The organism is Streptomyces sp. TLI_55 (assembly GCF_900206255.1).
GTDB lineage: Bacteria > Actinomycetota > Actinomycetes > Streptomycetales > Streptomycetaceae > Streptomyces > Streptomyces aquilus.
The window spans coordinates 7,759,671-7,816,657 of record NZ_OAOJ01000001.1 but is presented as its reverse complement, the minus strand read 5'-3'; the positions used below and the strand labels follow the sequence as shown (position 1 = coordinate 7,816,657).

Annotated in this window: 51 protein-coding genes and 1 riboswitch (2 of these 52 cut by a window edge); of the genes, 13 read left to right on the top strand and 38 right to left on the bottom strand. The window is 71.0% G+C overall.

The genetic code is table 11. The annotated features are described in order from the left end of the window. From CRP56_RS35710 to CRP56_RS35700, 3 genes are all read right to left on the bottom strand, one after another. On the bottom strand, positions 1-724 hold the 5' end (the start) of the coding sequence (locus tag CRP56_RS35710) for an exo-rhamnogalacturonan lyase family protein (protein WP_097271128.1). Its footprint begins 2,000 nt before the window's first position; only the first 724 of its 2,724 coding nucleotides appear in the window; it begins with the start codon at positions 722-724; its stop codon lies off the left edge, out of view. A 212-nt stretch (positions 725-936) separates the two neighbouring features. Then, entirely contained in the window at positions 937-1,866 is a 930-nt protein-coding gene (locus CRP56_RS35705) for a M23 family metallopeptidase (protein WP_097271125.1), read from the bottom strand. Between the two features lie 2 nt (positions 1,867-1,868). Continuing rightward, positions 1,869-2,039, bottom strand: a riboswitch (cyclic di-AMP (ydaO/yuaA leader). Between the two features lie 307 nt (positions 2,040-2,346). Next, entirely contained in the window at positions 2,347-4,428 is a 2,082-nt protein-coding gene (locus tag CRP56_RS35700) for an alpha-galactosidase (protein ID WP_097271123.1), read from the bottom strand. A gap of 179 nt (positions 4,429-4,607) precedes the next feature. Here CRP56_RS35700 and CRP56_RS35695 point away from each other — a divergent pair, with 179 nt between their 5' ends. Beyond that, positions 4,608-5,405 (top strand): tyrosine-protein phosphatase, encoded by a 798-nt coding sequence (locus CRP56_RS35695; RefSeq protein ID WP_097271121.1) that lies wholly within the window; start codon positions 4,608-4,610, stop codon positions 5,403-5,405. A 17-nt stretch (positions 5,406-5,422) separates the two neighbouring features. Here CRP56_RS35695 and CRP56_RS35690 read toward each other — a convergent pair whose 3' ends face one another. The 20 genes from CRP56_RS35690 to CRP56_RS35600 all read right to left on the bottom strand — a co-directional run bounded on the left by CRP56_RS35690 (position 5,423) and on the right by CRP56_RS35600 (position 26,483). After that, the gene (locus tag CRP56_RS35690; RefSeq protein WP_097271119.1) at positions 5,423-5,545 is read right to left on the bottom strand and encodes a DUF6126 family protein; all 123 of its coding nucleotides are present in this window, start codon (positions 5,543-5,545) and stop codon (positions 5,423-5,425) included. After that, positions 5,542-6,174: a helix-turn-helix domain-containing protein gene (locus CRP56_RS35685; protein WP_097271117.1), complete on the bottom strand. Its 633-nt coding sequence runs from the start codon at positions 6,172-6,174 to the stop codon at positions 5,542-5,544. Before CRP56_RS35685 ends, CRP56_RS35690 begins: the two co-directional genes overlap by 4 nt. A 74-nt stretch (positions 6,175-6,248) precedes the next feature. Beyond that, positions 6,249-7,634: an aspartate aminotransferase family protein gene (locus tag CRP56_RS35680; protein ID WP_097271115.1), complete on the bottom strand. Its 1,386-nt coding sequence runs from the start codon at positions 7,632-7,634 to the stop codon at positions 6,249-6,251. Next, positions 7,631-9,562: a 1-deoxy-D-xylulose-5-phosphate synthase gene (gene dxs / locus CRP56_RS35675; RefSeq protein WP_097271113.1), complete on the bottom strand. Its 1,932-nt coding sequence runs from the start codon at positions 9,560-9,562 to the stop codon at positions 7,631-7,633. Before dxs ends, CRP56_RS35680 begins: the two co-directional genes overlap by 4 nt. 27 nt (positions 9,563-9,589) lie before the next feature. Next, positions 9,590-10,747 (bottom strand): flavodoxin-dependent (E)-4-hydroxy-3-methylbut-2-enyl-diphosphate synthase, encoded by a 1,158-nt coding sequence (gene ispG / locus CRP56_RS35670; RefSeq protein WP_097271111.1) that lies wholly within the window; start codon positions 10,745-10,747, stop codon positions 9,590-9,592. A gap of 4 nt (positions 10,748-10,751) precedes the next feature. Next, positions 10,752-11,774: an adenosyl-hopene transferase HpnH gene (gene hpnH, locus CRP56_RS35665; RefSeq protein ID WP_059194988.1), complete on the bottom strand. Its 1,023-nt coding sequence runs from the start codon at positions 11,772-11,774 to the stop codon at positions 10,752-10,754. A 5-nt stretch (positions 11,775-11,779) separates the two neighbouring features. After that, the gene (locus tag CRP56_RS35660) at positions 11,780-12,421 is read right to left on the bottom strand and encodes a phosphorylase family protein (RefSeq protein WP_097271109.1); all 642 of its coding nucleotides are present in this window, start codon (positions 12,419-12,421) and stop codon (positions 11,780-11,782) included. Position 12,422: 1 nt separating this feature from the next. After that, positions 12,423-14,414 (bottom strand): squalene--hopene cyclase, encoded by a 1,992-nt coding sequence (gene shc / locus CRP56_RS35655; protein WP_097271107.1) that lies wholly within the window; start codon positions 14,412-14,414, stop codon positions 12,423-12,425. Between the two features lie 119 nt (positions 14,415-14,533). Then, a complete protein-coding gene (locus CRP56_RS35650; RefSeq protein ID WP_097271105.1) occupies positions 14,534-15,661 on the bottom strand; it encodes a polyprenyl synthetase family protein in 1,128 nt (375 codons plus the stop codon). Continuing rightward, positions 15,661-17,055, bottom strand: a complete 1,395-nt coding sequence (gene hpnE, locus CRP56_RS35645) for a hydroxysqualene dehydroxylase HpnE (RefSeq protein ID WP_097271103.1) — start codon at positions 17,053-17,055, stop codon at positions 15,661-15,663. The genes CRP56_RS35650 and hpnE overlap by 1 nt, the downstream gene beginning before the upstream one ends. Further along, positions 17,052-17,192: a DUF6380 family protein gene (locus CRP56_RS49345; RefSeq protein WP_373559711.1), complete on the bottom strand. Its 141-nt coding sequence runs from the start codon at positions 17,190-17,192 to the stop codon at positions 17,052-17,054. Before CRP56_RS49345 ends, hpnE begins: the two co-directional genes overlap by 4 nt. Next, on the bottom strand, positions 17,192-18,142 hold the full coding sequence (hpnD, locus tag CRP56_RS35640; RefSeq protein ID WP_097271101.1) for a presqualene diphosphate synthase HpnD: 951 nt from the start codon (positions 18,140-18,142) through the stop codon (positions 17,192-17,194). The genes CRP56_RS49345 and hpnD overlap by 1 nt, the downstream gene beginning before the upstream one ends. After that, positions 18,139-19,041, bottom strand: a complete 903-nt coding sequence (hpnC, locus tag CRP56_RS35635) for a squalene synthase HpnC (protein ID WP_097274768.1) — start codon at positions 19,039-19,041, stop codon at positions 18,139-18,141. The genes hpnD and hpnC overlap by 4 nt, the downstream gene beginning before the upstream one ends. 384 nt (positions 19,042-19,425) lie before the next feature. Beyond that, the gene (locus tag CRP56_RS35630) at positions 19,426-20,217 is read right to left on the bottom strand and encodes an ABC transporter ATP-binding protein (protein ID WP_097271099.1); all 792 of its coding nucleotides are present in this window, start codon (positions 20,215-20,217) and stop codon (positions 19,426-19,428) included. Then, positions 20,210-21,145: an ABC transporter permease gene (locus tag CRP56_RS35625; RefSeq protein ID WP_097271097.1), complete on the bottom strand. Its 936-nt coding sequence runs from the start codon at positions 21,143-21,145 to the stop codon at positions 20,210-20,212. Before CRP56_RS35625 ends, CRP56_RS35630 begins: the two co-directional genes overlap by 8 nt. Positions 21,146-21,241: 96 nt before the next feature. After that, entirely contained in the window at positions 21,242-22,087 is an 846-nt protein-coding gene (locus CRP56_RS35620; RefSeq protein ID WP_097274766.1) for a glycosyltransferase family 2 protein, read from the bottom strand. Positions 22,088-22,134: 47 nt separating this feature from the next. After that, positions 22,135-22,914: a CDP-alcohol phosphatidyltransferase family protein gene (locus tag CRP56_RS35615; RefSeq protein ID WP_179851199.1), complete on the bottom strand. Its 780-nt coding sequence runs from the start codon at positions 22,912-22,914 to the stop codon at positions 22,135-22,137. Further along, positions 22,892-23,953, bottom strand: coding sequence for an iron-containing alcohol dehydrogenase family protein (locus CRP56_RS35610; RefSeq protein WP_097271093.1), 1,062 nt, complete (start codon positions 23,951-23,953; stop codon positions 22,892-22,894). Before CRP56_RS35610 ends, CRP56_RS35615 begins: the two co-directional genes overlap by 23 nt. Beyond that, positions 23,941-24,693 carry a phosphocholine cytidylyltransferase family protein gene (locus CRP56_RS35605; protein ID WP_097271091.1) on the bottom strand — a complete coding sequence of 251 codons (753 nt, stop codon included), beginning with the start codon at positions 24,691-24,693 and terminating at the stop codon, positions 23,941-23,943. Before CRP56_RS35605 ends, CRP56_RS35610 begins: the two co-directional genes overlap by 13 nt. After that, positions 24,690-26,483 carry a DUF5941 domain-containing protein gene (locus CRP56_RS35600; RefSeq protein WP_097271089.1) on the bottom strand — a complete coding sequence of 598 codons (1,794 nt, stop codon included), beginning with the start codon at positions 26,481-26,483 and terminating at the stop codon, positions 24,690-24,692. The genes CRP56_RS35605 and CRP56_RS35600 overlap by 4 nt, the downstream gene beginning before the upstream one ends. A gap of 278 nt (positions 26,484-26,761) precedes the next feature. Here CRP56_RS35600 and galE point away from each other — a divergent pair, with 278 nt between their 5' ends. The 3 genes from galE (at position 26,762) to idi (ending at position 29,585) form a co-directional block, all read left to right on the top strand. Continuing rightward, positions 26,762-27,727 (top strand): UDP-glucose 4-epimerase GalE, encoded by a 966-nt coding sequence (gene galE, locus CRP56_RS35595; protein ID WP_097271087.1) that lies wholly within the window; start codon positions 26,762-26,764, stop codon positions 27,725-27,727. 134 nt (positions 27,728-27,861) lie between these two features. Next, a complete protein-coding gene (locus tag CRP56_RS35590) occupies positions 27,862-28,803 on the top strand; it encodes a cation diffusion facilitator family transporter (protein ID WP_097271085.1) in 942 nt (313 codons plus the stop codon). Positions 28,804-28,991: 188 nt separating this feature from the next. Then, complete coding sequence (idi, locus tag CRP56_RS35585) at positions 28,992-29,585, top strand: isopentenyl-diphosphate Delta-isomerase (RefSeq protein WP_097271083.1); 594 nt, start codon at positions 28,992-28,994, stop codon at positions 29,583-29,585. Between the two features lie 6 nt (positions 29,586-29,591). On the opposite strand, the gene CRP56_RS35580 is transcribed toward idi, so the two are convergent. Together CRP56_RS35580 and CRP56_RS35575 are read right to left on the bottom strand one after the other, a co-directional pair. Next, the gene (locus CRP56_RS35580; RefSeq protein WP_079308422.1) at positions 29,592-30,080 is read right to left on the bottom strand and encodes an ATP-binding protein; all 489 of its coding nucleotides are present in this window, start codon (positions 30,078-30,080) and stop codon (positions 29,592-29,594) included. 150 nt (positions 30,081-30,230) lie between these two features. Then, positions 30,231-30,638 carry an HdeD family acid-resistance protein gene (locus CRP56_RS35575; RefSeq protein WP_097271081.1) on the bottom strand — a complete coding sequence of 136 codons (408 nt, stop codon included), beginning with the start codon at positions 30,636-30,638 and terminating at the stop codon, positions 30,231-30,233. Positions 30,639-30,703: 65 nt separating this feature from the next. Here CRP56_RS35575 and CRP56_RS35570 point away from each other — a divergent pair, with 65 nt between their 5' ends. Continuing rightward, the gene (locus CRP56_RS35570) at positions 30,704-31,453 is read left to right on the top strand and encodes an enoyl-CoA hydratase/isomerase family protein (protein WP_097271079.1); all 750 of its coding nucleotides are present in this window, start codon (positions 30,704-30,706) and stop codon (positions 31,451-31,453) included. A gap of 3 nt (positions 31,454-31,456) precedes the next feature. On the opposite strand, the gene CRP56_RS35565 is transcribed toward CRP56_RS35570, so the two are convergent. Continuing rightward, complete coding sequence (locus tag CRP56_RS35565; RefSeq protein WP_097274764.1) at positions 31,457-32,098, bottom strand: DJ-1/PfpI family protein; 642 nt, start codon at positions 32,096-32,098, stop codon at positions 31,457-31,459. A 13-nt stretch (positions 32,099-32,111) separates the two neighbouring features. Continuing rightward, positions 32,112-33,071: a GlxA family transcriptional regulator gene (locus CRP56_RS35560; RefSeq protein WP_097271077.1), complete on the bottom strand. Its 960-nt coding sequence runs from the start codon at positions 33,069-33,071 to the stop codon at positions 32,112-32,114. Positions 33,072-33,184: 113 nt separating this feature from the next. On the opposite strand from CRP56_RS35560, the gene CRP56_RS35555 reads away from it, so the two are divergent. From CRP56_RS35555 to CRP56_RS35550, 3 genes are all read left to right on the top strand, one after another. Further along, on the top strand, positions 33,185-34,054 hold the full coding sequence (locus tag CRP56_RS35555; RefSeq protein WP_097271076.1) for an SCO6745 family protein: 870 nt from the start codon (positions 33,185-33,187) through the stop codon (positions 34,052-34,054). Between the two features lie 79 nt (positions 34,055-34,133). Continuing rightward, the gene (locus CRP56_RS48610) at positions 34,134-34,265 is read left to right on the top strand and encodes an LPFR motif small protein (RefSeq protein ID WP_252100555.1); all 132 of its coding nucleotides are present in this window, start codon (positions 34,134-34,136) and stop codon (positions 34,263-34,265) included. Between the two features lie 80 nt (positions 34,266-34,345). After that, positions 34,346-36,697 (top strand): Tex family protein, encoded by a 2,352-nt coding sequence (locus tag CRP56_RS35550; protein WP_097271074.1) that lies wholly within the window; start codon positions 34,346-34,348, stop codon positions 36,695-36,697. A gap of 55 nt (positions 36,698-36,752) precedes the next feature. Here the strand turns inward: CRP56_RS35550 and CRP56_RS35545 are convergent, their stop codons facing one another. Together CRP56_RS35545 and CRP56_RS35540 are read right to left on the bottom strand one after the other, a co-directional pair. Next, positions 36,753-38,396: an ABC-F family ATP-binding cassette domain-containing protein gene (locus tag CRP56_RS35545; protein ID WP_097271072.1), complete on the bottom strand. Its 1,644-nt coding sequence runs from the start codon at positions 38,394-38,396 to the stop codon at positions 36,753-36,755. A 62-nt stretch (positions 38,397-38,458) separates the two neighbouring features. Further along, complete coding sequence (locus CRP56_RS35540; protein WP_097271071.1) at positions 38,459-39,481, bottom strand: oxidoreductase; 1,023 nt, start codon at positions 39,479-39,481, stop codon at positions 38,459-38,461. A 66-nt stretch (positions 39,482-39,547) separates the two neighbouring features. On the opposite strand from CRP56_RS35540, the gene CRP56_RS35535 reads away from it, so the two are divergent. After that, positions 39,548-40,498 (top strand): FAD-dependent oxidoreductase, encoded by a 951-nt coding sequence (locus CRP56_RS35535; protein WP_097271069.1) that lies wholly within the window; start codon positions 39,548-39,550, stop codon positions 40,496-40,498. A 10-nt stretch (positions 40,499-40,508) separates the two neighbouring features. Here CRP56_RS35535 and CRP56_RS35530 read toward each other — a convergent pair whose 3' ends face one another. After that, complete coding sequence (locus tag CRP56_RS35530) at positions 40,509-42,212, bottom strand: BCCT family transporter (protein ID WP_097271067.1); 1,704 nt, start codon at positions 42,210-42,212, stop codon at positions 40,509-40,511. Positions 42,213-42,295: 83 nt separating this feature from the next. Further along, a complete protein-coding gene (locus CRP56_RS35525; protein WP_097271065.1) occupies positions 42,296-44,242 on the bottom strand; it encodes a Xaa-Pro dipeptidyl-peptidase in 1,947 nt (648 codons plus the stop codon). Between the two features lie 183 nt (positions 44,243-44,425). Here CRP56_RS35525 and CRP56_RS35520 point away from each other — a divergent pair, with 183 nt between their 5' ends. After that, a complete protein-coding gene (locus CRP56_RS35520) occupies positions 44,426-45,934 on the top strand; it encodes a M1 family metallopeptidase (RefSeq protein ID WP_179851198.1) in 1,509 nt (502 codons plus the stop codon). A gap of 137 nt (positions 45,935-46,071) precedes the next feature. Continuing rightward, a complete protein-coding gene (locus CRP56_RS35515) occupies positions 46,072-46,959 on the top strand; it encodes an arginase family protein (protein ID WP_097271061.1) in 888 nt (295 codons plus the stop codon). A gap of 195 nt (positions 46,960-47,154) precedes the next feature. On the opposite strand, the gene CRP56_RS35510 is transcribed toward CRP56_RS35515, so the two are convergent. The 3 genes from CRP56_RS35510 to CRP56_RS35500 are packed head-to-tail and all read right to left on the bottom strand — an operon-like array spanning position 47,155 to position 49,640. Beyond that, positions 47,155-47,643 (bottom strand): F0F1 ATP synthase subunit B family protein, encoded by a 489-nt coding sequence (locus tag CRP56_RS35510; protein WP_097271059.1) that lies wholly within the window; start codon positions 47,641-47,643, stop codon positions 47,155-47,157. Between the two features lie 19 nt (positions 47,644-47,662). Further along, a complete protein-coding gene (locus tag CRP56_RS35505; RefSeq protein WP_097271057.1) occupies positions 47,663-48,142 on the bottom strand; it encodes a macro domain-containing protein in 480 nt (159 codons plus the stop codon). 40 nt (positions 48,143-48,182) lie between these two features. Next, positions 48,183-49,640: an amino acid permease gene (locus CRP56_RS35500; RefSeq protein WP_097271055.1), complete on the bottom strand. Its 1,458-nt coding sequence runs from the start codon at positions 49,638-49,640 to the stop codon at positions 48,183-48,185. A gap of 249 nt (positions 49,641-49,889) precedes the next feature. Here CRP56_RS35500 and CRP56_RS35495 point away from each other — a divergent pair, with 249 nt between their 5' ends. Continuing rightward, positions 49,890-50,603, top strand: coding sequence for a MerR family transcriptional regulator (locus CRP56_RS35495; protein WP_179851197.1), 714 nt, complete (start codon positions 49,890-49,892; stop codon positions 50,601-50,603). Positions 50,604-50,699: 96 nt separating this feature from the next. Here CRP56_RS35495 and CRP56_RS35490 read toward each other — a convergent pair whose 3' ends face one another. From CRP56_RS35490 to CRP56_RS35475, 4 genes are all read right to left on the bottom strand, one after another. Further along, positions 50,700-52,880: a 3-hydroxyacyl-CoA dehydrogenase NAD-binding domain-containing protein gene (locus tag CRP56_RS35490; protein ID WP_097271051.1), complete on the bottom strand. Its 2,181-nt coding sequence runs from the start codon at positions 52,878-52,880 to the stop codon at positions 50,700-50,702. 44 nt (positions 52,881-52,924) lie between these two features. Next, positions 52,925-54,139 carry an acetyl-CoA C-acetyltransferase gene (locus CRP56_RS35485; RefSeq protein ID WP_097271049.1) on the bottom strand — a complete coding sequence of 405 codons (1,215 nt, stop codon included), beginning with the start codon at positions 54,137-54,139 and terminating at the stop codon, positions 52,925-52,927. Between the two features lie 44 nt (positions 54,140-54,183). After that, positions 54,184-55,326: an acyl-CoA dehydrogenase family protein gene (locus CRP56_RS35480; protein ID WP_097271047.1), complete on the bottom strand. Its 1,143-nt coding sequence runs from the start codon at positions 55,324-55,326 to the stop codon at positions 54,184-54,186. 124 nt (positions 55,327-55,450) lie between these two features. Continuing rightward, entirely contained in the window at positions 55,451-56,590 is a 1,140-nt protein-coding gene (locus tag CRP56_RS35475) for a CaiB/BaiF CoA transferase family protein (RefSeq protein ID WP_097271045.1), read from the bottom strand. Between the two features lie 199 nt (positions 56,591-56,789). Here CRP56_RS35475 and CRP56_RS35470 point away from each other — a divergent pair, with 199 nt between their 5' ends. Further along, positions 56,790-56,987, top strand: partial view of a saccharopine dehydrogenase family protein gene (locus CRP56_RS35470; RefSeq protein WP_097271043.1) — the 5' portion only. 981 nt of this gene lie beyond the right edge of the window; the window shows 198 of its 1,179 coding nt (coding positions 1-198); the start codon lies at positions 56,790-56,792; its stop codon lies off the right edge, out of view.

The window sequence follows — 56,987 nt, the reverse complement described above, 5'->3', positions numbered from 1 at the left end:
TGTGCACGAGACGGAAGGAGTCGGCACCGGCGAAGAAGGAGAAGCGCAGCGTGTACGGCAGCCAGGCCCGCCCGCCGTCGCGGTGTCGGCCCTCGACGCGGACGACGGCCCGGACCGGACCGTCCTGCTCCACCTCGACCTTCTCGACCCGGCCGGCGAAGTGCGAGACGTCCGCGCCCTCCCGCACCGACTCCTGCCGCAGGGCGACCAGCTTGCCGTTCCGGGCGATCTCGGCCGACCCGCGCCGCACACTCCGTACGACGGTGTCGGAGCCCTTGGCACCGAACACGGCCGTGATGACGCCGGTCGACACCTCGACGCGGCCCGCGGACCGGGTGACCGTGACCCGCTGCTCCGGCGCGGCCGGGGTGCCCGCCGCCAGCTTGTAGGCGGAGGCCTTCGGTGCGCCCGGCGCGAGGGCGTGTGCCGTCCACTTCACCGAGCCGTCGGGCCAGTAGCCGGTGACCCAGCTCTGGACGGGGACGTCGTCGCCCGCGGCGGTCGTCAGCCGGAAGGACTGCTCGGGCCGGTACGCGCCGCGCGCCCACGGCACACCCCAGGCGGTGCTGGCGTGGACGTCGGGCGCCGAGCCCTCCAGCCAGTGCAGTTCGGTGGCGTCGGCGTCCGCCGCGGCGGCGGTGCGGGACAGCGCCCAGGAGAACTGGGCCGCGGCGGCCGCGGCTGCGGCGCCCTTGATGACGGTGCGTCGGTCGACGCCGGGCACGGGGACCTCCGGATGCGGGTGCGGATGCCATGACGGACAGAAAGCGCTTGCATCGCTTCGGAGATCACTGTGGTCCCACCCTCGCCTCCCTGTCGACGCTTTGGGCAGCCGCGCCACAAGACCGCAATGAACCGATCATGAAACGGCAAGACCACACACCGAAGGCCGGACCCGGGGATCGGGATCCGGCCTTCGGTGGCATCGGGGGAGCGTCAGCCGACGGCGACGCCCTTCGAGCGGAGGTACCCGACCGGGTCGATGTCCGAGCCGTAGTCCGGCGTCGTCCGGATCTCGAAGTGGAGGTGCGGACCGGTCACGTTGCCGGTGGCACCGGAGAGGCCGACCTGCTGCCCCTCGGTGACGGTCTGGCCGGCCGAGACCGAGAGCGCCGACAGGTGGGCGTACTGCGCGTAGTAGCCGTCGGCGAGCCTGATGACGACCTGGTTGCCGTACGCGCCGCCCCAGCCGGCGGAGACGACGGTGCCCGCGCCCACGGCCTTCAGCGGGGTGCCGGTCGGGACGACGAAGTCGACGCCCGTGTGGTAGCCGCTGGACCACATGCTGCCGGCCACGTGGTAGCCCGTGCCGACGGTGGCGCCGGAGACCGGGAGGGTGAAGCCGCTGGAACTGGTCGTCTCGCTGCTCTGGGTGGCGGTCGTCTTCTCCGACGACGAGGAGGAGGACGACTTCTGCGTGCCGCCGGAGGTGTCGGCGGACTTCTCGGTGCTCGCCGCTGCCTTCTTGCCCAGCGTGAGCTTCAGACCGGGGTGGATGAGCGAGGGGTCGGAACCGACGGCCTCGCGGTTGTCCGAGTACAGCTTCTTCCAGCCGCCGGTGACGTTCTGCTCGTCGGCGATCTTCGAGAGGTAGTCGCCGGCCTTCACCGAATAGGTGCGCACGGTCGCGGTGTTCGCGGCGTCCTTCTTCTGCGTGGCCTTCTCGGTCGCCGTCTTCGCGGCGACCGGAACGGACCGGACGGCCTTTTCCGAAACCGACTGCGCCACGGACTGGCCGGTGGCCGCGTGAGCGCCGGCGGCCCCCATCAGAGGCAGGGCGAGTGCGGCGCCACCGGTTCCGGCGACGGCGATCGAGCGGGTGAGCCGCTGGGACTTGGGGCGGCGGTGCTTACCCTTCGCGGGCATGACGAATTCCTCTCCGGCGCCTGCGAGGTGAGCTGTCGGGTGCGGACTGGAGATGTCCGGACGCACCGAGGTGCGACTTAACCCCAAGCCTGTTCCGGAAGACCGGTCCAGGCGGTTGTACCTGTGGGTCCCCCGCTCCTGCCGTTCACGGGTGAGTTGTGCGGATTCCGGTCGGCGGCAGGATTGGGCGTCCGTCCGGATTGGTGGCGAACGTAAGCGAGGAAGACGCAAAGGGACAAGTAAGAGGTTCCAGGGTGATTGCGTTCCTCTTGATCCGCCGCGGAATTCACGGTCACCCTCCGTGCATCGGCGGGCCTTCCGGAAACGCAATCACCCAGATTTTGAACGCGAATTACGTGAACATGACGGACGACTCAGGGTCACCGATATGACGCTGCTCACGTGCCGTTTTCACAGCTTCCCTAATTCCAGAGCGAGTTGGAATGAAAGCTATGGAAGCTGCCAATTCGGACAGAAAGCTCAGATGCGACGCAGCCGTAGAACTGCCGCATCCAGATCGCCCCGCAATCCCACCCGCAGACCGTGATGCAGCAATACGGCACCTCTGTAAATTTCGCCCGTTTCGCGGCATTCGTACGCGGCGGTGGGGTCGAGGCCGCGCAGCCGCAGCGCCGGAACGGGTTCGCCGTACCGCTGCGACTGGAGCCAGGCCAGGACGACGGTCTCGTCCCCGAGGACGTACTGCACGGCGCTCAGGCCGTCACCCTGCGGCGCCCGCAGCCGGTACTGGTCGCCGCGCTGCACGAGCGGCCGGATGTCCTTGTAGAGCTCCACCCACTCGCGGGCCTCTGCGAGCTCCTCCTCGGTCCACTCCGCGAGGTCACCGCCGACGCCGAGCACCCCCGCCATGGCGCTGACGAACCGGAAGCGCAGCGAGCTGACCCGCCCGTTGAGCTGGGTGTTGGGGCTGTCGGTGACCCAGGCCGCCATCACGCGCGCGGGGTGGATCTGACTGAAGCCGTGCTGGATGGCGAGCCGGTCGAGGGGGTCGGTGTTGTCGGAGGTCCACACCTGGTCCGTGCGGCTCATCACGCCGAGGTCGATCCGGCCGCCACCGCCCGAGCAGGACTCGAAGGCGACACCGGGGTGAGCGGCCCGCAGCCGGTCCAACAGGGCGTAGAAGGCGTGCACATGGTCGACCCACAGCCGCTGCGGATAGGCCTCGCCGGGCCAGCCCGCGTCGGTGAAGCAGCGGTTGAAGTCCCACTTCACGTAGTCGATCGGGGCGCTGGACAGCAGGGCGTCGAGCTGCCCCCACAGGTACTCCTGGACGTCCTCGCGCGCGAGGTTGAGGACGAGCTGATTGCGCAGTTCCGTCCGCTTTCGTCCCGGCTGGAACTGCACCCAGTCGGGGTGGGCCCGATAAAGGTCGCTGTCCGGGTTGACCATCTCGGGCTCGACCCAGATGCCGAACTGCATGCCGAGCCCGTGCACGTAGTCGGCGAGGGGCTTCAGGCCGCCCGGGAAGCGGTCGGGGTTGACCGTCCAGTCGCCGAGTCCGGCGCGGTCGCTGGTGCGGGTGCCGAACCAGCCGTCGTCGACGACGAACAGCTCGACGCCGATGGCCGCGGCCCGCCGCGCGAGGCTCCCCTGCTGCTCCTCGGAGATGTCGAACGCGGTGGCCTCCCAGGAGTTGAACAGCACCGGCCGGTCCTGGTCGGCGTCCGGGATGACGTACGTCCGCTGGTAGGCGTGCCACGCGCGGCTGGCGCCGCCGAAGCCGCCGTCGCTCCACAGCCCGGCGAAGACGGGGGTCGTGAACGACTCTCCCGCCCCCAGGCTCAGCAGCCCCGACTCGTCGTACCCGGCGCCGCCGGTGATCTGCACGCGCGCGTCGGGGAGTTGGGCCACCGCGATCCGCCAGGAGCCCGACCAGCCGAGCGCGCAGGCGTAGACCTCGCCGCGCTCCTCGCCGGCGTCGGTGTCGAGGGCGACCCAGGGCAGGTGCTGGTGGCTGGTGTGGCCGCGGCGGCTGCCGATGACCTTCTCACCGTAGGTGAGGGGGGCGCGCACGAGCCGGGACTCGGCGGCCCAGCGGCCGTGCAGCTGGGAGAGCCGCCAGTCCTCGCGGTCGGGCAGCGTCCAGGTGGCGGAGTCGGCGCGCAGCAGCTCCAGGGCGTCCTCGCCCTGGTTCTCCAGGGTGGTCCAGCGCTCCACCACGTCGCCGCGCATCCGGTAGTGCAGCGTGACGACGAGACCGCCGTCCCGGAACCGCAGCCGCAGCTCGTCGGCGTCGGCATCGGTCTCGTACGCCTCGAAGCTCCACTCGGTGCCGCGGCGCTCGTCGGTGCGCACCGAAAGGGCGGGCCGGACGAAGCGGGGCCCGCCCTCGACCGGATACTCCTCGCGTCCGTCGAGCGGGGACTCGAAGGCCCAGTAGTCGGGCAGCGGACGGATCGCGAGCGCCTCGGCGTCGGCCAGGGCGATGGTGGGGCCCCAGTGCAGATGCAGCAGCTCGTCGCCCTCGGTGAGGTGGACGGCATAGCTGCTGGCGGGCCCGGTCAGGAGCCAGGTGCGGCCGTTGGGGGCGATCTCCAGCATGGAACCTCACAGATACGAACAGGGGCGAACAGTGGTACTCAAGTATCAACATCATCGAGGCCTGAGGTGCCCGGATGCAACGCCTGTGGACAACTCATTGCCCCAGGAACCTATGTCGTATCGTCAAGAGCGTGCCCGTCGGCGAGCCGCGGCGACGGGGCCGGCTGGGAGGAGCCCCCGTGACGCAGCAGATCCCGTCGACCGAGCCCGAGCTGGCCGGAGTGCGCAACTTCCGTGATGTGGGCGGTCTGCCGACCGAGGACGGCCGGCGGGTGCGGTACGGAGTGCTGTTCCGCAGCGGCCATCTCGCGCACGCGACCGACGAGGACGCCGCGTTCCTGGACTCCCTGGGGCTGCACACGATCTTCGACTTCCGCAACGCCTCGGACCAGAAGCTGGAGGGTCCGGACGTCGAGCTGGCGGGGGTGCGCAATGTGAACCTGCCGCTGAGCGACCCTGCGGACGGCGCGGAGTTCTGGAAGATGGTCCGGGACGGCGAGATCGAGCAGCTGCGCGAGATCCTCGGCGGCAGCAAGGGGGCGGACCGGATGATCGCCTCGTACCGGAAGATCGTGAAGGAGCGCACCGCCGAGCATGCGCGCGTGCTGCACTCCCTCGCCGAGGACAGCGTCCCGGCGCTGATGCACTGCGCGGCCGGCAAGGACCGCGCGGGCCTGTCGATAGCGGTGACCCTGCTGGCGCTCGGGGTGGAGCGGGAGGCGATCATCGCCGACTACCTGGAGTCCAACGCCAAGCACCGCCGCTACAAGGTGCACCGCAGCAGCAGCTCGGCCGCCGCCTACTCCCCCGAGGTCATGGAGCTGCTCGCGCCGCTCTTCGACGCGCGCGCGGAGTATCTGGAAGCCGCCTTCGAGACCATCGAGGAGACCTGGGGCGGCGTCGATGCCTACCTGGAGCAGGGACTCGGCATCACGCCGCAGATCCGGGAGCGGCTGCGCGAGCGCCTGCTCGACTGACGGCCCACTGCACAGGCTTACTGCCCGGCGCCCACCTCGAAGAGCAGGTAGACGAAGGCCGCGAACACATGGCCGACGGCGATGTAGATGATCAGCCGCACCCACAGGGCTCGCGGGAACTTCTCCTCCATGTCGGTCATGGTGTCTCTCCAGGGGTCGGGCCCAGGCACAGGGTGGCCGTGGGGCTCTGCAGCAGGGTGTGGACGAAGAGCAGCTCGGTCCCGTCGGGGTCCTGGGCCGCGATGCGGTGCGGGGTGAGCGAGTCGAAGTGCGCGCTGTCGCCGGGGCCGAGCCGGTGCGTGGTGTCCCCGAGCCGCAGCCGAAGGCGGCCGCGCAGCACGTAGAGCCACTCCTCGCCGGGATGGACGCGCACGATGTCGCCCTGTGAGCCGTACGGCACCTGCACCCGCAGGGCCTGCATGCCGCGTCCGGCCGCCCCGGCCTGCCAGTAGGTCCAGCCTCCGGCGGCGGTCGGTTCCATGTCGGCGGCGCGCACCACGGCGTCCCGTTCGGCGACCGTCTCGCCGAGCAGTTCGGAGACCGTCGTACCGTAGACACGGGCGAGCGCGAGCAGCATCGGCAGCGAGGGCTGGCGCTGCCCGGTCTCCAGCCGGGAGAGATGCGCGGGCGAGAGCCCGGCACTGCGGGCGGCGGCCTCCAGCGTGAGGGAGGCGCGGCGGCGCAGCGCCCGCAGCTGCGGCGCGACGGCGGGCAGGGTGTCGGCAGGCGCGACGTCGGCCGGGCCCGGCTCGGATTCCGGAGAGCTCATGCTCTCCATTCAGCCCCAGGCTTGCCTCTGCGGCAAATTTCTTGCCTCAGAGGCAAAAGCCTCCTGGCGGGCGGCTACCGGTTGGCCACCGCCTGCTTCACCAGCGTCTTGCCGAAGTCCCACATCAGCCCGCCCCCGCCGTGAGCGTCGTCCATGATCTCCGTGAAGGCGTCGACGAAGCGGTCCACCTCCCGCTCCCCCACCGTCAGCGGCGGAATCAGCTTGATCACCTCCAGGTGATCGCCGGACACCTGCGTCAGAATCCGGTGCCGCTGGAGCAGCGGTACGACGACCATCTGGGCGAACAGCCCCTTGCGCGCGGCCTGGAGCATGGTCCAACGGCTGCGCAGCGCCAGCGACTTGGGCCGCCCGAACTCGATGCCGACCATCAGACCCCGGCCGCGCACGTCGGCGAGCAGCTCGTACTTGTCGACGAGCGCCCCGAGCCGGGACTTCAGCAGCTCACCCGTCGCCCGGGCGCCCGCGACGATCTGCTCGTTCTCCATGACGGACAGCACCGCCAGGCCGGCCGCCATGGCCTGCGCGTTGGACCCGAAGCTCGCCGAGTGGACCAGGACGCGGTCGATCGACGAGTAGACCTTCTTGAAGATCCAGTCCTTGCCGAGCGTGGCGCCCACGGGCACGTACCCGCCGGACAGCGCCTTCGCCACGCACACCAGGTCGGGTTCGACGCCGTCCTCGTGCTGGTAGGCGTAGAAGTCGCCGGTGCGCCCGAGCCCGGTCTGCACCTCGTCCGCGATGAGCAGCGCCTTGTGCTTGTGCAGCAGTTCCTGGGCGGCCCGCAGATAGCCGGGCGGGGCCTCGTGGACGCCCTTGCCCTGGATCGGCTCGACGATCAGGGCGGCGACGTCGCCCTTCTTCAACTCCCTGGCCAGGGCGTCGAGATCACCGAGGGGTACGGCGGTGTCGGGCAGCAGCGGGGCGAAGCCGTCCCGGAAGCCGTCCTCGCCGTTGACCGACAGCGAGCCCGTGGTGAGGCCGTGGAAGGCGTGCTCGCAGTACAGGACGCGGGGCTTGCCGGTGGCGCGGCGGGCGAACTTCAGCGCGGTCTCGACCGCCTCGGTGCCGCTGTTGCCGAAGAACACCCGGTCCAGGTGCGGGCTGTGGGCGAGCAGTTTCTCCGCCAGCAGCCCGGGCAGCGGCTGGCAGTCGAAGCGGGTGAGGTCGGCGAGGCCGGCGTCGAGGACGTCGTGCAGCGCCTTGCGGACGACGGGGTGATGGCGCCCCAGGCCCATCACCCCGAACCCGGCGAGCATGTCCAGGTAGTCGTTGCCGTCCGCGTCCCAGAAGTAGGCGCCCTCGGCCCGCTCGTAGACCTTGTCGAAGCCGATGGTGTGCAGCATGCGCGGGAGCTGGTGGTTGAGGTACTTGGTGTGCAGCTCGTAGCGCTCGGCTCCGCGCTCGGCGAGGAGTCTGCCGAGGTCGAACTCGGTGGTCATTCAGCCTTCTCCTTCATGGGGCCGTCGGCTTGCTCCTCGACGGCCAGCGTCTGCTCGGCCTCCTTGACGGCGAGGCTCGCGCTGATCTGCCCGGCGATCTCGACCGGCGTGAGCCCGATGTCGGCGAGCACCTCGCCGCGCTTGGCATGCGCGAGGAACTGCTCCGGGATGCCGAACCGCCGTACGGGTACGTCGACTTCGGCGTCCCCCAGGGCCAGCGCGACCGCGGCGCCGACACCCGCCGCCCGGCTGTTGTCCTCGACGACCGCGACCAGCCGGTGCCCGGCGGCCAGGCCGGGCAGCGCCGCGTCGACCGGCTTGACCCAACGAGGGTCCACCACCGTGCAGTTGATGCCCCGCGCCGCCAGCAGCTCGGCGGCCTGAAGGCAGACGGGCGCCATGACACCGACGGCCACCATGAGCACCTCGGGCCGTTCCCCTCGGCGCAGCACGTCCATGCCGCCCACCCGGTCCACCGCCGGGATCGACGGTCCGACCGACTCCTTCGGGAACCGCACCAGCGTCGGCGCGTCGTCCACCGCGACGGCCTCCCGGAGCTGCGCCCGCAACTGGTCGGCGTCGCGGGGCGCGGCAATCCTGAGGCCGGGGACGACCTGGAGGATCGACATGTCCCACATGCCGTTGTGGGAGGCGCCGTCGACGCCCGTGACCCCGGCCCGGTCCAGGACGAAGGTGACTCCGCAGCGGTGCAGGGCGACGTCCATCAGCAACTGGTCGAAAGCGCGGTTCAGGAAGGTGGCGTACACGGCGACGACGGGATGCAGCCCGCCGGTCGCGAGCCCGGCCGCCGACACGGCCGCGTGCTGCTCGGCGATGCCGACGTCCCACACCCGGTCCGGGAAGCGTTCGGCGAACTTGCCGAGCCCCACCGGGTGCAGCATGGCCGCCGTGATCGCCACGACGTCCGCGCGCTCCTGGCCGATCCTGACGATCTCGTCGCCGAACACCGAGGTCCAGGAAGGCCCGTTGGACGGTGCGAGGGGCTCGCAGGTGAGCGGGTCCATCACACCGACGGTGTGGAAGTGGTCCTCCTCGTGGGCGAGGGCGGGTTCGTAGCCGCGCCCCTTCTCGGTGAGGCAGTGGATGAGGACGGGCCCGTGGAAGCGTTTCGCCCGCCGCAGCGCCGACTCGACGGCCCCGATGTCGTGTCCGTCGATGGGGCCGACGTACTTCAGACCGAGGTCCTCGAAGAGCCCCTGCGGCGCGAAGGCGTCCTTGAAGCCCTTCTTCGCCCCGTGCAGCGCCTCGTACACCGTCATGCCGATGACCGGGGTGCGCTGGAGCACGTCCTTGCCCCAGGCCAGCACCTTCTCGTAGCTGTCGGTCGTGCGCAGGGTGGCCAGGTGGTTGGCGAGGCCGCCGATGGTCGGCGCGTAGGAGCGCTCGTTGTCGTTGACGACGATGATCAGCGGCCGGTCCTTGGCGGCCGCGATGTTGTTCAGCGCCTCCCAGGCCATGCCGCCGGTGAGCGCGCCGTCGCCGATGACCGCGACCACGTGCCCCTTCTCGCCCTGCACCTGGCGGGCCTTGGCGAGGCCGTCGGCCCAGCCGAGCGCGGTGGAGGCGTGGCTGTTCTCGACGATGTCGTGCTCGGACTCCTCGCGCGAGGGGTAGCCGGACAGACCGCCCTTGCCGCGCAGCTTGGAGAAGTCCTGACGCCCCGTCAGGATCTTGTGGACGTAGCTCTGATGGCCGGTGTCCCACACGATGCGGTCGACGGGCGACTCGAAGACCCGGTGGAGCGCGATGGAGAGTTCCACCACCCCCAGGTTGGGCCCGAGGTGTCCGCCGGTCCTGGCGACCGAGTGCACCAGGAACTCTCTGATCTCTTCGGACAGTTCACCGAGTTCCGTCTCGGACAGCGCCTTCAGGTCGCGTGGTCCCCGGATGTTCTCCAGCATGGTCACGCTCGGGCCCCCTTCGGTCCGTGCTGTTCAGCTCACGGTGACGGCCGGCTCCCCCGACGCGACGCCGTCCTGCTCCATCTGTTCGGCGATCTTCATCGCTTCCTCGATGAGGGTCTCCACGATCTTCGACTCGGGGACAGTCTTGACGACCTCGCCCTTCACGAAGATCTGCCCCTTGCCGTTGCCGGAGGCGACCCCGAGGTCGGCCTCCCGCGCCTCTCCGGGGCCGTTGACCACACAACCCATCACGGCCACCCGCAAGGGCACTTCCATGCCCTCCAGGCCCGCCGTGACCTCGTCGGCCAGCTTGTAGACATCGACCTGGGCACGCCCGCAGGACGGGCACGACACGATCTCCAGCCGCCGTTGCCTGAGGCCCAGGGACTCCAGGATCTGGATGCCGACCTTGACCTCCTCGGCGGGCGGCGCGGACAGCGACACCCGGATGGTGTCGCCGATCCCCCGCGACAGCAGCGCCCCGAAGGCGACGGCCGACTTGATCGTCCCCTGGAAGGCGGGACCGGCCTCGGTGACGCCGAGGTGCAGCGGGTAGTCGCACTGCTCGGCGAGCAGTTGGTAGGCCCGCACCATCACCACGGGGTCGTTGTGCTTCACCGAGATCTTGATGTCCCGGAACCCGTGCTCCTCGAACAACGACGCCTCCCACAGCGCCGATTCGACCAGCGCCTCGGGCGTCGCCCTGCCGTGCTTCTGGAGCAACCGCCGGTCCAGCGAACCGGCGTTGACCCCGATCCGGATCGGCGTGCCGTGATCGCGAGCGGCCCGCGCGATCTCCTTCACCTTGTCGTCGAACTGCTTGATGTTCCCGGGATTGACGCGTACGGCCGCACAGCCGGCCTCGATCGCCGCGAACACGTACTTGGGCTGGAAGTGGATGTCCGCGATCACCGGGATCTGTGACTTGCGGGCGATGGTGGCCAGCGCGTCCGCGTCGTCCTGCGTGGGGCAGGCGACGCGGACGATCTGACAGCCGGACGCGGTGAGTTCGGCGATCTGCTGGAGGGTGGCGCCGATGTCGGAGGTGCGGGTCGTCGTCATCGACTGCACCGACACCGGGGCCCCGCCCCCGACCGCCACCGGCCCGACCTGGATCTGCCGCGACACCCGTCGCTCGGCGATCGGCCGGACCGGCAGCTCGGGGACGCCGAGCGAGACGGCGGTCATGACCTCACTCCCGGTTCCCGGAGACCGTCTCGCGCATCGCGCGCAGCGACTCCTTGAGCGAGCCCATGGTGGCGAGGACGGCGGTGGGCTCGTAGCCGCAGTGCGCCATGCAGTTGGCGCAGCGCGGGTCCTTGCCGCGGCCGTACTTGTCCCAGTCGGTCTCCTCGATGAGTTCGCGGTACGTCGGGACGTACCCGTCGCTCATCAGGTAGCAGGGGCGCTGCCAGCCGAACAGGGAGTAGTTCGGGATCGCCCAGGCGGTGCACGGGAAGTCGACCTTGCCCTCCAGGAAGTCCAGGAAGAGCGGGGAGTGGTTGAGCCGCCACTTGCGCCGGTTGCCGCCCGCGAAGGCCTTCTTGAACAGCTCACGGGTCTGCTCCACGCCCAGGAAGTGCTCCTGGTCGGGAGCCTTCTCGTAGGCGTAGGCGGGCGAGATCATCATCTCGTCGACCTTGAGGTCGTCGTTGAGGAAGTTGAGCACCTCGATGATGGTCTGCGGGGTGTCGGTGTTGAAGAAGGTCGAGTTGGTGGTGACCCGGAAGCCGCGCTTCTTGGCCTCCTTGATCGCCTCCACCGCCTCGTCGAACACGCCCTCCTTGGCCACCGACTCGTCGTGCCGCTCGCGCAGCCCGTCGATGTGCACGGCGAAGGCGAAGTAGGGCGAGGGCGTGAACTTGTCCATCTTCTTGCGCAGCAGCATGGCGTTGGTGCAGAGGAAGACGTACTTCTTCTTCGCCACCAACTGCCGCACGATCTCGTCGATCTGAGGGTGCATCAGCGGCTCACCGCCGGCGATGGACACCATCGGCGCACCGGACTCGAGCACCGCCCCGACGGCCTGCGCCACCGGCATGCGCTGCTTGAGCACGCCCGCCGGATGCTGGATCTTGCCGCAGCCCTCGCACTTCAGGTTGCACGCGAAGAGAGGTTCCAGCTCCACGATCAGCGGGAACTTGTCCCGCTTGCGGAGCTTCTGTTCGGCCAAGTATGTAGCGACCTTGATGGACTGACGCAGCGGCATGGCCATCTGGCTCACCTCCTGGGGAGCAGCAAGGAACGGTGCCATTCATAGAAAGCGGGAAGGACGGAACGAAGGACGCGGAAAGCCGATATTCCACCGCGCACCGTGCCGATCCGGACGAGTTCATGTTCTGGAGCGTCCACGACCACCCGGACGGCCGCAACGGGGCGTGGGCCCGTGCGTACGGCGCTGTGGAGCGTGGCCGCGGACTCCATGTCGACGGCGATCGCGCCGGTCGCGAGCAGATCGGAGCGTTCATGGCCGCGTACGACGTGATCGGAGCCGGTGAGGGGTCCGGTGTGGACGGTGCGTCCGGGCAGGGCCCGCACCAGCTCCTTGACGAGTAGGTCGGTCCCCACGCACGGAACGGTTCCCGCCGCATCCCGGGTCTCGTCGGCGACGACGAGGTCGCCCGGGTGCATGCCGGGCGCGAGCCCGGCGCAGAAGCCGGTGGCGAGCACGGCGGCGTCGGCGAGTGCCGGCTCCGCGAGGGCCCGGGTGACGGCCCGCTGGGCCGCCTTGGGGCCCATGCCCGTGCGGAGCACGGTGACGGGTCCGTCGGCGCCGCCCCGGTCGCCGCTGCGCAGGGCCAGGTGCTCGATGCCGAGCGCGCAGGCGATCAGCAGCGGGGCCGGGGCGGGCGGGGTGCTCATCTCATGCCTCCCCCGCCTGGGAGAACGGTTCTCCGTGGACGTAGCGGCCGAGTGCGGTGAGCGGGAAGACCTGCCGGTAGAGGTGGTAGTTGATGGAGAAGTCCCAGGGGAAGCCGGTCCCGGTGAAGTAGGGCTCGTCCCAGGAGCCGTCCTCGCGCTGGGTGGCGGCGAGCCACTCGACGCCCCGCTCGACGGCCTTGGAGTCCTTCTCGCCGGCGGCCAGCAGGGCCATCAGCGCCCAGGCCGTCTGGGAGGCGGTGGAGGCGCCGCGGCCGCCCCACTCCTTGGAGTCCTGGTAGGAGCGCAGGTCCTCGCCCCAGCCGCCGTCGTCGTTCTGGACGGACTCCAGCCAGGTCACGGCCCGGCGGATCGCCGGGTGCGCGGCGGGGATGCCGGCGGCGACCAGGGCGGGGACGACCGACCCGGTCCCGTAGATGTAGTTGACGCCCCAGCGTCCGAACCACGAGCCGTTCGGCTCCTGTTCGGCGAGCAGCCACTCGATGCCGCGCCGGGTGCGCGGGTCGTGGGCGAGTCCCTCGACGGCCAGCATCTCCACCACATGGGCGGTGACGTCGGCGGACGGCGGGTCGATGACCTCGCCGAAGTCGCAGAACGGCAGCCGGTTGGGGAAGGGGCTGGTGTTGTCGACGTCGAAGGCGCCCCAGGCCCCGTTCTTGGACTGCATGCCGAGGTTCCAGCGCACCCCGCGCCCGATGGCGTTCTCCAGCCGCTCCGGGTCGTGGTGGCGCACCCGGCGCAGCGCGAGGACGACCTCGGCGGTGTCGTCGATGTCGGGGTAGTTGTCGTTGTGGAACTCGAACGCCCAGCCGCCCGGCGGCAGTTGGGGACGCTTCACGGACCAGTCGCCGGGTCGGACGATCTCCTCGCCCAGCATCCAGTCCGCCGCCTTGACGAGCTGCGGATGATCGGGGGCCACACCGGCGTCGACGAGGGCGATGGTCGCGAGGCAGGTGTCCCACACCGGTGACTGACAGGCCTCGATCATCCGGGCCCCGTCCTCGCGCCAGACGGCGAAGCGGTCCAGGGACGCCAGCCCCTCGCGCATCACGGGGTGTTCGAGGTCGTAGCCGAGCAGGTGCAGGGCGATGACCGAGTACACGGCCGGCGGCTGGATGCCGCCCCAGCAGCCGTCGTTCTCCTGCCGCTCGATGATCCAGCGGGCGGCGGAGTTCATGGCCGCCCTCCGCAGTCTGCGCGGCGCGACCTTGCGCAGCTGGTGCAGCGCCTTGTCCAGCCGCTGGAAGGCGCCGTCCCAACTCGCCACCGGGGCAAGCGGCTTGGCCGGGTTGGGGTTGTCCGGGTCGGTGTGCAGCTCGTCCAGCGCGAAGGGCGCGGGCCGCACCGGCCGCTTGGCGGAGACGATCGTCAGCGGGACGATGGTCTGCCGGGCCCAGCAGCCGAAGTCGTAGATGTTGAGCGGCATCCACTTCGGGAAGTAGATGAGCTCGGGCGGGAGTTCGGGCAGGTCCTCCCACTTCCACCAGCCGAACAGGGCGAGCCAGATCCGGGTGAAGACCCGCGCCGAGGCGATGCCGCCCCGCTCCCGGATCCACGCCGCCGCCTTCGCCATGTGCGGCGCGTCGGGGGTGTCCCCGGCCAGCCGCAGGGCGACGTACGCCTCGATGGTGGTGGAGAGTTCGCCGGGTCCGCCGTAGAAGGAGGCCCAGGTGCCGTCCTCGCGCTGCTCGCCGCGGATGAAGAGGCCGGCGGCGCGGGTGGTCGACTCGTCGCGGATGCCCAGGAACTGACGGAGCAGCAGATCCTCGGCGTCCATCGTGACGTTGGTCTCGAGGTCGCCCTTCCACCAGCCTTCGGCGTCCTGCCGCGCCAGCAGATGGTCGGTGGCGCGCCGGACGGCCGACGCGGCGGCTTCGCGCACCCCGGCCGCCACGGGGGTGTTGATGTCGGTGTCGCTGGCCGCGGCAGCGCGGGGCGGCAGTGCCCCGGTGCTTCCGTCGGTCGTCGCTGTCATGGCTTCCCCTTCGTGCAGTGTGCAAGTGGTGCTCTGCTGTGGGTCCGCCGTCGGCCGGTGCCCAGTGGTGCCTTCGGCACCGGCCGGCGACTACGCGAGGGCTATTCGACCGATAGTGATCATCTCTTTCGAACGACGACGAAGTCGGCGAGGGCCGTGAACTGCGCCCGTACCCGGTCGGGCATGTCGATGGCGTCCAGGGCCTCGACGGCGATGGTGTGCTGACGGCGTGCTTCCTGGGCCGTCCAGTCCCGGCCGCCGGCCTCCTCGATGAGGGCGGCGCGGGCCGCGAACTCCGCCTCGGAGAAGTTCTCGAAGTCGCTGCTCTTGGCGTCGGCGGCGAGGATCTCGCCGAGCCGCTCGGCCGCCGGACCGTCCGCCGCGAGCGCGGCCACGACCGGCAGCGACTTCTTGCGCTGGCGCAGGTCGCTCCAGGTCTGCTTGCCGGTGGAGACCGGGTCGCCCCAGATGCCGAGGAGGTCGTCCACGGCCTGGAAGGCGAGGCCCAGGTGGTAGCCGTACTTCTCCAGGGTGTCGGCGGTGCGGTCGTCCGCGCCGCCGAGCACGGCGCCGATGGAGCTGGCGCAGGCCAGCAGGGCACCGGTCTTGTTGCCCTCCATCTCCAGGCACTCCTCGACGCTGACGCGGTCGCGGTGCTCGTAGGAGATGTCCTGGGCCTGGCCGTCGATGAGGGCGCGGGTGGCGGCGGTCAGACGGCGGGTGGCGCGGCCGGCCTCCACGGTGCCGAGTTCGAGGAGGATCTCGTTGGCGAGCGCGAAGAGGGCGTCGCCGACGAGGATCGCCTGGGCGGGGCCGTGCACCTTCCAGACGGTGTCGCGGTGGCGGCGCTGCTCGTCGCCGTCCATCAGGTCGTCGTGCAGCAGCGAGAAGTTGTGGACCAGCTCCACGGCGACGGCGCCGGGGATGCCGGCCTCCGGCTCGGCGCCGGTGACCTCGGCGGAGAGCACGGCGAGCGCGGGGCGTACGGCCTTGCCGCCGTCGCCGGCCGTGGGGTTGCCCTCGGCGTCGATCCAGCCGAAGTGGTAGGCGGAAACGGTGTCCATGGGAGCGGCCAGGCGGTCGATCGCCGCCCGCAGTACCGGTGTGGCCAGGGTCCGGCCGCGCTCCAGGAGCGCGGTCACGTCCACCGCGTCGGCAGCCTTCGAGGCCGGGGGCACAGTGGGCACAGTCTCTCCTCTTGTTGCGGTACCGGGGGTGCGGGGGCCTGCCGCATGCTGATCGAGCATCACGCCGCCTCCTCTACGTCGAAGAGGTGACTCGGGCGGGGCCGGCCCAGGGCGCTCAGCGCGGCGTCCGCCGCACTCACGCCACTGCGGACCGCACTCTCCATGGTCGCGGGCCACCCAGTGGCGGTCCACGCTCCGGCCAGGTAGAGGCCGGGGGCTCTGGTACGGGCGCCGGGCCGCAGCCGCCCGACGCCGGGGGCGGGATCGAACGTCGCCGTCCGCTCCCTGGTCACGAAGAAGTCCTTCACCTCGGCACCCCGGGTGCCGGGCAGCAGTCGCTCCAGCTCCGGGAGGTAGCGCTCCCGCAGCACGGCGACGGGCTCGTCGATCTCGTCCCGCGCCGCCGACTGCGACAGCGCGAGGTACTGGCCCGCCCGCAGCCCGGAGGCGTCGGTGCGGTCGAAGACCCACTGCACCGGGGTGCCGAGGGCCGCGAAGAAAGGCTTTTCCAGCACCTTGCGGTCATAGACCACGTGCACGTTGAGGATCGGCGCGGTGCCGATCCGCAGAAGATTTTCCGGAGCGTCCAGCGCACCCTCGGGCAGCAGGTCATGGGCCTCGCGCTGGGGTACGGCGAGCACGACGGCGTCCGCCCGCAGCGTCTCGCCGGGAACCTGAACGGTCCATGTCCCGTTCTCGTGAGTGGAGATGGAGGTGACGCGTGTACGGACCTCGGTACGCACGCCCGCTGAGTCGAGCGCCTTGCGGGCGAGCCGGTCATGCAGTTCGCCCAGCGGGACGTGCGCCCATCCGATGTCGGCCGCGCCCGGGTCGGACAGCAGACCGGTCTTGAACACCATCGCGGCGAGCCCCAGCGAGGCGTCGCCCGCGACCGCGTTGAGGGTGGCGACCCCGACCAGGTCCCACAGGGCCTCGACGGCACGCGCCGACTGACCGTGCGCGGTCAGCCAGCTGCCGAAGTCCTGCGAGTCCAGGTCCGGATCGGCGAGGTCGAGGCCCTTGAGCGCGAGCGCGGCCCGGCCCACCTTGGCGCGGTCGGCGAGCGAGAGATGCGGGTACGTGGCGAGGCTGCGCCCCAGATGCAGGGGCACCGGCAGCGCGTCCCGCCGCAGCCTGCCGAGCCGCCGTCCCTCGGGCTTGTCGACGTCGACCACGGGCACGTCGAGACGATCCTGCAGCGGCGCCAGCGCGGTGCCCTCGATGCGGTCGAGGAACCAACGGTAGGCGGTGCAGCAGCGCAGATAGACGTGCTGTCCGTTGTCGACGGTCAGCTCGCCGCGCTGGAAGGAGAAGGCGAGGCCGCCCAGGCGGGGCCGGCCTTCGAGCAGGGTGACGCGGACACCCGCGTCGGCCAGGGCGAGCGCGGCGGTGATGCCGGCGAGCCCGCCGCCGATCACGACGGCGTCCCGTCCGGACTGCTGACCGTCGGTCATCGTGCGTCCTCCCCTGCGCGGCGGCCGCGGTGCTTGATCGGTGCGCGGCCGGCCGTTGCAGTCAGGGACGCATCGCCCTGCCGGAGGGTTGCCTGCCACTTTTCTCCGGTGGCATCACCTTGGACCGTTTTGTCCATCAGGCGCGCCTCCTGACGGCTCTACGGGTCACATGCCGGGTGTCCAGTCCGGACAGCCCGCGTACGGCGACGTACGCCTTCTCCCGGCCGGGCAGCGAGACCCGGCCGCGCAGCACGGCCTCGGGGTCGCGCTCGATGCGGTCCAGGAGGCGGCGGTAGATGCCCGCCATGGCGGCGACACAGGCGCCGCTGCGCCGGTCGAGCATGGGGAGCAGCCGGTAGCCCTCGGCGAAAAGGGCGCGGGCCCGTCGCACTTCGAAGTGGACGAGGCCCGCGAAGTCGGAGCCCTCCGGTGGGGTCGGCCCGCTGAACCCGGCCGAGCAGCCGAACTTCGCGAGGTCGTCGGCCGGGAGATAGGTGCGCCCGTCCCCGGCGTCCTCCCGGACGTCCCTGAGGATGTTGGTGAGCTGAAGTGCGAGCCCGAGCGTGTCGGCATACTCCGGCGCGCGCTCGACGCCGCGCGCCCCCGGTTCCGTACCGAACACACCGAGCGAGAGCCGCCCGATGGCGCCCGCGACGCAGCGGCAGTAGACCTTCAGGTCGTCCCAGGTCTCATAGGTCTCGCCGCGGACGTCCATCAGGACGCCGTCGATCAGCTCGTCCAGGCCGCCGAGCGGGATCGGGAACGCCGTCGCGGCATGGGTGAGGGCGACCGCGACCGGGTCGGTGTCGTCCTCCTCGACCGCGCCCTCGCGCACCCGGGCCAGCATCGCCCGGGTGTCCTCGAGTCTCGCGGCCTTCACGTCGGGCGCCAGCGAGCCGTCACCGATGTCGTCGACGCGGCGCGAGAAGGCGTACAACGCCGACATCGCGCGGCGCTTGGACAACGGCAGCAGCCTGATGCCGTAGGCGAAGTTCCGTGCCTGCTGTCCGGTGACGGCCTCGCAATAGCTGTAGGCGGCGAGTACCGGTGCGGACGCGTGTGGTTCGGCCTCCACGGTCCGGATCACCCCTCTCCTCGCAAAGTCACGCCCACCTCGCGCAGCAGCTGGAGCTTGCCGGGCTTGGGCGGGCCGGGAAGTACGTCGTATTCGGCGGCGGCGATCGCTCGGATCGCCGCCCTTCCCCCCGCCACGAACCCCGCGAGCAGCAGCTTCAACCTGCCGTGGACGCTACCCACCAGAGGGGCGCCTTCATTCAGGAGACCGCGGGCGTGTTCTGCTTCGTACGCAACCAGTGCGCGCACCGATGCGCCTGCGGTCCCCGTGGCGAGATCCGCCTCCTGGACATGGAAACGCTTCATGTCCGCGGCGGGCAGATAGATGCGGTCGCGGCCGAGGTCCTCGGTCACGTCCTGGAGGTGTTCGACGATCTGCAGCGCCGTGCAGATCGCGTCGGAGAGGCGGACCCGCTCCGGGGTGGAGGTGCCGGTGACGGCGAGGACCAGGCGGCCGACGGGGTTGGCCGACAGTTCGCAGTACGCGAGCAGGTCGTCGTAGGTCTCGTACCGCGTGACCAGCTGGTCCTGGCGGTTCGCGGCGATCAGGCCGAGGAACGGTTCGGGGGTGAGCGCGCGGCGGCGGACCGTGGGCTGCAGGCGGCGCAGCAGGGGGTGGCGGGGCTCTCCGGTGAAGACCCGGCCGAGGTCGGCCTCGAAGGCGTCCAGCATCACCAGACGGTCGTCCGCCTCCTCGGGGGAGACGCCGAGCAGGCGGGCGTCGGCGCCGCCGGGGGCGAGGTCGCCGTCGCCGATGTCGTCGACGAGGCGGGCGAAGCCGTAGACGGCCATGAGGTCGGCGCGCCAGGCCCGGGGCAGGAAGAAGGGGGCCACGGGGAAGTTCTCTCCCGCGGCCTTGTCGAGTGTGCCGCGCTCCGGATCGGAGGCGCGGGCCCTGTCGGTTCCCGTCACCGCCGACTGCCCGGGGCGCGGACGGCACACGCGTTGAGCTGGGGAGTCTCCGTAGCCATAGCCGTCACATCTCCCGTTCTACACCGCCGACCCAATACACACTATTTCGGACACGCCGCCCGGCCTTCCGCGCGGCAGGCGTGACTGAGGGTGTGGGGCATTATCGCCCCACTTGCCGCGTTTCGGGACCGGTACAGCTTACGTTGTACAGCGCCGCGAGGATCGACGGGGTGTCCTGCGCATCACAACAACACACCGATTGACTTCAAGATTCCTGCGGGGTAGCGAAGTTGACGTTTCCTTTGCAGACGCGGGGCCCCGCCGGAACAGTTCCGGCGAGGCCCCGCGAAGCGTCATGACCCGGTTCGTCCACGCCCGCGTGGACTACTTGCCCGTGAACTTCTCGTACTCCTTGAGGACCTCGTCGGTCGGGCCGTCCATGCGCAGCTCACCGCGCTCCAGCCACAGGACACGGTTGCAGGTGTCACGGATCGACTTGTTGTTGTGACTGACGAGAAACACCGTGCCGGCCTCCTTGCGCAGTTCCCGGATGCGCGCCTCGGAGCGCTTCTGGAACTTGCGGTCGCCGGTGGCCAGCGCCTCGTCGATCATCAGGACGTCGTGGTCCTTGGCCGCCGCGATGGAGAACCGCAGCCGGGCCGCCATGCCGGAGGAGTAGGTGCGCATCGGCAGCGTGATGAAGTCGCCCTTCTCGTTGATGCCCGAGAAGTCGACGATCTCCTGGTAGCGCTCCTTGATCTGCTCCCGGGACATGCCCATCGCGAGGCCGCCCAATATGACGTTGCGCTCGCCGGTGAGGTCGTTCATCAGGGCCGCGTTGACGCCGAGCAGCGAGGGCTGGCCGTCGGTGTAGACCCGGCCGCTCTCGGCGGGCAGCAGACCGGCGATGGCGCGCAGCAGCGTCGACTTGCCGGAGCCGTTGGAGCCGATGAGGCCGATGGCCTCGCCTCGGTAGGCGACGAAGGAGACACCGCGCACGGCGTGCACCTTGCGCACCCCGCGCTCCTCGCCGCGCTTGACGATGCGGCTGAGGGCGGCGGTGGCGCTGCCCTTGCCGGACTTGGCGCCGTTGACGCGGTAGACGATGTGCAGGTCGTCCGCGATGACGGTGGGGCGAGGGTCCTGGGGGACCGCCTTCTGCTCGGTGTCAGCCACGGCCGTACCTCTCTTCCGCCTTCCAGAAGTAGACGAACCCGGACGCGCCGGCGAGCACGGCCCAGCCGAGGGCGAAGAGCCACACGTGCGGGGGCAGGTACTCGGAGCCGTATCCGTCGATCAGCGCGAAGCGGATCAGGTCCATGTAGATCGCGGCGGGGTTCCACTGCAGGACCTCGGTGAGCCAGCCCGGCACGTCCTTGTCGGCGAGCATGGCCGGGATGCTGAACATGACGCCGGACGCGTACATCCACGTCCGCAGCACGAACGGCATCAGCTGGGCCAGGTCGGGGGTCTTGCTGCCCATGCGGGCGAAGATCAGCGCGAGGCCGGTGTTGAAGACGAAGTGCAGGACCAGGGCCGGGACCACCAGCAGCCAGGAGAGGCTCGGATAGCTGCCGAACGCCACCATGACCACGACCAGCACGATCATCGAGTACAGCAGCTGCTGGAGCTGCTGGAGCGCGAACGAGATCGGCAGGGACGCCCGCGGGAAGTGCAGGGCCCGCACCAGGCCCAGGTTGCCGGAGATCGCCCGTACGCCAGCGAGGACCGAGCTCTGGGTGAACGTGAAGACGAACACGCCGGTCACCAGGAACGGCACGTAGATGTCGTGCGGGATGCCCTTCCGGGCGCCCAGCAGCAGACCGAAGATGAAGAAGTAGACCAGTGCGTTCAGCAGCGGGGTGGCCACCTGCCACAGCTGGCCGAGCTTGGCCTGGCTGTACTGGGCGGTCAGCTTCGCCCGCGAGAACGCGAGGATGAAGTGGCGTCGGTCCCAGAGCTGACGGACGTACTCGGCGAGCGAGGGGCGGGCACCGCTCACGGCGAGCCCGTACTTGGCGGCGAGTTCGGCCGCCGTGAGGCCCTCGTCGGGCGACGGAGGCGCGGTCACCGCGACTCCGCCGTCATGCGTTGTCTCACTCACTGGTGGAAACTTTCGTCTTCGAGATGCGCAGCCTGTGCGGGCTTGGGCATGAGCCAGAGCCGGGTGTCGGCCCGGCCGCTCTCTGGTTCGAGCTTGTCAGATGACCGGGGGCCGGCCCAGTCGGGTCAGCCGCCACACGGTACGCCACTTCATGGGCTTGCGTGGGCCGCACGCGGTGGTCCAGCCTTCCCGGAATCCGCCGAACCATGCCTTGAGCGCGGGCCGCGAGGGGCGGCGCAGCAGGGTGAGCAGCATCCAGACCCCGAGGTAGACCGGGACCAGGAGGGCGGGGAGGTTGCGGCGGGCGAGCCAGACCCGGTTGCGGGCGACCATGCGGTGGTAGACCGCGTGCCGCGAGGGCGCGGTCGTCGGGTGGTACAGCACCATGTCGGACCGGTAGTCGATCATCCAGCCCGCGTCGAGGGCCCGCCATGCCAGGTCGGTTTCCTCGTGCGCGTAGAAGAATTCGTCCGGGAGGCCGCCGACTTCGGCGAAGACCTGGGTGCGGACGGCGTTGGCGCCGCCGAGGAAGGTGGTCACGCGCGAGGAGCGCATCGGGTCCGCCGCGCGCAGCCGCGGGACGTGGCGGCGCTGGGTGACGCCGGTGTCCGGGTCGGCGATGCGGAAGCTGATGATGCCGAGCTTCGGGTCCTCGGCGAACGCGGCGCGGCACAGCTCGGCGGTGTCGTGCTGGGCGAGGAGGCCGTCGTCGTCGAGGAAGAGCAATATGTCGACATCGCGACCGCTGGGGCCGAAGGCCTCGATGCCGACGTTGCGGCCGCCGGGGATGCCGAGGTTCTCGGGCAGCTCGATCGTGCGGACGCCCGCGGGGACGTCCGGGACGGGCGAGCCGTTGCCGACGACGACCACCTCGACGCGGTCGCCGTCCTGCTTGGCGACCGAGTCGAGCAGGGCACGGAGTTCCTCGGGCCGGTTGCCCATCGTGATGATGACGGCGCCGACCTTCAGAGGCGCACTGGCGGGGGCGCTCACTTCAGCCTGCTCGACGCGAGGATGGACACCAGGTGCAGCAGCGTCTGGAGCAGCGCGATGCCGGCCAGGACCGCGACCCCGAGACGGGACCAGAACAGGTCGCCGCGCATCTGATCGGCGACCGCGAGGACCAGGATCAGCAGGGACGCCTCGATGCCGAGGATGAGGCGGTGGAACTTCAGCAGGGACGCGGCCTTGCGGGCCAGCGCCATGCCGGAGGAGCGCATCTCGGCGGCCGACTCCTGCACGGGCGGCTTGCCGGCCTGGTGCCGGGCGACGCCGACGAGGTCGGTCTCCGCCTTGATCAGGATGGCGCCGAGCGCGGCGAGCGTGCCGAGGAACGCCCACAGCCAGTCGATACGGCCGCTGCCGAACAGGTCGGCCGAGCGCAGCCCGAAGCCGACGAGGACGGCGGCGTCGGTCAGATAGGCGCCGACCCGGTCGAGGTAGACGCCGTTGAGCGAGTACTGCTTCTTCCAGCGGGCGATCTCGCCGTCGACGCAGTCCAGCAGCAGATACATCTGCACGCAGACCACACCGAGGACGGCCCCCGGGATCCCCGGCACGATCAGTGCCGGGGCCGCGAGGACGCCGAAGACGGTCATCAGGTACGTGAGCTGGTTGGGCGTGACCCTGGTGTTCACCAGGTAGCGGTCCACCCGCAGGGACACCTCGCGCATGTAGAGGCGCCCCATCCAGTGCTCACCGCTGCGCCGGTCCTTCACCCCTGCGGGGTGCACGACCGGACGGAGTTCAGCTACCGATGGTCTTGACATAGTCGACGTAGAGATCCTTGATCTGGTCGGTCTTGAGGTCGAGGTGTTCGAGGATCGTGTACCGGCCGGGCCGGGTCTCGGGGGCGAACTCCACGGCGCGGACGAACTCGTCCACGCTGAAGCCGATCTCCTCCGGGAGCACCGGCAGGCCGTGCCGGCGCAGCACCTCCGCCATGTACGCGGACTCCTCGTGGGCGCCGCGCAGGAACATCGCGAAGGCCGCGCCGAGACCGCACTGCTCGCCATGCGCGGCGGCGCGCTTGGGGAACAGCAGGTCGAAGGCGTGGTTGATCTCGTGGCAGGCGCCGGAGGACGGGCGGGAGTCGCCCGAGACCGACATCGCGATACCGCTGAGCACGAGCGCCTCGGCGAGCACCTGGAGGAAGTCCGTGTCCCCTATGCCGCCGGGGTGCCTGAGGACCGCTTCACCGGCCTGGCGGGCGATCGCGGCGGCCAGGCCGTCGATCTTCTCTCCCTTGACCCGGTTGGCCAGCTCCCAGTCCGCGATCGCGGAGATGTTGGAGACGGCGTCGCCGATCCCGGCACGCACGAAGCGGGCCGGGGCCTCATGGATGACGTCGAGGTCGATGACGACCGCGATCGGGTTCGGTACGCCGTAGGAGCCGCGGCCCGCATCGTTGTCGAGGGTCGCGACCGGCGAGCACAGACCGTCGTGCGCGAGGTTCGTCGGCACGGCGACCAGCGGCAGGCCGACCCGCGCCGCGGCGAACTTGGCGCAGTCGATGATCTTGCCGCCGCCGAGGCCCACGACCGCGTCGTAGTGGCCGGCCTTTATGTCACTGGCCAGCCGGACGGCGTCGTCGAGGGTGCCGCCGCCGACCTCGTACCAGGTGGCGCCGGGCAGCGAGGGCTCCAGCCGCTTGCGCAGCCTGGCGCCGGAACCGCCGCTGACGGCGACGGCGAGCCTTCCGGAGTGCGAGATGCGCTCGTCGGCGAGGACGCCGACCAGGTCGTCGAGGGCACCCGGGCGGATGTCGACGACGACCGGCGCGGGGATGAGCCGGGTCAGTAGAGGCACGCGATCTCCCGTCCGCGGGCGAGATCGTCGTGGTTGTCGATCTCCACCCACTGCACGTCACCGATCGGCGCGACGTCGATCCTGAAGCCACGGTTCACCAGTTCCTGGTACCCGTGCTCGTAGAACTGCTGCGGGTCGGTCTCCCAGACCGTCTTCAGCGCGTCGGCCAGCTCGGGGGCGGCGTCGCCCTCGATGAGCGTGACACCGATGTACTCGCCGGTGGCCTCGGCGGGGTCCATCAGCTTGGTGATCTTCGTGACGCCCTTGGCGGGGTCCACGACGACCTTCATCTCCTCGTCGGCGAGCGACTTCACGGCGTCGAGGGCGAGGATGATCCGCTTGCCCTCGCCACGGGCGGCGAGCAGCGTCTTCTCGACCGAGACCGGGTGCACGGTGTCGCCGTTGGCGAGGATCACGCCGTCCTTGAGGGCGTCACGGCCGCACCACAGGGAGTAGGCGTTGTTCCACTCCTCGGCCTTGTCATTGTCGATGAGGGTGAGCTTGAGGCCGTACTTCGCCTCCAGCGCCTCCTTGCGCGCGTACACGGCTTCCTTGCGGTAGCCGACGATGATCGCGACCTCGGTCAGCCCGATCTCGGCGAAGTTGCCGAGTGTCAGGTCGAGAACCGTGGGCTCGCCCTCTATGCCCGCGGGGCCCACCGGCACCAGAGCCTTGGGAAGGCTGTCGGTGTAGGGGCGCAGACGCCGTCCGGCGCCGGCCGCCAGCACGAGGCCGATCATGCGGGTTCTCCTTCATCGTGTACGGCGGGCGCCCCGGAGGACACCCAGAAGCGGATGCTCTCGAAGAGCACCACCAGGGCCACGGCCACAGCCAGAGCCGTGAGCGCGACCGTGAACTGCGAAGCGGTGAGCACCGCGGCGAGGACGGTGACGAGCAGCGTCCGTCCTTCGTGCCCCCCGATGGCGCGCACCAGCCAGGCCGGCGACGCGCCGGCGTTGCCGCGGATGCGGTACACCGTGTCGTAGTGATGGTAGGCGACGGCCGCCACCAGCCCGAAAGCCGCAGGAAGGGCTCCGTTCACGTCCGCTTTGGCCGCCAGGACCAGCACGGTGCAGTACTCGGCCGCCCGGAAGAACGGGGGGATCAGCCAGTCGAGAGCGCCCTTGAGGGGGTGCGAGACGGCTTCGGCCGACAGCAGGACGTAGAGCCCGGCGAGCAGGACCACCTGCCAGGCGGGACCCCATAGCCAGGCCGCCAGCACCACCGCGATCGCGCCGACGGCGGCGCTGAGCGGCGCGGTCCTGCGCGCCGGGCCCGGCAGGTAGCGGCCGATCAGCTCCGCGAGCGGTCCGCTGTCCGCCAGGTCCGCCAGCGCCTGAGCCGCCCGGTCCGTGCGCCGCGCCTTGCGGGTCAGCGACCGCAGCACCCGGCCCGCCGTGGTGTACGTCGCCGCGAACGCGCAGCCGATGAGGAGCGCGTAGAAGGTGATGCGGGGGGTGGTCAGCGCCGTGAGGACCGCGATCATCGCCCAGCGCTCGCCGATCGGCAGCACGATCATGCGGCGCACCCACACCGTCCAGCCGACGCTGTCGAGCTTGTCGGAGAGGGCGGCGGTGGGGCTGGTGTTGGCGGTGGCGTCGTGGTTGGCCTCGTTGAAGGAGAAGTCGACGACATGGCGGCAGGTCTGCAGGATCATCGCGCCGAGCGCGAGCGCCCACACGTCGTCGCCGCCGCGGGCCGCTCCCAAAGCGAGGCCGGCGTAGTAGGCGTACTCCTTGGCCCGGTCGAAGGTGGCGTCCAGCCAGGCGCCGAGCGTGGAGTACTGGAGGGAGTAGCGGGCGAGCTGGCCGTCGGTGCAGTCGAGGACGAAGGAGGCGATCAGCAGGACTCCCGCCGCGACGAAGCCGCCGCGGGTGCCGGTGGCAGCGCAGGCCGCCGCTATGAGGGCGGTGATCAGGGAGGCGGTGGTGACCTGGTTCGGGGTCAGGCCGCGGCGGGCGCACCAGCGGGCGATGTAGCGGGAGTACGGGCTGATGCAGTACGTGGTGAAGAAGCCGTCGCGGGACTTCACGGCCGACTTCAGACGTACGGCCTCGTCGTCGACGGCGGCGACGGCCTGCCGTGCCTCGTTGCGGGCCTGCGGGTCGGCCGGGACGACGGCGACCAGGCTGCCGAGCTCGGGGTGGTGGACGCCGGCGCCGTCCGCGTCCAGCGCGGCGACGACGCGGTCGGCGAGGTGGTCGACGGCGACGGTCGTACCGCCGCCCGCGCTGTTCTCCCGGGCCATCGCGCGGGTCAGGGCCTGACGGCCGGCCGGCTGGGCGGTGACGGCGCCGGGGACCGCGGCGAGCGGGAAGCGCGGGTCGGTCAGGCCGAGGCGCAGGGCGTGCAGGTGGCCGACGAAGCCGGCGTCGACGACGGCGACGCGCTGGTCACCGGGCACCTGGGCGAGGAGCGTCTCGGTCTCGGCGGCGTCGGAGGCGGTCCGGACGTCGAAGCCGAGGGACCGCAGATCGCCCTCGATCGACGATCCGGGGACCGGCTGACCGGTGAGGATGGCGGTCGACAACCGAACTCACTCCCTGGGTGCCGACGTCTGCACGCCGGCGAGTACACGGTGGGGGCGCCCCTTGCCGGTGACGGCCGGGCGGCATGTCGGCAGAGGCTATCGGATGCCGGGAAGCCCGCGTTCACCGCCCGTTCACGGGCCGATCGACGGCGGCTCCCCCGGCCTTTGCCGCGATCATCATGGGCGATCACGGGCCCCGCCCACAAACCGCACCCCGCAGGATCGGGCATCTGGGACATAGCGTCGGCCGTCCGGGCCTCGACATAGGGTGGGCGACCATGACATGGCTGATCACAGGCGGAGCGGGATACATAGGGGCCCATGTGGCGCGGGCCATGACGGAGGCCGGTGAGCGCGTCCTCGCGCTGGACGACCTCTCGGCCGGGGTTCCCGCGCGGCTTCCGGCGGACGTGCCACTGGTGCGGGGGTCGTCGCTCGACGCCGGGCTGCTGAAGCGGGTCCTCGCCGAGCACGAGGTGACCGGGGTGGTGCACCTGGCCGCGCGCAAGCAGGTCGCCGAGTCGGTGGCGCAGCCGACGCGGTACTACCAGGAGAACGTCGGCGGTCTCGCGACGCTCCTGGAGGCGGTCGCCGAGGCCGGTGTCGGCCGGTTCGTGTTCTCCTCGTCGGCGGCCGTGTACGGCAATCCGGACGTGGGGCTCATCACGGAGGACACTCCGTGCGCCCCCGTGAACCCGTACGGCGAGACGAAGCTCACCGGCGAGTGGCTGGTGCGGGCCGCCGGGCAGGCGCACGGGATCTCCACCGTATGTCTGCGCTACTTCAACGTGGCGGGGGCCGCGGCGCCCGAGCTGGCAGACACGGGTGTCTTCAACATCGTGCCGATGGTCTTCGACCGGCTCACCCGGGACGACGCCCCGCGGATCTTCGGCGACGACTATCCGACGCCGGACGGCACCTGCGTCCGCGACTACATCCATGTCGCCGACCTGGCCGAGGCGCATCTCGCGGCCGCGCGACGGGTCGGGGACCGCGCCGGGGACCTGACCGTCAACATCGGGCGCGGCGAGGGTGTCTCCGTTCGGGAGCTGGTCACGGTCATCGGCGAGGTCACCGGCGACCGGCGGGAGGCCGTCGTCGAGCCCCGGCGTCCCGGTGACGCGCCGGTCTCGGTCGCCTCGGCCGAGCTGGCCGCCCGGGAGCTCGGCTGGCGTGCCCGGCGCGGGGTGCGCGAGATGATCGAGTCGGCGTGGGCCGGCTGGCAGCTGCATCACGGCAAGTAACTGAGGCTGCCCTGACCTGCGCTTCGTTTGCGCAGGTCAGGGCACATGACAACGGTGTTCAGTGCCGCGTTGCCCGATACCCCCCACCCGTAGTTCACTGTGAAGCCAGGCGGCGATCACAGGAGGCGGCTTCCATGGGGGCAGGGCACGATCACGGGCACGCGCACTCGCATGCGCCGGCCGGCGGTACGGCGACCGCGGCGTACCGCGGCAGGCTGCGGGTGGCCCTGTCGATCACGCTCACCGTCATGGTGGTCGAGATCGTCGGCGGCATCATGGCGGACTCCCTCGCGCTGGTCGCGGACGCGGCGCACATGGCGACGGACGGGCTGGGCCTCGGCATGGCGCTGATGGCGATCCACTTCGCGAGTCTGCCGCCGAGCGGGAAGCGCACCTTCGGGTACGCCCGCGCCGAGATCCTCGCGGCGCTCGCCAACTGTCTCCTGCTGCTCTGCGTCGGCGGGTACGTCCTGTACGAGGCCATCCAGCGGTTCATCACGCCCGCCGGCACCGAGGGCGGGCTGACCATCGTGTTCGGTGCGATCGGCCTCGTCGCGAACATGATCTCGCTGTCCCTGCTGGTACGCGGCCAGCAGGACAGCCTCAACGTCCGGGGCGCGTTCCTGGAGGTCGCGGCGGACGCGCTCGGCTCGCTCGCGGTGATCATCTCGGCGGTGGTGATCCTGACCACGGGCTGGCAGGCCGCCGACCCGATCGCCTCCCTCGTCATCGGCCTGATGATCGTGCCGCGCACCTGGAAGCTGCTGCGCGAGACCCTCGACGTGCTCCTGGAAGCGGCCCCCAAGAACGTCGACATGGACGAGGTGCGGGCGCACGTCCTGGCCCTGGACGGCGTCGAGGACATCCACGACCTGCACGCATGGACCATCACCTCCGGGATGCCGGTGCTCTCCGCGCACGTGGTGGTGCGCTCCGACGTCCTGAACGCCATCGGGCACGAGAAGATGCTCCACGAGCTCCAGGGCTGCCTCGGCGACCACTTCGACGTGGAGCACTGCACCTTCCAGCTGGAGCCCGGCGGGCACGCGGAGCACGAGGCGCGACTGTGCCACTGAACGTCCGGTACGTCCGCCTACATCCCGTGGTGGACGGAATGCAGCGATCCGGTGCCCGGCTGCGTCCTTGACCTCACAGCGCCGCCCCGGACGGTTCCCCGTCCGCCGCGCCGGGCACGATCAACGGCCGGGAGTGTCGTATCCGTACGGCACACTTGGGGCGCGTAAGACCGATGCGAAGGATGGGTATGCCGATCACACCTGCCACCGCGACGCACAGTTCGTCGAACGGCACCGCTGACCCGATTCTGCTGGAACTGGTCGACGAGGACGGCGTCACGATCGGCACCGCGGAGAAGCTCGCCGCCCATCAGCCACCCGGGCAGCTGCACCGCGCCTTCTCCGTGTTCCTCTTCGACGAGCAGGGCCGGCTGCTGCTCCAGCAGCGGGCGCTGGGCAAGTACCACTCCCCCGGTGTGTGGTCCAACACCTGCTGCGGCCACCCCTACCCGGGCGAGGCACCGTTCGCGGCGGCGGCCCGGCGGACGTACGAGGAGCTGGGCGCCTCCCCGTCGCTGCTCGCGGAGGCGGGCACGGTGCGCTACAACCACCCGGACCCGGAATCGGGCCTGGTGGAGCAGGAGTACAACCACCTCTTCGTCGGCATGGTGCAGGCACCGTTGCGCCCCGACCCGGAGGAGATCGGCGCGACGGCCTTCGTGACCCCGGCCGAGCTGGCCGAGCGGCACGCGAAGGACACCTTCTCGGCCTGGTTCATGACGGTCCTGGACGCGGCCCGGCCCGCGGTGCGGGAGCTGACCGGCCCCAACGTGGGCTGGTAACGGCTCTTACGGCACCCGCACGGACGCGAGCGGCAGGGCGGCCCATATCACCTTGCCGCCGTTCGCCGTGTGCTCCACGTCGCACACGCCGCCCGCCTCGCGGGTGACCTCACGCACCAGCAGCAGCCCCCGCCCGCCCTCGCCGCTGTGGTCGGCCTCCAGGGCGGTCGGGCGGTAGGGATGGTTGTCCTCGACGGACACCCGCACCCACTCGGCGCCGACGGCCACCTCCACGGCGAGCATCGGCGACAGCAGGGCCGCGTGCCGCACCGCGTTGGTGACCAGCTCGGAGACGATCAGCAGGAGCCCCTGCACGAGCTCGTCCGAGACCGGCACTCCCTGCCGCAGCAGCAGGTCCCGCACCGCGTGCCGTGCCTGCGGGACCGAGGCGTCCACGGCGGGGGCGGTGAACCGCCAGACGCCCTCGTAAGGCAGCGGGTGCGGGTCCGCGCCGCCTGGTGGGCGCGGGCCTGACCCGCGCCCGTGGTTCTCCATCGTCCGGTCGCCACCCTCGCGCTCGATTGTCACCACACGTCGAGTGTTGGTAACGCACTGCTCCACCCCGGATGACTGAACAGAAGTCAGCGAATATCGAGCGCTTGTGATCGCTAACGCAAGATCTGAGCGCGTATGGGATTACTCCTGTCACGGTTGCGCCGCGTTCGAGACCATGCCGACGATGCGCCGGCCGCCGTAGCCGGTGGCGATCAGGCCAAGGCTGTCGAAGAGCAGCGCGGCGAACATGGTCAGCGCCTCGGCCGCCGCGTCGGGTCTGCTGATGACGACCACGCCGGCCGCGATGTTCAGGGCGGCGACGACCAGGCCGAGCCAGAAGAAGTTGGTGCCGCGGGCCTGGATCGCGTGCAGCAGGCCCACGATGCCGCCGATGAGCAGCAGCCAGCCGAACAGGATCATCGAGGTGAGGGTGGCCACGCCGGTGTAGACGAGGCCGACGAGTCCGGCGAGGACCAGGATCACACCGAGCGCGGCGATCCAGCCGAAGTCCCGGCGCAGTTTCGCGGTCTCGCTCGTGCCCTTGCCGTCGCTCGCCATCGACGCCTCCTCGCCCTGGGCCCCTCCCCGATCGTAGGGGCGGGGGGTGCGGTTAGCATCCGGCCATGGAGCCCCAGTTGCAGCACGGCGTGACCGACTCGGTCGCCACCGTCGTCATCCACCACCCGGCCAAGCACAACGCCATGACGGCCGCGATGTGGCGGTCGCTGCCGCCGCTGCTGGACGCGCTGGCCGCCGATCCGGACGTACGCGCGCTGGTGCTGACCGGTGCGGACGGGACGTTCTGCGCGGGGGCCGACATCTCCACGCTGCGGGAGTCGCCGCAGGAGGCGCAGGGGCTCGCGGTCGCGGCCGAGGAGGCGCTCGCGGCCTTCCCCAAGCCGACGTTGGCGGCGATCCGGGGGCACTGTGTGGGCGGCGGCGTGCAGCTCGCGGCGGCCTGTGATCTGCGGTTCGCGGCGCAGGGTGCGCTGTTCGGGGTGACGCCGGCCAAGCTGGGGATCGTGTATCCGGCGTCCTCCACGCGCCGGTTGGTGGCGCTGGTGGGGCCGTCCGCCGCCAAGTACCTCTTGTTCTCGGGCGAGTTGATCGACGCGGAGCGGGCCCTGCGCACCGGGCTCGTCGACGAGGTGCTGCCGGAGGGCGAACTGGACAAGCGGGTGGCCGAGTTCACCCGGATCCTGGTGTCCCGCTCGCAGTTGACACAGGCGGCGGCGAAGGAGTTCGCGGACGGGCTCACGGACCGGGACGATCACTGGACGGAACAGGCGCGCGGCAGCGGCGACACCGCGGAGGGCGTCGCCGCGTTCCTGGAGCGCAGGCAGCCGCGCTTCACCTGGACGACGTCCGGATGAGAGCTACGTCAGGATGAAGCGGCTCTTGCTGCGGAACTCCTCGACGAGATGGGCCGGGGCCTTCTGAGGCGAGCCGGCGTCGTAGGGCGGCTGCGGGTCGTACTCGGTCAACAGCTGGACGGCCTGGGCGTGTTCGTCGCCGGCGATCCGGCCGAGCAGAGTGAGGCCCATGTCGATGCCGGAGGAGACGCCGGCCGCGGTGACGTACTTGCCGTCGAGGACGACCCGCTCCCCCGTGGGCTCGGCGCCGAACTCCTTCAGGAAGTCCAGGGCCAGCCAGTGCGAGGTCGCGCGACGCCCCTCCAGCAGTCCGGCGGCGGCCAGCAGCAGGGAGCCGGTGCACACCGACGTCGTCCAGGTGCTGCCGGCGTCCGCGGCACGCAGCCAGTCGAGCAGCACCGGGTTCTCCATCTGCGGGGTCTGCCCCGGCCCGCCGGGGACGACGACGATGTCGGGGTGCGGTACCTCGGCGAGGGACTTGTCGGCGGTGATGGCGAGGTTCCCGGTGTCGGTGCGGACCGGTCCGGTCTGCTCGGCGACGAAGACGGTCTCCGCGTCGGGGAGCCGGCCGAGGGTCTCGTAGGGGCCGATGGCGTCGAGCGCGGTGAAGCGGTCGAAGAGGACGATGGCGATCTGCGTGGTGATGGCGGTGATCCCTTCAGTGGGCCGGTACCGGGTGGAACCGGCGGCGGTACTCGGCCGGTGACGCGCCGAGGGTTCTGACGAAGGCGCGGCGCATGGCCTCGGGGGTGCCGTAGCCGCTGGCGCGGGAGATCTCCTCGACGCCGTCCGTGGTGTCCTCCAGCAGGCGCCGGGCGTGTTCGAGGCGGACCCGGTCGACATAGCGGCCGGGGGTCGTGCCGGTCTCGGCCTGGAAGGCGCGGGCGAAGTGGCGCGGGGAGAGCCGGGCGCGGGCGGCGAGGGACTCGACGCTGAGGTCGCCGTCCGGATGCTCGGTGATCCACTGCTGGACCTCGCGCAGGGGTTCGCGCCGCGCGGTCTGGGTGGCCAACTGGGCGCTGAACTGGGCCTGGTTGCCGGGGCGGCGGAGGAAGACGACCAGGTGGCGGGCGATCGTCAGGGCGACGTCCCGGTCCAGGTCCTCCTCGACGAGGGCGAGGGCCAGGTCGATGCCGGCGGTGACTCCGGCGGAGGTGGCGACGCGGCCGTCCCGGATGTAGATCGGGTCCGGTTCGACGTCGACGGCCGGATGGTCGCGGGCGAGGGTGTCGCTGTACGCCCAGTGGGTGGTGACGCGGTGACCGTCCAGCAGGCCCGCCGCGGCGAGCAGGATCGCGCCGGTGCACACCGACACCAGCCGCTCGGCACGCGGCCCGTTCGCCCGCAGCCAGTCGGTCAGGCGCGGGTCGGGGTGGCGGGTGCCCTGTCCGCCGGGGACGAGCAGGGTGTGCGGGACGGGCGCGCCGGGCAGGGCGAGATCCGGTACGACGGTCAGGCCGCTGGAGGTGCGCACGGGGGCGCCGTCCAGGGAGGCGGTACGGATGCGGTAGGTGCCCGGCGTGTGGAGCTCGGCCCCGGCGAACACCTCCAGGGGGCCGGTGACGTCGAGGCTCTGCACGCCGTCGAAGAGGACGACGAGGACGGTTCGCTGCGTCATGCCATCGATTCTTGGCGGGGCCCGGGATGGCCGCAATGACGAGCACCCCACCTTTCCTGCCACGGTCCGCCGGCCCAGGGATGACGTACCAAGCGGTTGGTAACCTGCCGGGCATGACTTCTGCCGCCCTTGCGTCGCGGTCCGGCCGCCGCTGTCACCACGTGCTCAACTCCCTGCACGCCACGTCCTACTTCGCGCCCGAGACGAACGCGGAACTGGCGGGGATCGGGATCACCCACCCCCGCGCCGTCAACTTCGCGGTGCGGGCCGCCGCGATGGGCCCGGTGGCGGCCGGGGTGGTGACGGCGGCCTTCTACAACTACAAGCACGAGCTGGTCGCCCGGCATGTCCCGGCGGTGTGGTCGATCGCCTCCCCGGAGGCCGTGCTCGCGGCACGCGCGCGTGCCGTGGACGCGTCCCTGAGGCGGCTGCTGGGCGAGGAGGCGGTGACGTCACCGGAGATCGCCGAGGCCGCGAAGCTGGCGCTGCGGGCCGCCGAGGCCTGCTCGCGCAGTGCCCGCCCGCTGTACGCGGCGCACGCGGACCTGCCGGTGCCCGAGGAACCGCACCTGGCGTACTTCCACGCCACGACCCTGCTGCGCGAGCACCGGGGCGACGGCCATCTCGCCGCGCTGCTGGCGGCGGGGCTGGACGGCCTGGAGGCCCTGGTCACGCACACCGCGACCGGCCGGGGCATGACCCCGAAGTGGATCTTCACGACCCGTGGCTGGACCCAGGAGGAGTGGGACGCGGCGAGCGACCGGCTCCGGGACCGGGGGCTGCTGGACGAGGCGGGCGAGCTGACCGAGCGGGGCGTGGCGCTCCGCGAGGAGATCGAGGACATGACGGACCGGCTGGACCGGGCACCGTACGAACACCTGGGCGCGGAGGGCGTGGCACGCCTGACGGAACTCGGCACCGGCTTCGCGCGGGCGGCCGTGGCGGCGGGGGCGTACCCGGCGGATCTGATCGGCAAAAGCTGAGGCCGGGGGCATGGCGTGGCACGGGTGAGGTACCCGGGGGCCGTCCGGTCACCGTGGCCGGACGGGAAAGGAGACCCCCGTGTTCCGTGCCATCGCTGATGTACTGCGCCAGATCGGCGGCGCCATCGCCACCGTCGTGACGCTGCCCTTCCGCGCCCTGGCCCGGCTCTTCGGCGGAGCCTCGGGTTCCACCCGCAGTCGCCGGGCCTGATGGCCGCGCCCTGATCCCCGAGTGTCGGTGCCACCTGCCACAATTGCCGCGCAACCTCAGTGAGAAGGCGGTACGGGATCGTGACGACAGGCACCCCCATCGGCGTTGGATCCATCGAAGGAAGGATCGCCGAGGAGCTCGGCGTACGGGAGCGGCAGGTCAAGGCCGCCGTGGAGCTGCTCGACGGCGGTTCGACGGTGCCCTTCATCGCCCGCTACCGCAAGGAAGCGACCGAGATGCTCGACGACGCGCAGCTGCGCACGCTCGAGGAGCGGCTGCGCTATCTGCGGGAGCTGGAGGAGCGGCGGACGGCGATCCTCGACTCGGTGCGTGAGCAGGGCAAGCTCACCGAGGAGCTGGAGACGCAGATCCGCGGCGCCGAGACCAAGGCGCGCCTGGAGGACATCTACCTGCCCTTCAAGCCCAAGCGGCGCACCAAGGCGCAGATCGCGCGTGAGGCCGGGCTCGAACCGCTCGCGGAGGGCCTGCTCGGCGACCCGACGGTCGATCCGCTCGCCGCTGCCGCCGCGTTCGTCGACGCCGACAAGGGCGTCGCCGACCCGCAGGCCGCGCTGGACGGCGCCCGCGCGATCCTCACCGAACGCTTCTCGGAGGACGCCGATCTGATCGGTGACCTGCGCGAGCGCATGTGGGTGCGCGGGCGCCTCGCCGCGAAGGTGAAGGACGGCAAGGAGGAGGCGGGCGCCAAGTTCGCCGACTACTTCGACTTCTCCGAGCCGTTCAAGGAGCTGCCCTCGCACCGCGTCCTCGCGATGCTGCGCGGCGAGAAGGAGGACGTCCTCGACCTCGTCCTGGAGCCCGAGGAGCCCACGGACGGTCCTTCGTCGTACGAGGGGATCATCGCCCACAAGTTCGGCATCGCCGACCGTGGCCGCCCCGCCGACAAGTGGCTGAAGGACACCGTCCGTTGGGCCTGGCGCACCCGCGTCCTCGTGCACCTCGGCATCGACCTGCGGCTGCGGCTGCGGACGGCCGCCGAGGACGAGGCGGTCGACGTGTTCGCGAAGAACCTCCGCGACCTGCTGCTCGCCGCCCCGGCCGGCACGCGCGCGACGCTGGGCCTCGACCCGGGCTTCCGTACGGGGGTGAAGGTGGCCGTCGTCGACGCCACCGGCAAGGTCGTCGCCACGGACGTCATCTACCCGCACGTCCCGGCCAACAAGTGGGACGAGGCGCTCGCCAAGCTGGCCGTGCTCGCCGCCCGGCACTCGGTCGAGCTGATCGCGATCGGCAACGGCACGGCGTCCCGCGAGACCGACAAGCTCGCCGGTGAACTCATCACCAAGCACCCGGAGCTGAAGCTCACCAAGGTGATGGTGTCCGAGGCGGGCGCGTCCGTGTACTCGGCCTCCGCGTTCGCCTCGCAGGAGCTGCCCGACATGGACGTGTCGCTGCGCGGCGCGGTCTCCATCGCGCGCCGGCTCCAGGACCCGCTGGCCGAGCTGGTGAAGATCGACCCGAAGTCGATCGGCGTCGGCCAGTACCAGCACGACCTGTCCGAGGTGAAGCTGTCGCGTTCGCTGGACGCGGTGGTGGAGGACTGTGTGAACGGCGTCGGCGTGGACGTGAACACCGCGTCCGCCCCGCTGCTCGCCCGCGTCTCCGGCATCACCTCCGGGCTCGCCGAGAACATCGTCTCCCACCGCGACGCCAACGGGCCGTTCACGTCCCGTACGGAGCTGAAGAAGGTGGCCCGGCTCGGCCCCAAGGCCTACGAGCAGTGCGCGGGCTTCCTCCGCATCCGCGACGGTGTCGACCCGCTGGACGCGTCCAGCGTCCACCCGGAGGCGTACCCGGTCGTCCGGCGCATGGTGAAGACGGCCGGCCAGGAGGTCGCGTCCCTCATCGGCAACACGGGTGTGCTGCGCTCGCTGCGGCCGCAGGAGTTCGTGGACGAGACGTTCGGTCTGCCGACCGTGACGGACATCCTCAAGGAGCTGGAGAAGCCGGGGCGTGACCCCCGGCCCGCGTTCAAGACGGCCACCTTCAAGGAGGGCGTCGAGAAGATCTCCGACCTGGCGCCCGGGATGATCCTGGAGGGCGTCGTGACGAACGTGGCGGCGTTCGGGGCGTTCATCGACGTCGGTGTCCATCAGGACGGGCTGGCGCATGTGTCCGCGCTGTCGAAGACGTTCGTGAAGGACCCGCGCGATGTGGTCAAGCCGGGTGACATCGTCAAGGTGAAGGTGTTGGACGTCGACATTCCGCGCAAGCGGATCTCTTTGACGCTGCGGCTCGATGACGAGAAGGCTCCGCAGGGGCAGCAGGGTGGCGGGGGTGAGCGTCGGCAGCGGGGTGGGCGGCCGCCTCAGCAGCGCCAGCAACAGCGGCAGGCTCCGCCGGCTAGCGGTGCTATGGCCGACGCTCTTCGGCGTGCGGGGTTGCTGGACCCGAAGAACAAGGGGCGGTAGCGGTTGTGGGGAACTGCGGGCCGGTTGTGGCTGGTCGCGCAGTTCCCCGCGCCCCTTACGGCGTTTCGGTCACCTTGCCTGCACTGACCTCCAAGCGACGCGTCACCCTCACCGCGTCCAGCATTCTGCGGTCGTGTGTCACCAGGAGCAGCGTGCCCTCGTAGGCGTCCAAGGCCTGTTCCAGTTGTTCGATCGCCGGTAGGTCCAGGTGGTTGGTCGGCTCGTCCAGGACCAGGAGGTTGACGCCTCTGCCCTGGAGCAGCGCCAGCGCGGCGCGGGTGCGCTCGCCCGGTGACAGGGTCGCCGCCGAGCGCAGTACGTGGTCCGCCTTCAGGCCGAACTTGGCCAGCAGGGTGCGGACTTCGGCCGGTTCCGTGTCGGGGACGGCCGCGCCGAAGGCGTCCAGCAGGGTCTCCTCGCCGTGGAACAGCTTGCGGGCCTGGTCGACCTCGCCGACGAGTACGCCGGAGCCGAGGGAGGCCTGCCCGGCGGTCACCGGCACCCTGCCCAGCAGAGCCGCCAGCAGGGTCGACTTGCCGGCGCCGTTCGCGCCCGTCACCGCCACCCGGTCCGCCCAGTCGATCTGGAGGGAGACCGGGCCCAGCGTGAAGTCGCCGCGCCGCACCTCCGCGTCGCGCAGGGTCGCCACGACCGCCCCCGAGCGCGGAGCCGACGCGATCTCCATGCGCAGTTCCCACTCCTTGCGGGGTTCCTCGACCGCGTCGAGGCGTTCGATCATGCGCTGGGTCTGACGGGCCTTCGCGGCCTGCTTCTCGCTGGCCTCGCTGCGGAACTTGCGGCCGATCTTGTCGTTGTCGTTGTTCGCCTTGCGGCGCGCGTTCTTGACGCCCTTGTCCATCCAGGAGCGCTGCATCTGGGCCCGGTCCTGGAGGGCCGCCTTCTTGTCGGCGTACTCCTCGTAGTCGTCGCGGGCGTGCCGGCGGGCCACCTCGCGCTCCTCCAGGTAGGCCTCGTAGCCACCGCCGTAGAGGTTGATCTGTCCCTGGGCGAGGTCGAGTTCGAGGACCTTGGTGACCGTGCGGGTGAGGAACTCGCGGTCGTGGCTGACGACGACGGTGCCGGCGCGCAGGCCGCCGACGAAGCGTTCCAGGCGCTCCAGGCCGTCGAGATCGAGGTCGTTGGTGGGCTCGTCGAGGAGGAAGACGTCGTAGCGGGACAGGAGCAGGGAGGCGAGGCCGGCGCGGGCCGCCTGGCCGCCGGACAGGGAGGTCATCGGCTGGTCGAGGTCCACGGCCAGGCCGAGGGAGTCGGCGATCTCCTCGGCGCGCTCGTCGAGGTCCGCGCCGCCTAGGTCGAGCCAGCGCTCCAGGCTGGTGGCGTAGGCGTCGTCGGCGCCGGGCGCGCCGTCGACGAGGGCCTGGGTCGCCTCGTCCATGAGCCGCTGGGCCTCGGCGACGCCGGTGCGGCGGGCCAGGAAGGCGCGGATCGTCTCGCCGGGGCGGCGCTCCGGTTCCTGCGGGAGGTGGCCGACGGTCGCGGTCGGCGGGGAGAGCCGGAGCTCGCCCTCCTCCGGTGCGGTCAGCCCGGCGAGCAGCCTGAGCAGCGTGGACTTGCCCGCGCCGTTGGCGCCGACCAGCCCGATGACGTCACCGGGCGCGACGACGAGGTCGAGCCCGGTGAACAGGGAGCGGTCGCCGTGGCCGGCGGCGAGGTTCTTGGCGACGAGGGTGGCAGTCATCAGGGGATCGATTTTAGCGAGGCCGGCCGGTCGATCCGCCCCGGCTTCGCCGCGGCTCCCGGTCAGTGCGTCATCGCCTCCACCAGCACGCTCCCCGACGTCCGCGCCACCACGAACGCCTCCCCCTTCACCGCCCTCGCGTCCAGGGCGATCCGGTGCCGGCCCGCCTCCAGGACGCCGTCGAAGACCTCCTGGGCGTGGGTGCGGAAGAGCCGGTCGAGGCGGTACGCGGTGAGGCGTACCCGGCAGGGCGAGGTGACCTCGACGCCCGCCTCGCCGTCGGCGGCGACCAGGCGGGTCAGCCGGCGCTGTTCCTCGGGGCTGCGGTCGAGGGCGTGTTCGATCTGGGCGACGAGGAGGGGGACGATCGGGGCGAGTCCGTTCACGTAGGTCACGTCCACGCCCGCGCGGTCGAAGGCGCGGCGCACGGAGGCACGTTGCTCCTCGCCGATCGCCCGGCCGAAGGCGACGGCTCCGTAGCCGCGCAGTTCGTCGGCGGGGACGCCGTCGGCGTCGTGGGCGATGTCGGCGCCGATGCCGATGGTGCGCAGGGCGGCGGCGAGTTTGGCGAGGAGGGCGACGCGGGCGCCGATCAGCAGGACGCGGCGGCGTGGGTTCGCGGTGTCGGAGGTGAGCAGGGAGTCGAGGGCGGCGCGGTAGTCGGTGCCGCGGAACCGGAAGGGGCCGATGCCGTGGTAGCCGTTGAGCTCCAGGTCGGCCCGCTCGTCGGTCTGCCAGGCGAAGTCCCGCCAGATGTAGTCGGCGCCCTCCTTCTCGATGACGGCGGTGACGGCACCGCAGCCGAGGTCCTCGCACTCGGGGCAGCCGTAGATGACATAGCGCCCGTCCGGAAGCGGGGCGTCCGTCTCCAGCAGGAGGCTGCGGACCTGGGCGGTGAAGATCGAGGGTGGTACGTCCGAGGCGAGGGGGGAGACGGCGTCGAGGTCGGAGAGCTGGAAGAGCAACGGTCGCCCGTCGACGATGAAGTCCACGAAGTCGCGGTGGACTTGGTAGTCACCGTTGACGAGGACGCCACCGGCACGCATCGCCGGGGCCAGGCCGAAGGTCGCGTACTCGGCAGACATGCTGCGAGTATTCCCGCAGGAAGCGCCCTCTGAGCACGGCATGACACATTCCGCTACGTTTCGGTCGTGGACGGTGAGCTGAGCAGTGACGTCGTGGTGGTCGGCGGGGGCGTGATCGGGCTGACGACGGCCGTGGTGCTGGCCGAGCGCGGGCGCCGGGTGCGGGTGTGGACGCGGGACCCCGTCGAGCGGACCACCTCGGCGGTTGCCGGGGCGCTGTGGTGGCCGTACCGGATCAGGCCGATCGCGTCGGCGCGGGCGTGGGCGCTGCGCTCGCTGGACGTGTACGAGGAACTGGCGGCGGACCCGGACCGTACCGGCGTACGCATGGTCGAAGGGGTACTGGGCGAGGAGGAGCTGGACGACGGGTTCGACCGGCTGACCGCCCGGCTGCCCGGCCTGCGGGCGGTCACCGCCGAGGAGTACGCCGGGACCGGGCTGTGGGCGCGGTTGCCGCTGGTCGACATGGCGGCCCATCTGCCGTGGCTGCGGCGGCGGTTCGAGGACGCGGGCGGGGTGGTCGAGACGCGTACGGTGTCCGATCTGGCAGAGGTCGAGGCGCCCGTGGTGGTCAACTGCACGGGGCTCGGGGCGCGTGAGCTGGTGGCGGACGCGGCGATGGTACCGGTGCGGGGGCAGTTGGTCGTGGTGGAGAACCCGGGCATCCGGACGTGGGTGGTGTCGACGGGCGCCGACGGGGAGATGGCGTACTTCTTCCCGCAGCCGGGGCGGCTGCTGCTGGGCGGCACCGCGGTCGAGGGCGTGTGGTCGACGGAGCCGGATCCGGCCGTGGCCGAGGCGATCGTACGGCGGTGTGCGGCGCTGCGGCCGGAGATCGCGGGGGCGCGGGTGCTGGGGCATCGGGTGGGGCTGCGGCCGGCGCGGGACGCGGTCCGGCTGGAGCGTGAACTCCTGCCGGACGGGCGGGTGTTGGTACACAACTACGGGCACGGCGGGGCGGGTGTGACGGTGGCGTGGGGGTGTGCGGAGGAGGCGGCAAGCCTGGCCTCCCCCTGAACTGCCCTGCTCAGCCGTGGTCGTGGCCCAGCGGGTCGCCCTCCGTCTCCGTGCCCGGGCCCGGGCCGACCTTGATCTCGAAGTCGCCGTCGTACTTCTTGTGGCCCTCGATCACGGCGAGTTCGACGGCCTCGGAGCCCATCTCGCCGCGCACGATGACCGGGTCGCGGCGCAGGTCTCGCATGAGGGCGACACACATGCCGATCATCACGAGGACGAAGGGCGCGGCGGCGAGGATCGTGAGGTTCTGCAGGCCCGTGAGGGCGTCGCCCTGGCCGCTGCCGACGAGCAGCATGATGGCGGCGACGGCGCCGGTGACGATGCCCCAGAACACCACGACGAACCGGCCGGGTTCGAGGGCGCCCTTCTGGGAGAGGGTGCCCATCACGATGGAGGCGGCGTCGGCGCCCGAGACGAAGAAGATGCCGACCAGGATCATGACGAGCAGGCTGGTGGCGGTGGCGATGGGGAACTCCTGGAGCACGCCGAAGAGTTGGCCCTCGGGAGTGTTCTCGCCGGCGAGCGCGCCGCCCTCCTTCAGCTTCATCGCCGTACCGCCGAAGACGGCGAACCAGATCAGGCTGACCGTGCTGGGGACGAGGATGACGCCGCCGACGAACTGGCGGATGGTGCGGCCGCGGCTGATGCGTGCGATGAACATGCCGACGAACGGCGTCCAGGAGATCCACCAGGCCCAGTAGAAGACGGTCCAGCTGCCGAGCCAGTCGGCGACGCCCTTGCCGCCGCTCGCCTCGGTGCGGCCGGCGAGCTGGGGCAGGTCGCCGAGGTAGGAGAAGACCGAGGTGGGCAGCAGGTCGAGGACGATGATCGTGGGCCCGGCGACGAACACGAACACGGCGAGGATCAGGGCGAGCACCATGTTGGTGTTGGACAGCCACTGGATGCCCTTCTCGACGCCCGAGACAGCCGAGGCGACGAAGGCCAGGGTGAGCACGGCGATGATCGCGACGAGCAGTCCGGTGCTGACGTCGTCCATCCAGTCCAACTCCTGGAAGCCGGAGCCGATCTGGAGCGCGCCGAGGCCGAGGGAGGCCGCGGAGCCGAAGATGGTGGCGATGATCGCCAGGATGTCGATGACCCGGCCGACGCCGCCCTCGGCGTGCCGCTCCCCGATGAGCGGGGTGAACACGGCGCTGATGGTCTGGCGGCGGCGCTTGCGGTAGGTGCTGTACGCGATGCCGAGGCCGACGACCGCGTAGATCGCCCAGGGGTGCAGCGTCCAGTGGAAGAGGGTGGTCGCCATCGCCGTCTCCATGCGGTCACCGGAGTCGGCGGGGTTCGTGCCCGGCGGCGGGGTCGTGTAGTGGGCGAGGGGTTCGCTCACGCCGTAGAACATCAGACCGATGCCCATGCCCGCGCTGAACATCATCGCGACCCACGACACCGTGCGGAACTCGGGCTCCTCGCCCTCGGCGCCGAGGTGGATGCGGCCGTAGCGGCTGGCCGCGAGCCACAGTGCGAAGACCACGAAGCTGGAGGCGGCCAGCATGAAGGCCCAACCGCCGTTCTTGATCAGGCCGTTGAGCATCTTCGTCGAGACGCTCTCCAGCGAGTCCGTCGCCGTGGAGCCCCAGATGACGAAGGCCACGGTGATGACGGCGGTGACACCGAACACCACGCGGTCGGTGGTGTGGTCGCGGGGAAGACCTGCCGTGCCTTCCCCGCTACCCCTTTTCTTCACATCTTCCGTCATTCGCGGCACCTTCTCCCGAAACCCATGGATACGGCCTACCACAGGTACCGCGAATGACTCGGTTTTCAACCGTCGATGTCGGATTACTCCGGGACGCGCTGGAGGGATCGCGGCGCCTGGACGCCGTCGAGCTCCGTTGCCTCCGGTACGACGGTGGCGGCGCCGTCGGTGGCACGCGCGAAGGCCGGGGCGCCGCCGACCAGCGGAACGCGCGCCTTCGTGCGGGACAGGTCCAGCGTGAGGGTGGGCGTGGTGGACGGCGGGTCGATCAGGTCCTTGTCCGTGCCCGCGACGATCAGGGCGAGCCGGTGGCCGGCCGGGACGACGTGGTCGGTGGCGGCCAGGTCGAGGGTGATCGTGTATGCCTTGCCCGGGGTGAGCGGGACGCCCTTGCCGGGGTTCGCGTAGGTGCCGAGGTCGGCCCAGCCGCGGCTGACGACCTCGTAGTCGACGTCGGCGGTCTTGGCCTGGGTCACCTTGAAGCAGGCGCTGTCACCCGCGGTGCCGGCGCCCCAGCAGGTGCGGTCGGTGAGGGTGCTGATGCCTTCGCCGCTCGCCGCGTAGTCCCGGATGGTGTTCGGGCCGAGGTCCACGAGGACGGCGGAGAGGTGGGCCGTCGCGGTGGTGGGCGTGGCGGTGACGGTGACCTTGGAGGAGCCGGAGATGCGCAGGTCCTTGGTGAGCGCGCCAGTGGTGAAGCCCGCCTTGTCGGGGGTGGCGCTGTCGATCTGCGCGGCCCAGTCGGTCTCGCTCAGCGCCGGGTTGTCGGTGAAGGTCGCGGTGCCGGAGCCCTTGGCGAGGCCGAGGGTGCCGACGCCGGGCTGGGTGCCCTGGGCGGGGCGCAGCGTGGCGGTGGCGGTGCCGCGCGGGGGCCAGACCTTCGACGTCACCCACTGGTCGGGGTGGCGTTCGATGTCGGCCATCGGCTCGCGGTCGATGCCGTTGTCATAGCCGAGGAGTTCGTGGTCGAACCAGCGGTGCAGGGTGTCGACCCAGGTGGCGCGGCGGAAGTCGAAGGGGTCGACGTGGCCGGTCTGGGAGAGCCAGATCTTGCGCTCGACGCCGTTCTTGGCCAGCGCGTCCCACCACTGGCCGAGGTGCTTCATACGGACGTTGAGGTCCTGCTGGCCGTGGATGGCGAAGACGCTGGCCTTCACCTTGCGCGCGTCCTTGACGTAGTCGCGCTCGGTCCAGAAGCCCGTCCAGTCGCCGGTGCGCGGGGCGCCGTCGACGATCTTCTGCTGGACGGCGGCGCACTTGGCGCGGGCGTCGGGGCTGTCGACGTAGTCGGAGAGCCAGTCGGGGCCGGAGTCGTAGAGCGGGGCGCCCTGCTGGAAGTAGTAGTCGTACCAGGAGGAGATGGCGCTGATCGGGACGATCGTCTTCAGGCCCTTGACGCCGGTCGCGGCGACGCCGTTGGCTATGGTGCCGTCCCAGCTCTTGCCGATCATGCCGGTCGCGCCATTGGTCCAGGTGGCCTTGGCCGTTGTGGTGCCCGTACGGCTGGTGTACGCCTTGGCGCGGCCGTTGAGCCAGTCGACGACGGCCTTCGCGGAGAGGATGTCCGAGCGGCCGCCGACGTCCACGCAGCCGTCGGAGCGGTTGGTGCCGGCGAGGTCGACGCCGACGAAGGCGTAGCCGCGCGGCACGAAGTAGTTGTCGTAGAACAGCGGCATCTGGACGACGTTGCCGCTGGTGTCGTAGGTCTTCTTCTGGCTCTCGTTGCCGCGCCCGCAGCAGGAGTAGTACGGGCTGGCGTCCATGATGACCGGAACCTTGCGGCCCTGTTGGGCGGGTTCGCGGGGGCGGACGATGTCGACGGCCACGCGGTCCTTCTTGCCGTCGCCGTCCCCGTCGAGGCCGGTGTCCACCCAGACGGCCTCGCGTACGGCGTCGGCGTAGGAGTAGACGGGTTGGCTCTCCCGCGGCTTGGCCTGTGCGGCTGCGGGGGTGAGGAACGTGGCCAGCAGGGCGGCGGTGGCCGCCGTCGCGAGCGGTCTCCAGATCGTGAAGCGCGTGCGTATCGGCATGGCGCGGACGGTACATGGGTCAACTCCTGTGCAAAAGGGGGCCGTTCGACGCGTGCGGTGCGTGGGAGCGCTCATGACGGCCGAATGGCGATCGTGTGACAGGAGGGGGCGTGGACACGCCTGGGTCCACAGGTGATGAATAGGCTTCGAACAGACTTCGTGCCCCTACGACTTGGAGCTTTCGTGCACCGCAGAATCATCGCGCCGGGCGCACTCGCTGCCGCGTCCGTCCTGCTGGCGATCCCGGCATCGGCCGCGAGCTACTCCCCTGGCGCCCCGGGCATCGGCGATCCCTACTACCCGGCCTACGGCAACGGCGGATACGACGTCTCCCACTACGACCTGCGGCTGAAGTACCAGCCCGCGACGGACGAGTTGGAGGGCACGGCCACCCTTCTGGCCCGCACCACACAGGACTTGTCCCGCTTCAACCTGGACTTCCTGCTGGAGGTCTCCGAGGTGCGGGTCAACGGCGCGAAGGCGTCGTTCACCACGTCCGGCGAGCACGAGCTGGAGATCACGCCGAAGTCGCCGTTGCCGAAGGGGACTTCGGTGACGGTCGTGGTCCGCTACAGCGGGGTGCCGTCGTCGAAGCAGGCGTACGGATTCACCAGCTGGCACCGCACTCCGGACGGCGGCGTCGGCGCCAACGAGCCCGAGTCGGCCTGGTGGTGGTTCCCGAGCAACGACCACCCGCTCGACAAGGCCACCTACGACGTGTCCGTGCTCGTGCCGGACGGCAGCCAGGCCATCTCCAACGGCACGCTCCAGTCGACGAGTTCACGCCTCGGCTGGACCCGCTGGAACTGGCGCTCCGACAAGCCGCAGGCCACGTATCTCGCGACGCTGGCCGTCGGCAGGTTCGACATCACGACCGGGACGACCGAGAGCGGGATTCCGGTCATCAACGCCTACAGCAAGGATCTCGGCGCCAACGACGGTGCCGCGCGGGCCAGCATCGAGCGGACCGGGGAGGTCGCCGACTGGCTGAGCGAGTACTTCGGGCCGTACCCCTACAACGCGCTCGGCGGGTACGTCCCCGACACCACCACCGGGTACGCGCTGGAGACCCAGACCCGGCCGTACTACAGCCCGCGGCAGTTCGCTAACGGCTCCAACGTGTCGGTGGTCGTGCACGAGCTGGCCCACCAGTGGTACGGCGACCTGGTGTCGGTGTCCGGCTGGAAGGACATCTGGATCAACGAGGGCTTCGCGCGGTACGCGCAGTGGCTGTGGTCCGAGCACGAGGACGAGGGCACCGCGCAGGAGCTCGCGGACTACGTGTACGCCTCGCACCCGGCCGACGACCCGTTCTGGACGGTGAAGCCCGGTGACCCGGGGCCGGACAACCAGTTCGACATCGCCGTCTACGACCGGGGCGCCCTGGCGATCCAGGCGCTGCGGAACGAGATCGGCGACGACGCGTTCTTCGCGGTCCTGAAGGGCTGGCCGCAGAAGTACGCGTACGGCAACGCCTCGGTCGCCGACTTCCAGAAGTACGCGGAGGACGTGTCCGGGCAGTCGCTGTCGGCGCTCTTCGACACCTGGCTGTTCCAGCCGACGAAGCCGGCCGCACCGGCGGCGCGGGCCGCCTCGATCGCGAAGGCTTCGGCCGCGGGGGCTTCGGCCGCTCCGCGGCAGCCGAAGTCGTGGAAGAAGATCGCGGCGACGAACGACGTGCACGAGCACTAGAACGGGTACTCGGAAGGCGGCGTGGGGCGCCTCGCCGGACGTGGGCGCTGCTGCGCTCCGCGCCCTGTCGCGGTCTACGGTGGGCCCACGTCGCCGGACGCGTGGGCCGACCGGCGCCGCCTGATGAGGGAGTCGGAGTGCGGGACGTCGCGATCATCGAGGCACCGTCCGTGCTGGGGCTGCGGCCGACCGGCGTCGAGGAGCTGCCCAGAGCGCTGCTCGACGCGGGTCTGGCCGACGGCCTCGGCGCGGCGGGGGCGGGCAGGGTGGAGACCGGCCCGTACGACCCGGAGCGGGACCCGGAGACGGGGGTGCTCAATCCGGCCGGGATCGCCGAGCACGCGGTACGGCTGGCGGACGCGGTGGGCGGGGTGCTGGACGACGGGCGGTTCCCGGTGGTGCTGGGCGGCGACTGCAGCGTTCTGCTCGGCAATCTGCTCGCGCTGCGCCGCCGGGGGCGTCACGGCCTGCTGTTCCTCGACGGCCACACCGACTTCTACCAGCCCGAGGCGGACCCGGTGGGTGAGGTCACCTCGATGGAGCTGGCCCTGGCCACGGGGCGCGGGCCCGCGGTCCTCGCCGATCTGGAGGGGCTGGGGCCGCTGGTGCGGGACGAGGACGTCGTCGCGCTGGGCTTCCGGGACCAGGCGGAGATGGCGGTGTTCGGGGTGCAGCCGCTGCCGGAGGAACTCCACGCGCTGGACCTCGACCGGGTGCGGGAGCTGGGGGCGGGTGCGGCGGCGCGGCAGGCGGTGGAGGCATTGACGGGTGGGGGCGGCGGCGCCGGGTACTGGGTGCATCTCGACGTCGATGTGCTGGACGACGCGGTCATGCCCGCCGTGGACCACCGGCTGGACGGTGGGCTGAGCTGGGAGGAGCTGGAGACCGTCCTGCGCACGGCGCTCTCCGATGCCGGTGCGGTTGGGCTGGACGTCACGATCTTCAACCCGCGGCTCGATCCGGACGGGAGCATCGCGAGCCGGCTCACGGAGTGCCTGCTACGGGTGTTCGCGGCACGCGGCTGATCCGGTTACCGAGGGTGTTCGCCGCGCCGCGCGTGTCGGCGCCCGGGACGGACGCTCACGGGGCTCATCCCTGAGGGGACCTCCGGACCTCCGCCGTACTGTGCGCGCCGCTCTCGGGACCGCACAGGGAATCCGTGCGGTGCGCGTCGAGACCTGCGGGGACCGGCTCGCGATGCGCACCGCTCCGCGCCCCGTTCACCACGCGTCCGCCGCGCGCGTCGGCGCGTCCGGGCCCACCGGCTCCCCCAGCACCCGGCTCGCCAGGTCCGCCGCCAACTCCGGGAGATACTCCTGGAGTCCGGCTCGCGCGGCGGCCAGGTCGGAGTCGATGCGGGCGGCCGCCTGAACGAGGAGCTCGTCGCGTTCGCGTATGCCTTCGGCGCGGGCCTCGGCGATGAGCGCGGCGCCCTCCGCCTCGGCCCGCTGGCGGGTACGGGCCGCGTCATGGCGGGCGTCGGCGAGCTCGGCCTCGATCTCGGCGCGCTTCTCCTCGGCCAGCGCGCGCAGCCGCTCGGCCTTCCCCATGGCCCCGTCCGTGGCCTGCTCGCGCGCCTCCAGGACCCGGTTGATCCGGCGCAGCAGCGGGACCAGGCAGAGGAAGCAGACGGCGAACAGCACCACCCCGACCGCCAGATCCTGGACCTGGGGGTTCAGCGGGCCGATCTTCACCGGAATGAGGTCCATGCCGCCTCCTGCCGTCCCGTCAGTCGCCGTGGTCGTAGACCGTGACGGCGATCCCGCGTCGTACGAGCCGCTCGGCGATCAGCGGTTCGACGCGGGACCACTTGCCCCCGGCCAAACCGCACCCTATCCGGGGCAGGTGGACCGAGGCCCCGAGTTCCACGGCCTTGTCGGCCAGCCGTCCCAGCGCCGCGTCGATCGCCTCGTACCGCACGGGGACGCCCTTGCTGCCCGTGCGGATGCCGCGCTGCCCGACCAGGTTGGCCACCCAGACGTAGGGCTCGACCTGGACGAACTGGGCCGCACCCAGCCCGAAGTCGTTGCCGGACCGGCCGCGGTGCCAGGCGCGGTACGCCGCCTCCGGCTCCGGCCAGCGGCGCGACAGCGCCAGCACGAAGCCCTTTCCCCATCCCCCGATGTCGTTGCAGACATGGGCGATCACCTTGACGCCCTTCACCGACGGAACGGTGGCGTCACCCCGGACATACGTGATCCCCGACATGACGCCACCGTAGGGGCCGCCACTGACAACGGCCCCTGAATTACTCGGTGAGCCCGGTCAGCTCCCGGTCCGTCGTGCGCTCCACCCGACGCCGGACCGCGTACCAGCCGGCGACCAGCATCGCCGCGATCACCGGGATCAGCAGCAGGGTCTTGCGGCCGACCTCGGGGTCGTTCGCCATCATGCCGAGGCAGGCCAGCAGGAAGGCGATCGTGGCGATCTCCGTGACCGGGCTGAACGGCAGCCGGAAGGAGGGGCGGGTGACCAGGCCGGCCCGCGCGCGGCGCACGAAGACCAGATGGCAGACCATGATGATCACCCAGGTGCTGATGATGCCGAGGGAGGCGACGTTCAGCACGATCTCGAAGGCCTGGCTCGGCATGAGGTAGTTGAGGCCGACGCCGAGCACGCACACCGCGCAGGTGAGCAGGATGCCGCCGTAGGGGACCTGGCTGCGGTTCATGCGGGCGGTGAACTTGGGGGCCGAGCCCGCCGTCGCCATGGAGCGCAGGATGCGGCCCGTGGAGTAGAGGCCGGAGTTGAGGGACGACATCGCCGCCGTCAGGACGACCAGGTTCATCACGTCGCCCGCAGCCTCGACGCCGATCTTCGACAGGACCGTGACGAAGGGGCTCTCGTCGGCCGAGTAGACCGAGCCGGGGAGCAGGAGGGCGAGCAGGACGACCGAGCCGACGTAGAACAGGCCCACCCGCCACATGATCGAGTTCACCGCGCGCGGGACGACCTTCTCCGGCTCGGCGGTCTCGCCCGCGGCGACGCCGACCAGTTCCAGGGCGGCGTACGCGAAGATCACGCCCTGCATGACGAGGACGACCGGCATCAGGCCGTGCGGGAAGACGCCGCCGTTGTCGGTGATCACGTGCACGCCGGGGGTCGTACCGCCCACCTCGTGCTGGGTGGCCAGCAGGAAGATGCCGACCAGCATGAAGCCGACCAGGGTGGCGACCTTGATGATCGCGAACCAGAACTCCATCTCGCCGAAGATCTTCACCGAGATCAGGTTCACGGCGAGGACGACCGCGAGGGCGATCAGGGCCAGCGTCCACTGCGGGATGTCGGTGAACAGACTCCAGTAGTGCGTGTAGAGCGCGATCGCGGTGATGTCGGCGATGCCGGTCGTCGACCAGTTCAGGAAGTACATCCAGCCGGCGACGTAGGCGCCCTTCTCGCCGAGGAACTCGCGCGCGTACGACACGAAGGACCCGGAGGACGGGCGGTACAGGACGAGTTCGCCGAGCGCCCGGACGACGAAGAAGGCGAAGATCCCGCAGACCAGGTAGGCGATCGCGAGCGCCGGGCCGGCGTTGTGGAGGCGTCCTCCGGCGCCGAGGAAGAGGCCGGTGCCGATCGCGCCGCCGATGGCGATCATGTTGACGTGGCGCGCCTTGAGGTCCTTGCTGTAGCCGGCGTCACCCGCGTCCGCGGGCGTCCGGGCCGCCTCGGTGGCTGTTGCCGTGTCCACGGCGTCCTTGCTCACAGGTGGTACCACTCTCTGGTGCTGGGGGCGCCCGAGCGGGTCGCGCTCGGTGTCCTGACGTACGGATGGCCTGTGCGCTCGGGTGGAGGCACAGACCAAGGGGCCACCTTCCCCCGAACCACGCGGGTCACGCGGTGGCGGACCTCACACAGCGGGGCATGTCACAGGAGCGGGGCGGGTGTGCGCGAGTGATCGAGAAGGGTGCGCGCGAGGTTTCACAGCACTGGTGAGACAGCGATACTGCTGCACATGACGACCGACACCGGGAAGCCGACCCTCACCGTCGATGAGCTGGCGGCGCGTGCGGGCGTCACGGTCCGCACCGTGCGCTTCTACAGCACCAGGGGGCTGCTGCCGCCGCCGGTGATCGGCCCGCGCCGCGTGGGCCACTACGGCAGGGAGCACCTGGCCCGGCTGGAGCTCATCGAGGAACTCCAGCACCAGGGGATGACGCTGGCCGCGATCGAGCGGTATCTGCGGCAGCTGCCGGCCGACCTGAGCCCGCACGACCTCGCGATCCACCGCGCGGTCGTCGCGTCCTGGGCGCCCGACACCGTGGAGTCGGCCGACCGGCCGGAGCTGGAGGAGCGGGCCGGCCGGCGGCTGTCCGAGGAGGACATCGAGCGGCTCGCGGCGATGGGCGTCGTACAGCCCGACGGCGACGGCTACCGCTTCGACGCGGGGCTGCTGCGGCTCGGCGTGCGGCTGCTCGACGTACCGCTGTCCCAGGAGTCGATCCTCGCGGCGCGGAACGTGCTCGTGGAGCACGCGCGCGTGGCGGCGCACGAACTGGCGGAGCTGTTCCGCGGCGAGGTGTCGGAGCGGGACACCGAGGACGTGCGGTCGCTGTCGGCCCACATGCACCCGATCGTGGTGCAGGCGCTGCTGACGACGTTCCAGCGGTCGCTCAGGGAGGAGCTGCGCGGGTGGGGTGTCACGTCACAGGTGGGCGGACCCTCCTGACACGTTGAAGGCGCTGCTCTCTCGGTGGGGACGGGGCCTGGTCGCAGGGCACCGTCCCCACCGAGGGGCAAGCGGGTCGTGTCGCTCAGCGGTACATCACCGCGCGTCCGTGAACGTCTCCCCCTTCTCCGCCTTCTCCACCAGCAGCGCCGGCGGCGTGAACCGGTCGCCGTACCGCTCGGCCAGCTCGCGCGCGCGGGCCACGAAGCCGGGCAGGCCGCCCTCGTAGCCGTTGATGTACTGGAGCACGCCGCCGGTCCAGCCCGGGAAGCCGATGCCGAAGACGGAGCCGATGTTGGCGTCGGCGACCGAGGTCAGAACGCCCTCCTCCAGGAGCTTCACGGTGTCGAGTGCCTCGGAGAAGAGCATGCGTTCCTGCATGTCCCGGAAGGGGATCTCGGCGCCCTCGCGGGTGAAGTGCTCGCGCAGGCCCGGCCACAGGCCGACGCGCTTGCCGCTGTCGTCGTAGTCGTAGAAGCCCGCGCCGCCGCTGCGTCCCGGGCGGTCGAACTCGTCGACCATACGGTCGATGACGGCCTCCGCGGGGTGCGTCGGCCAGGTGCCGCCCGCCTCCTCGACGGCCCGCTTGGACTCGTTGCGGATCTTGCGCGGGAGCGTGAGCGTCAGTTCGTCCATCAGGGACAGGACCTTGGCGGGGTAGCCCGCCTGGGCCGCCGCCTGCTCGACCGACGCGGGCTCGATGCCCTCGCCGACCATCGCGACGCCCTCGTTGATGAAGTGGCCGATCACGCGCGAGGTGAAGAAGCCGCGCGAGTCGTTGACGACGATCGGCGTCTTCTTGATCTGCCGGACCAGGTCGAAGGCGCGGGCCAGCGCCTCCTCCCCCGTCCGCTCGCCCTTGATGATCTCGACGAGCGGCATCTTGTCGACCGGCGAGAAGAAGTGCAGCCCGATGAAGTCGGCCTGGCGCTCCACGCCCTCGGCCAGGGCGGTGATCGGGAGGGTGGAGGTGTTGGAGCACAGCAGGGCGCCCGGGGCGACGATCTGCTGGATCTCCTGGAAGACCTTGTGCTTGAGCTCGGGGTTCTCGAAGACGGCCTCGATCACCGCGTCGCACCCGGCGACGTCCTGCGGGTCGGCCGTGGGCGTGATGCGGGCCAGCAGCACGTCGGCCTGCTCCTGGGTCGTACGGCCCCTGCTCACGGCCTTCGCGCACAGCTTCTCGGAGTAGGCCTTGCCCTTGGCCGCCGCCTCCGCGGACACGTCCTTCAGGACGACGTCGATGCCCGCGCGGGCGCACGAGTACGCGATGCCCGCGCCCATCATCCCGGCGCCGAGAACGGCGACCTTGGTCACCTGGCGCGGCTCGATGCCCTTGGGGCGGTTGGCGCCGGAGTTGACGGCCTGGAGGTCGAAGAAGAACGCCTGGATCATGTTCTTCGAGGTCTGCCCGGCGGCCAGCTCGACGAAGTACCGGGCCTCGATGACCTGCGCGGTCTCGAAGTCGACCTGGGCGCCCTCGACCGCCGCGGCGAGGATGTTGCGCGGGGCCGGGTAGGGCGCGCCGCCTGTCTGCTTGCGCAGGTTGGCCGGGAAGGCGGGCAGGTTGGCCGCGAACTTGGGGTTGGCCGGAGTGCCGCCGGGGATGCGGTAGCCGGGCTTGTCCCAGGGCTGCTGCGACTCCGGGTTGGCCTCGATGAAGGCGCGCGCCTTGGCCAGCATCTCCTCCTGGGTGGCGGCCACTTCGTGGACCAGGCCGTTGTCCAGGGCGCGCCGCGGGCTGTACTGGGTGCCCTGGAGCAGCACCTTCAGCAGGGCGTCGGTGATGCCGAGCAGGCGGACCGTGCGGGCCACACCGCCGCCGCCCGGCAGCAGGCCCAGGGTGACCTCGGGGCAGCCGATCTTGGAGCCCGGCGCGTCGAGGGCGACGCGGTGGTGGCAGGCGAGGGCGATCTCGAAGCCGCCGCCGAGGGCCGCGCCGTTCATCGCGGCGACGACCGGCTTGCCGAGGGTCTCGATGCGGCGGAGGTTGCGCTTGATGGCGAGGCCGCCGTCGAACAGCTCCTGTGCGGTCTCCGGGGTGACCCGGATGAGGTCGCGCAGGTCGCCGCCCGCGAAGAAGGTCTTCTTGGCGGAGGTGATGATGATGCCGCGGATGGAGTCCTTCTCGGCCTCCAGGCGGTCGGTGACGTGCGCGAGGGAGTCGCGGAACGCCTGGTTCATGGTGTTCGCGGACTGGTCGGGGTCGTCGAGGACGAGCGTGACGACGCCGTCGCGGTCCTGCTCCCAGCGGATGGTCGTGGACTGAGTGCTCATGTGGAGGTGCTCCGTGTGATCCGTCGTGTCCGTCGGGAGGGGGGTCAGATGCGCTCGACGATGGTGGCGATGCCCATGCCGCCGCCCACGCAGAGGGTGGCGAGGCCGTACCGCTTGTCCTGGCGCTCGAGTTCGTCGATGAGCGAGCCGAGGATCATGGCGCCGGTCGCGCCGAGCGGGTGGCCGAGGGCGATGGCGCCGCCGTTGACGTTGACCTTGTCCAGGGACAGGCCCATGTCCTTCACGAAGCGCAGGACGACGGCCGCGAAGGCCTCGTTGATCTCGACGAGGTCGATGTCGTCGATGGTCAGCCCGGCCTTGGCGAGGGCCTTGCGGGTCGCCGGGGCGGGGCCGGTGAGCATGATGGTCGGCTCGGAGCCGGAGACCGCCGCGGAGATGATCCGCGCGCGCGGGGTGAGGCCGTAGCGGTCGCCTACCTCCTTGGAGCCGATGGCGACCAGGGAGGCGCCGTCGACGATGCCGGAGGAGTTGCCCGCGTGGTGGACGTGGTCGATCTTCTCGACCCAGTGGTACTTCTGGAGGGCCACCGCGTCGAAGCCGCCCAGTTCGCCGATGTCCGCGAAGGACGGCTTGAGCCCCGCGAGGGAGTCGGCGGTGGTGCCGGGGCGCAGATGCTCGTCGTGGTCGAGGACGGTCAGCCCCGCGCGGTCCTTGACCGGGACGACGGACCGCTCGAAGCGGCCCTCCTTCCAGGCCGTCGCCGCGCGCTCCTGGGACAGCGCCGCGTACTCGTCGACGTCCCGGCGGGAGAAGCCCTCGATGGTGGCGATGAGGTCGGCGCCGATGCCCTGGGGCACGAAGTTCACGGCGAGGTTGGTCATCGGGTCGTTGAACCAGGCGCCGCCGTCGGAGGCCATCGGCACCCGGGACATGGACTCGACGCCGCCCGCGAGGACGAGGTCCTCCCAGCCGGAGCGGACCTTGGCGGCGGCCAGGTTGACGGCCTCCAGTCCCGAGGCACAGAAGCGGTTCTCCTGGACGCCCGCGACCGTGTCCGGCAGTCCGGCCGCGATGGCGGCGATGCGGGCGATGTCGGAGCCCTGGTCGCCGACCGGGCCGACCACGCCGAGGACGATGTCGTCGATCGCGGCCGGGTCGAGGCCGGGGAAGCGGGCGCGGATCTCGTGGATGAGTCCGACGACCAGGTCGATGGGCTTGGTGCCGTGCAGGGCGCCGTTCGCCTTGCCGCGTCCGCGCGGGGTGCGGATCGCGTCGTACACGTACGCTTCGGTGCTCACAGGGAGGCCTTTCGAGGGTGGGTCGAGGGTGAGGGTCCCAGGGGTCAGCTCAGCAGGGAACGTCCGATGATCTCCTTCATGATCTCGGTCGTGCCGCCGTAGATGGTCTGGATGCGGCCGTCGGTGAAGGCCCGGGCGACCGGATATTCGCTCATGTAGCCGTAGCCGCCGTGCAGTTGCAGGCACCGGTCGGCGACCCGCTTCTGCAGCTCGGTCGCCCACCACTTGGCCATGGAGGCGTGGACCGCGTCGAGCTCCCCGTTCGAGTGATCCTCGATGCAACGGTCGAGGAACGTGCGGGTGACGGCGCACTCCGTGGCCATCTCGGCTATCTCGAACCGGATGTGCTGCTTGGTGGCGAGCGGCCGGCCGAAGGCCTCGCGTTCCTTGACGTACTGCGTGGTGATCTCCAGGAGGTGCTCGGCGGCGGCGATCGCGGCGACGGCGATGCTCAGGCGCTCCTGGGCGAGGTTGGTCATCAGGTGGAGGAACGCGCCGTTGAGCTCGCCCAGGAGGTTCTCCTTGGGCACGCGCACGTCGTGGAAGAACAGCTCGGCCGTGTCCTGCGCCTTCTGGCCGATCTTGTCGAGGTTGCGGCCGCGCTCGAAGCCGTCCATGCCGCGCTCGACGACCAGCAGCGACAGACCGTGGGCGCCGCCCTCCGGCGTCGTCTTCGCGACGACGATCACCAGGTCGGCGAGGATGCCGTTGGAGATGAAGGTCTTGGAGCCGTTGAGCACCCAGTGGTCGCCGCGGTCCTCCGCGTGCGTGCGGATGCCCTGGAGGTCGGAGCCCGCGCCGGGTTCGGTCATGGCGATGGCGGTGATCAGCGAGCCGTCGCAGAAGCCCGGCAGCCAGCGGCGACGCTGCTCCTCCGTGGCCAGGCCGGTCAGGTACGGGCCGATGATGTCGTTGTGCAGGCCCAGGGCGAGGCCGGGGGCGCCCGCGCGCGTGAACTCCTCGGCGAGCACGGCGGCGTAGCGGAAGTCGGGGGTGCCGCCACCGCCGTACTCCTCGGGCACGGCGAGTCCGAGCAGGCCCTGCTTGCCTGCCGCGCGCCAGGCCTCGCGGGAGACGATGCCGTCCTTCTCCCACTGCGCGTAGTGCGGCAGCACCTCACGGTCGAGGAAGGCGCGCACGGTGTCGCGGAACGCGTCGTGCTCGGGGGTGAAGATCTGCCGTTTCATTCCGCGTCGGGGCCTTTCATGGGTTCCTGGCCGTTCATGGGCTTCTGCACCTTCATCGGATGCCGGGGCCCGATCGGTTCGCGGCCCTTCACCGGGTGCCGGGGCCTGAGCGGTTCGCGGCCCTTCACCGGCTCGGGTCCTTGATCAGGTCCGGTACGTCCCAGTCGCGGGCCACGTCCGCGGCGTCGGCGCCGGGCGTCGCCGGGCCGGTCCGTACCGCCGTCGGGGTTGCCGAGAAGCGGGGCGCGGGGGCGGGCTGGGTGAGGCCGCCGTGGTCGGTGAAGGTGCCGCGGGCGGCGAGGTGCGGGTGGTGCGGGGCCTCGGCCAGCGACAGGACGGGCGCCACGCAGGCGTCGGTGCCGTCGAAGGCGGCCGTCCACTCGTCCCGGGTGCGGGACCTGAAGCGGGCGGCGACGGCCTCGCGCAGCTCGCCCCAGCGGGTCCAGTCCTTGCGCGCCTCGGCGTACTCGGGGATGCCGAGGACGCGGACGAACTCGTCGTAGAACTGCGGCTCCAGGGCGCCGACGGCCATGTACCGGCCGTCGGCGGTCTCGTAGGTGCCGTAGTACGGGCAGCCGCCGTCCAGGAGGTTGGCGCCGCGCCGGTCCTGCCAGCCGCCCGCCGCGACCATGCCGTGGATCATCGCGGCGAGGTGGGAGGTGCCGTCCACGATGGCCGCGTCCACGACCTGGCCGACGCCGGTCACGCGCGCGTGGTGCAGGGCGGCGAGGACGCCGACGACGAGGTAGAGGGAGCCGCCCGCGTAGTCGCCGAGGAGGTTGGCGGGGACGGCCGGGGCTGCGTCGGGGTCGCCGATCATGCCGAGGGTGCCGGTGAGGGCGATGTACGCGATGTCGTGCCCGGCGCGCTGGGCGAGGGGTCCGTCCTGGCCCCAGCCGGTCATCCGGCCGTAGACCAGCCGGGGGTTGCGGGCGTGGCAGGCCTCCGGGCCGACACCGAGGCGTTCGGCGACGCCGGGGCGGTAGCCCTCGACGAGGATGTCGGCGTGCGCGGCGAGATCGAGGACGCGGGCGGCGCCGTCCGGGGCCTTGAGGTCGACGATCACCGAGCGCTTGTTGCGGTTGGTGACGTCGTACGCCGGGTCGATCGCGAGGCCGGGTCCGCCGGGCCGGTCGACGCGCACCACGTCGGCGCCGAGGTCGGCGAGGAGCATGGCGGCGAACGGGCCCGGCCCGATGCCGGCGAGCTCGAGTACGCGCACGCCGGTCAGCGGGCCCTGCCCTGGCGTCGTTGCCGTGGTCATCCAGCCCCCATGCGGTCCAGCCCTGCCGGGCGTGACACAACTGATGTAACACCAGCGATGCTAAGAAGCCGCTCCGCGGGACACAAGACCCGAACGAGCAAGCGCTTAGCCAATTTACCGACGGGTCACCGTCCGTGCCTTTCTGCTGTCACGCTAGCCTCGGCCACCGACAACGGCGTGCCGGCGGACGAGAGGTGTCATGAGCAGGCTGAACAGAACGGACCGTCCGTACGACATCGTGCTCTTCGGAGCCACCGGTTTCGTGGGGACGCTCACCGCGGAGTACCTCGCCGCCCACGCGCCCGAGGGACTGCGCTGGGCCGTCGCCGGACGCAGCGAGGAGAAGCTCCGGGCGCTGCGGGAGCGGCTGCCGGGCGGCTCGGAGATCGGGGTGCTG

Bases quoted from the DNA above. Each gene is read 5' to 3' on its own strand.
- CRP56_RS35495 (WP_179851197.1), top strand. From the start codon at position 49,890: ATGACGACCGACACCGGGAAGCCGACCCTCACCGTCGATGAGCTGGCG.
- CRP56_RS35525 (WP_097271065.1), bottom strand. From the start codon at position 44,242: ATGCCGATACGCACGCGCTTCACGATCTGGAGACCGCTCGCGACGGCG.
- CRP56_RS35570 (WP_097271079.1), top strand. From the start codon at position 30,704: ATGGAGCCCCAGTTGCAGCACGGCGTGACCGACTCGGTCGCCACCGTC.
- CRP56_RS35690 (WP_097271119.1), bottom strand. From the start codon at position 5,545: ATGACCGACATGGAGGAGAAGTTCCCGCGAGCCCTGTGGGTGCGGCTG.
- CRP56_RS35615 (WP_179851199.1), bottom strand. From the start codon at position 22,914: ATGTCAAGACCATCGGTAGCTGAACTCCGTCCGGTCGTGCACCCCGCA.
- CRP56_RS35590 (WP_097271085.1), top strand. From the start codon at position 27,862: ATGGGGGCAGGGCACGATCACGGGCACGCGCACTCGCATGCGCCGGCC.
- CRP56_RS35660 (WP_097271109.1), bottom strand. From the start codon at position 12,421: ATGAGCACCCCGCCCGCCCCGGCCCCGCTGCTGATCGCCTGCGCGCTC.
- shc (WP_097271107.1), bottom strand. From the start codon at position 14,414: ATGACAGCGACGACCGACGGAAGCACCGGGGCACTGCCGCCCCGCGCT.
- CRP56_RS35490 (WP_097271051.1), bottom strand. From the start codon at position 52,880: ATGAGCACTCAGTCCACGACCATCCGCTGGGAGCAGGACCGCGACGGC.
- CRP56_RS35620 (WP_097274766.1), bottom strand. From the start codon at position 22,087: ATGGGCAACCGGCCCGAGGAACTCCGTGCCCTGCTCGACTCGGTCGCC.
- CRP56_RS35545 (WP_097271072.1), bottom strand. From the start codon at position 38,396: ATGACTGCCACCCTCGTCGCCAAGAACCTCGCCGCCGGCCACGGCGAC.
- CRP56_RS35510 (WP_097271059.1), bottom strand. From the start codon at position 47,643: ATGGACCTCATTCCGGTGAAGATCGGCCCGCTGAACCCCCAGGTCCAG.
- CRP56_RS35480 (WP_097271047.1), bottom strand. From the start codon at position 55,326: ATGAAACGGCAGATCTTCACCCCCGAGCACGACGCGTTCCGCGACACC.
- CRP56_RS35650 (WP_097271105.1), bottom strand. From the start codon at position 15,661: ATGCTCGATCAGCATGCGGCAGGCCCCCGCACCCCCGGTACCGCAACA.
- idi (WP_097271083.1), top strand. From the start codon at position 28,992: ATGCCGATCACACCTGCCACCGCGACGCACAGTTCGTCGAACGGCACC.
- CRP56_RS35705 (WP_097271125.1), bottom strand. From the start codon at position 1,866: ATGCCCGCGAAGGGTAAGCACCGCCGCCCCAAGTCCCAGCGGCTCACC.
- CRP56_RS35680 (WP_097271115.1), bottom strand. From the start codon at position 7,634: ATGACCACCGAGTTCGACCTCGGCAGACTCCTCGCCGAGCGCGGAGCC.
- ispG (WP_097271111.1), bottom strand. From the start codon at position 10,747: ATGACCGCCGTCTCGCTCGGCGTCCCCGAGCTGCCGGTCCGGCCGATC.
- CRP56_RS35540 (WP_097271071.1), bottom strand. From the start codon at position 39,481: ATGTCTGCCGAGTACGCGACCTTCGGCCTGGCCCCGGCGATGCGTGCC.
- CRP56_RS35575 (WP_097271081.1), bottom strand. From the start codon at position 30,638: ATGGCGAGCGACGGCAAGGGCACGAGCGAGACCGCGAAACTGCGCCGG.
- CRP56_RS49345 (WP_373559711.1), bottom strand. From the start codon at position 17,192: ATGGACAAAACGGTCCAAGGTGATGCCACCGGAGAAAAGTGGCAGGCA.
- hpnH (WP_059194988.1), bottom strand. From the start codon at position 11,774: ATGGCCATGCCGCTGCGTCAGTCCATCAAGGTCGCTACATACTTGGCC.
- CRP56_RS35555 (WP_097271076.1), top strand. From the start codon at position 33,185: ATGACTTCTGCCGCCCTTGCGTCGCGGTCCGGCCGCCGCTGTCACCAC.
- CRP56_RS35580 (WP_079308422.1), bottom strand. From the start codon at position 30,080: ATGGAGAACCACGGGCGCGGGTCAGGCCCGCGCCCACCAGGCGGCGCG.
- CRP56_RS35605 (WP_097271091.1), bottom strand. From the start codon at position 24,693: ATGATCGGCCTCGTGCTGGCGGCCGGCGCCGGACGGCGTCTGCGCCCC.
- CRP56_RS35560 (WP_097271077.1), bottom strand. From the start codon at position 33,071: ATGACGCAGCGAACCGTCCTCGTCGTCCTCTTCGACGGCGTGCAGAGC.
- galE (WP_097271087.1), top strand. From the start codon at position 26,762: ATGACATGGCTGATCACAGGCGGAGCGGGATACATAGGGGCCCATGTG.
- CRP56_RS35505 (WP_097271057.1), bottom strand. From the start codon at position 48,142: ATGTCGGGGATCACGTATGTCCGGGGTGACGCCACCGTTCCGTCGGTG.
- CRP56_RS35685 (WP_097271117.1), bottom strand. From the start codon at position 6,174: ATGAGCTCTCCGGAATCCGAGCCGGGCCCGGCCGACGTCGCGCCTGCC.
- CRP56_RS35475 (WP_097271045.1), bottom strand. From the start codon at position 56,590: ATGACCACGGCAACGACGCCAGGGCAGGGCCCGCTGACCGGCGTGCGC.
- hpnE (WP_097271103.1), bottom strand. From the start codon at position 17,055: ATGACCGACGGTCAGCAGTCCGGACGGGACGCCGTCGTGATCGGCGGC.
- CRP56_RS35700 (WP_097271123.1), bottom strand. From the start codon at position 4,428: ATGCTGGAGATCGCCCCCAACGGCCGCACCTGGCTCCTGACCGGGCCC.
- CRP56_RS35530 (WP_097271067.1), bottom strand. From the start codon at position 42,212: ATGACGGAAGATGTGAAGAAAAGGGGTAGCGGGGAAGGCACGGCAGGT.